This is a genomic window from Parabacteroides gordonii MS-1 = DSM 23371 (assembly GCF_000969825.1).
Lineage (GTDB): Bacteria > Bacteroidota > Bacteroidia > Bacteroidales > Tannerellaceae > Parabacteroides > Parabacteroides gordonii.
In genome coordinates, this window is record NZ_KQ033920.1 from 403700 (window position 1) to 461370 (window position 57671).

Annotated in this window: 53 protein-coding genes, 5 tRNA genes and 2 pseudogenes (2 of these 60 running past the window's edge); 45 read left to right on the forward strand and 15 right to left on the reverse strand. The window is 41.3% G+C overall.

Annotated elements, in window-relative coordinates; translation table 11 throughout:
• The 4 genes in view from HMPREF1536_RS18555 to HMPREF1536_RS18570 are tightly spaced (at most 51 nt apart) and all read left to right on the forward strand, a layout consistent with a single transcriptional unit that may run on beyond the window.
• A protein-coding gene (locus HMPREF1536_RS18555) for an HU family DNA-binding protein (RefSeq protein ID WP_007659352.1) crosses the window boundary here: on the forward strand, positions 1 to 370 show its 3' portion. Its footprint begins 74 nt before the window's first position; the window shows 370 of its 444 coding nt (coding positions 75-444); its start codon lies off the left edge, out of view; the stop codon is at positions 368 to 370.
• Between the two features lie 51 nt (positions 371 to 421).
• Positions 422 to 640: a hypothetical protein gene (locus tag HMPREF1536_RS18560; RefSeq protein WP_007659354.1), complete on the forward strand. Its 219-nt coding sequence runs from the start codon at positions 422 to 424 to the stop codon at positions 638 to 640.
• Positions 621 to 1031, forward strand: a complete 411-nt coding sequence (locus tag HMPREF1536_RS18565; protein ID WP_028728351.1) for a D-Ala-D-Ala carboxypeptidase family metallohydrolase — start codon at positions 621 to 623, stop codon at positions 1029 to 1031. The genes HMPREF1536_RS18560 and HMPREF1536_RS18565 overlap by 20 nt, the downstream gene beginning before the upstream one ends.
• A 12-nt stretch (positions 1032 to 1043) precedes the next feature.
• The gene (locus HMPREF1536_RS18570) at positions 1044 to 1487 is read left to right on the forward strand and encodes a hypothetical protein (RefSeq protein ID WP_028728350.1); all 444 of its coding nucleotides are present in this window, start codon (positions 1044 to 1046) and stop codon (positions 1485 to 1487) included.
• 26 nt (positions 1488 to 1513) lie between these two features.
• Here the strand turns inward: HMPREF1536_RS18570 and HMPREF1536_RS18575 are convergent, their stop codons facing one another.
• From HMPREF1536_RS18575 to trxA, 3 genes are all read right to left on the reverse strand, one after another.
• Complete coding sequence (locus tag HMPREF1536_RS18575; RefSeq protein WP_028728349.1) at positions 1514 to 2083, reverse strand: YdeI/OmpD-associated family protein; 570 nt, start codon at positions 2081 to 2083, stop codon at positions 1514 to 1516.
• 20 nt (positions 2084 to 2103) lie between these two features.
• Positions 2104 to 3375, reverse strand: a complete 1272-nt coding sequence (locus HMPREF1536_RS18580; protein ID WP_028728348.1) for an ATP-binding protein — start codon at positions 3373 to 3375, stop codon at positions 2104 to 2106.
• 124 nt (positions 3376 to 3499) lie between these two features.
• Complete coding sequence (trxA, locus tag HMPREF1536_RS18585) at positions 3500 to 3994, reverse strand: thioredoxin (protein ID WP_028728347.1); 495 nt, start codon at positions 3992 to 3994, stop codon at positions 3500 to 3502.
• A 266-nt stretch (positions 3995 to 4260) separates the two neighbouring features.
• On the opposite strand from trxA, the gene recR reads away from it, so the two are divergent.
• Genes recR through HMPREF1536_RS18600 form a run of 3 tightly spaced genes read left to right on the forward strand, consistent with a single transcriptional unit; the run spans position 4261 to position 6605 of the window.
• Entirely contained in the window at positions 4261 to 4884 is a 624-nt protein-coding gene (gene recR, locus HMPREF1536_RS18590) for a recombination mediator RecR (protein ID WP_007659371.1), read from the forward strand.
• Between the two features lie 10 nt (positions 4885 to 4894).
• Positions 4895 to 6070, forward strand: a complete 1176-nt coding sequence (locus HMPREF1536_RS18595) for a glycosyltransferase family 2 protein (RefSeq protein ID WP_028728346.1) — start codon at positions 4895 to 4897, stop codon at positions 6068 to 6070.
• A 1-nt stretch (position 6071) separates the two neighbouring features.
• The gene (locus HMPREF1536_RS18600; RefSeq protein ID WP_028728345.1) at positions 6072 to 6605 is read left to right on the forward strand and encodes a GNAT family N-acetyltransferase; all 534 of its coding nucleotides are present in this window, start codon (positions 6072 to 6074) and stop codon (positions 6603 to 6605) included.
• 4 nt (positions 6606 to 6609) lie between these two features.
• On the opposite strand, the gene HMPREF1536_RS18605 is transcribed toward HMPREF1536_RS18600, so the two are convergent.
• Both HMPREF1536_RS18605 and HMPREF1536_RS18610 read right to left on the reverse strand, forming a co-directional pair.
• Positions 6610 to 7206, reverse strand: coding sequence for a YqgE/AlgH family protein (locus HMPREF1536_RS18605; RefSeq protein WP_010803326.1), 597 nt, complete (start codon positions 7204 to 7206; stop codon positions 6610 to 6612).
• 119 nt (positions 7207 to 7325) lie between these two features.
• The gene (locus HMPREF1536_RS18610; RefSeq protein WP_028728344.1) at positions 7326 to 8639 is read right to left on the reverse strand and encodes an aminotransferase class I/II-fold pyridoxal phosphate-dependent enzyme; all 1314 of its coding nucleotides are present in this window, start codon (positions 8637 to 8639) and stop codon (positions 7326 to 7328) included.
• Positions 8640 to 8776: 137 nt separating this feature from the next.
• Between HMPREF1536_RS18610 and HMPREF1536_RS18615 the strand changes: the two genes are divergently transcribed.
• Both HMPREF1536_RS18615 and HMPREF1536_RS18620 read left to right on the forward strand, forming a co-directional pair.
• Positions 8777 to 8850 (forward strand) — tRNA-Asp (locus HMPREF1536_RS18615).
• A gap of 243 nt (positions 8851 to 9093) precedes the next feature.
• Positions 9094 to 10323, forward strand: coding sequence for a site-specific integrase (locus HMPREF1536_RS18620; protein WP_028728343.1), 1230 nt, complete (start codon positions 9094 to 9096; stop codon positions 10321 to 10323).
• A 179-nt stretch (positions 10324 to 10502) separates the two neighbouring features.
• Here the strand turns inward: HMPREF1536_RS18620 and HMPREF1536_RS18625 are convergent, their stop codons facing one another.
• The gene (locus tag HMPREF1536_RS18625) at positions 10503 to 11312 is read right to left on the reverse strand and encodes a LuxR C-terminal-related transcriptional regulator (protein WP_028728342.1); all 810 of its coding nucleotides are present in this window, start codon (positions 11310 to 11312) and stop codon (positions 10503 to 10505) included.
• A 167-nt stretch (positions 11313 to 11479) separates the two neighbouring features.
• Here HMPREF1536_RS18625 and HMPREF1536_RS18630 point away from each other — a divergent pair, with 167 nt between their 5' ends.
• The 9 genes from HMPREF1536_RS18630 to HMPREF1536_RS18675 all read left to right on the forward strand — a co-directional run bounded on the left by HMPREF1536_RS18630 (position 11480) and on the right by HMPREF1536_RS18675 (position 20330).
• Complete coding sequence (locus HMPREF1536_RS18630; RefSeq protein WP_028728341.1) at positions 11480 to 11971, forward strand: hypothetical protein; 492 nt, start codon at positions 11480 to 11482, stop codon at positions 11969 to 11971.
• A gap of 30 nt (positions 11972 to 12001) precedes the next feature.
• Complete coding sequence (locus tag HMPREF1536_RS18635; RefSeq protein ID WP_028728340.1) at positions 12002 to 12643, forward strand: RteC domain-containing protein; 642 nt, start codon at positions 12002 to 12004, stop codon at positions 12641 to 12643.
• 153 nt (positions 12644 to 12796) lie between these two features.
• Entirely contained in the window at positions 12797 to 13129 is a 333-nt protein-coding gene (locus tag HMPREF1536_RS18640; RefSeq protein WP_028728339.1) for a helix-turn-helix domain-containing protein, read from the forward strand.
• A gap of 284 nt (positions 13130 to 13413) precedes the next feature.
• Positions 13414 to 13998, forward strand: coding sequence for a BfmA/BtgA family mobilization protein (locus HMPREF1536_RS18645; protein ID WP_028728338.1), 585 nt, complete (start codon positions 13414 to 13416; stop codon positions 13996 to 13998).
• A gap of 4 nt (positions 13999 to 14002) precedes the next feature.
• Positions 14003 to 14917 (forward strand): DUF5712 family protein, encoded by a 915-nt coding sequence (locus HMPREF1536_RS18650; RefSeq protein ID WP_028728337.1) that lies wholly within the window; start codon positions 14003 to 14005, stop codon positions 14915 to 14917.
• Between the two features lie 588 nt (positions 14918 to 15505).
• Entirely contained in the window at positions 15506 to 16882 is a 1377-nt protein-coding gene (locus tag HMPREF1536_RS18660) for an AAA family ATPase (RefSeq protein ID WP_028728336.1), read from the forward strand.
• Positions 16883 to 16889: 7 nt separating this feature from the next.
• A complete protein-coding gene (locus HMPREF1536_RS18665) occupies positions 16890 to 17867 on the forward strand; it encodes a DUF4435 domain-containing protein (protein WP_028728335.1) in 978 nt (325 codons plus the stop codon).
• Positions 17868 to 18667: 800 nt separating this feature from the next.
• Positions 18668 to 19738, forward strand: a complete 1071-nt coding sequence (locus HMPREF1536_RS18670; protein ID WP_028728334.1) for an alpha/beta hydrolase — start codon at positions 18668 to 18670, stop codon at positions 19736 to 19738.
• 28 nt (positions 19739 to 19766) lie between these two features.
• Positions 19767 to 20330, forward strand: coding sequence for a DapH/DapD/GlmU-related protein (locus tag HMPREF1536_RS18675; protein WP_028728333.1), 564 nt, complete (start codon positions 19767 to 19769; stop codon positions 20328 to 20330).
• 42 nt (positions 20331 to 20372) lie between these two features.
• Here the strand turns inward: HMPREF1536_RS18675 and HMPREF1536_RS18680 are convergent, their stop codons facing one another.
• Together HMPREF1536_RS18680 and HMPREF1536_RS18685 are read right to left on the reverse strand one after the other, a co-directional pair.
• Positions 20373 to 20891 (reverse strand): GNAT family N-acetyltransferase, encoded by a 519-nt coding sequence (locus tag HMPREF1536_RS18680; RefSeq protein WP_028728332.1) that lies wholly within the window; start codon positions 20889 to 20891, stop codon positions 20373 to 20375.
• Between the two features lie 217 nt (positions 20892 to 21108).
• Positions 21109 to 21843, reverse strand: a complete 735-nt coding sequence (locus HMPREF1536_RS18685; RefSeq protein ID WP_028728331.1) for an AlkZ-related protein — start codon at positions 21841 to 21843, stop codon at positions 21109 to 21111.
• Positions 21844 to 21919: 76 nt separating this feature from the next.
• Here HMPREF1536_RS18685 and HMPREF1536_RS27185 point away from each other — a divergent pair, with 76 nt between their 5' ends.
• The 3 genes and pseudogenes from HMPREF1536_RS27185 to HMPREF1536_RS18695 all read left to right on the forward strand — a co-directional run bounded on the left by HMPREF1536_RS27185 (position 21920) and on the right by HMPREF1536_RS18695 (position 23816).
• Entirely contained in the window at positions 21920 to 22105 is a 186-nt protein-coding gene (locus tag HMPREF1536_RS27185) for a helix-turn-helix domain-containing protein (RefSeq protein WP_081693350.1), read from the forward strand.
• 90 nt (positions 22106 to 22195) lie between these two features.
• Positions 22196 to 22839: pseudogene (locus HMPREF1536_RS18690) on the forward strand (GNAT family N-acetyltransferase).
• A 59-nt stretch (positions 22840 to 22898) separates the two neighbouring features.
• Complete coding sequence (locus HMPREF1536_RS18695; RefSeq protein WP_028728330.1) at positions 22899 to 23816, forward strand: cation diffusion facilitator family transporter; 918 nt, start codon at positions 22899 to 22901, stop codon at positions 23814 to 23816.
• Positions 23817 to 23846: 30 nt separating this feature from the next.
• On the opposite strand, the gene HMPREF1536_RS18700 is transcribed toward HMPREF1536_RS18695, so the two are convergent.
• The 3 genes from HMPREF1536_RS18700 to HMPREF1536_RS18710 all read right to left on the reverse strand — a co-directional run bounded on the left by HMPREF1536_RS18700 (position 23847) and on the right by HMPREF1536_RS18710 (position 28193).
• Positions 23847 to 26471 carry a carboxypeptidase-like regulatory domain-containing protein gene (locus HMPREF1536_RS18700; protein ID WP_028728329.1) on the reverse strand — a complete coding sequence of 875 codons (2625 nt, stop codon included), beginning with the start codon at positions 26469 to 26471 and terminating at the stop codon, positions 23847 to 23849.
• A gap of 127 nt (positions 26472 to 26598) precedes the next feature.
• Positions 26599 to 27564: a FecR family protein gene (locus tag HMPREF1536_RS18705; RefSeq protein ID WP_028728328.1), complete on the reverse strand. Its 966-nt coding sequence runs from the start codon at positions 27562 to 27564 to the stop codon at positions 26599 to 26601.
• A 74-nt stretch (positions 27565 to 27638) separates the two neighbouring features.
• Complete coding sequence (locus HMPREF1536_RS18710; RefSeq protein ID WP_028728327.1) at positions 27639 to 28193, reverse strand: RNA polymerase sigma-70 factor; 555 nt, start codon at positions 28191 to 28193, stop codon at positions 27639 to 27641.
• Positions 28194 to 28452: 259 nt separating this feature from the next.
• On the opposite strand from HMPREF1536_RS18710, the gene HMPREF1536_RS18715 reads away from it, so the two are divergent.
• The 3 genes from HMPREF1536_RS18715 (at position 28453) to HMPREF1536_RS18725 (ending at position 30684) form a co-directional block, all read left to right on the forward strand.
• Positions 28453 to 28959, forward strand: a complete 507-nt coding sequence (locus HMPREF1536_RS18715; RefSeq protein WP_028728326.1) for a cupin domain-containing protein — start codon at positions 28453 to 28455, stop codon at positions 28957 to 28959.
• Positions 28960 to 29024: 65 nt separating this feature from the next.
• Positions 29025 to 29921, forward strand: a complete 897-nt coding sequence (locus tag HMPREF1536_RS18720) for a helix-turn-helix domain-containing protein (RefSeq protein WP_028728325.1) — start codon at positions 29025 to 29027, stop codon at positions 29919 to 29921.
• A 4-nt stretch (positions 29922 to 29925) separates the two neighbouring features.
• On the forward strand, positions 29926 to 30684 hold the full coding sequence (locus tag HMPREF1536_RS18725; RefSeq protein ID WP_028728324.1) for a helix-turn-helix transcriptional regulator: 759 nt from the start codon (positions 29926 to 29928) through the stop codon (positions 30682 to 30684).
• On the opposite strand, the gene HMPREF1536_RS18730 is transcribed toward HMPREF1536_RS18725, so the two are convergent.
• Positions 30657 to 31568, reverse strand: coding sequence for a helix-turn-helix domain-containing protein (locus HMPREF1536_RS18730; protein WP_028728323.1), 912 nt, complete (start codon positions 31566 to 31568; stop codon positions 30657 to 30659). The two genes, HMPREF1536_RS18725 and HMPREF1536_RS18730, sit on opposite strands and share 28 nt — an antisense overlap.
• 210 nt (positions 31569 to 31778) lie before the next feature.
• On the opposite strand from HMPREF1536_RS18730, the gene HMPREF1536_RS18735 reads away from it, so the two are divergent.
• The 5 genes from HMPREF1536_RS18735 (at position 31779) to HMPREF1536_RS18755 (ending at position 39697) form a co-directional block, all read left to right on the forward strand.
• Positions 31779 to 32882, forward strand: a complete 1104-nt coding sequence (locus tag HMPREF1536_RS18735; RefSeq protein ID WP_028728322.1) for an efflux RND transporter periplasmic adaptor subunit — start codon at positions 31779 to 31781, stop codon at positions 32880 to 32882.
• Positions 32883 to 32900: 18 nt separating this feature from the next.
• Positions 32901 to 36083, forward strand: coding sequence for an efflux RND transporter permease subunit (locus HMPREF1536_RS18740; protein WP_028728321.1), 3183 nt, complete (start codon positions 32901 to 32903; stop codon positions 36081 to 36083).
• 19 nt (positions 36084 to 36102) lie between these two features.
• Positions 36103 to 37464: a TolC family protein gene (locus HMPREF1536_RS18745; protein ID WP_028728320.1), complete on the forward strand. Its 1362-nt coding sequence runs from the start codon at positions 36103 to 36105 to the stop codon at positions 37462 to 37464.
• Positions 37465 to 37728: 264 nt separating this feature from the next.
• Positions 37729 to 38814: an MBL fold metallo-hydrolase gene (locus tag HMPREF1536_RS18750; RefSeq protein ID WP_028728319.1), complete on the forward strand. Its 1086-nt coding sequence runs from the start codon at positions 37729 to 37731 to the stop codon at positions 38812 to 38814.
• 40 nt (positions 38815 to 38854) lie between these two features.
• Positions 38855 to 39697 (forward strand): aldo/keto reductase, encoded by an 843-nt coding sequence (locus HMPREF1536_RS18755; protein ID WP_028728318.1) that lies wholly within the window; start codon positions 38855 to 38857, stop codon positions 39695 to 39697.
• Positions 39698 to 39885: 188 nt separating this feature from the next.
• On the opposite strand, the gene HMPREF1536_RS18760 is transcribed toward HMPREF1536_RS18755, so the two are convergent.
• A complete protein-coding gene (locus HMPREF1536_RS18760) occupies positions 39886 to 40320 on the reverse strand; it encodes a DUF6078 family protein (RefSeq protein WP_028728317.1) in 435 nt (144 codons plus the stop codon).
• A gap of 233 nt (positions 40321 to 40553) precedes the next feature.
• On the opposite strand from HMPREF1536_RS18760, the gene HMPREF1536_RS18765 reads away from it, so the two are divergent.
• The 10 genes from HMPREF1536_RS18765 to HMPREF1536_RS18810 all read left to right on the forward strand — a co-directional run bounded on the left by HMPREF1536_RS18765 (position 40554) and on the right by HMPREF1536_RS18810 (position 48608).
• On the forward strand, positions 40554 to 41432 hold the full coding sequence (locus tag HMPREF1536_RS18765; RefSeq protein ID WP_028728316.1) for an arginase family protein: 879 nt from the start codon (positions 40554 to 40556) through the stop codon (positions 41430 to 41432).
• Between the two features lie 61 nt (positions 41433 to 41493).
• Positions 41494 to 42012 (forward strand): methylated-DNA--[protein]-cysteine S-methyltransferase, encoded by a 519-nt coding sequence (locus HMPREF1536_RS18770; RefSeq protein ID WP_028728315.1) that lies wholly within the window; start codon positions 41494 to 41496, stop codon positions 42010 to 42012.
• Positions 42013 to 42120: 108 nt separating this feature from the next.
• The gene (locus tag HMPREF1536_RS18775) at positions 42121 to 43284 is read left to right on the forward strand and encodes a carboxymuconolactone decarboxylase family protein (protein WP_028728314.1); all 1164 of its coding nucleotides are present in this window, start codon (positions 42121 to 42123) and stop codon (positions 43282 to 43284) included.
• A gap of 142 nt (positions 43285 to 43426) precedes the next feature.
• Positions 43427 to 44782 carry a dipeptidase gene (locus HMPREF1536_RS18780; protein ID WP_028728313.1) on the forward strand — a complete coding sequence of 452 codons (1356 nt, stop codon included), beginning with the start codon at positions 43427 to 43429 and terminating at the stop codon, positions 44780 to 44782.
• Positions 44779 to 46089 carry a DEAD/DEAH box helicase gene (locus HMPREF1536_RS18785; RefSeq protein WP_028728312.1) on the forward strand — a complete coding sequence of 437 codons (1311 nt, stop codon included), beginning with the start codon at positions 44779 to 44781 and terminating at the stop codon, positions 46087 to 46089. The genes HMPREF1536_RS18780 and HMPREF1536_RS18785 overlap by 4 nt, the downstream gene beginning before the upstream one ends.
• Positions 46086 to 47342 carry an amidohydrolase gene (locus tag HMPREF1536_RS18790; RefSeq protein WP_028728311.1) on the forward strand — a complete coding sequence of 419 codons (1257 nt, stop codon included), beginning with the start codon at positions 46086 to 46088 and terminating at the stop codon, positions 47340 to 47342. Before HMPREF1536_RS18785 ends, HMPREF1536_RS18790 begins: the two co-directional genes overlap by 4 nt.
• Before the next feature lie 15 nt (positions 47343 to 47357).
• Positions 47358 to 48179, forward strand: coding sequence for a purine nucleoside phosphorylase I, inosine and guanosine-specific (locus HMPREF1536_RS18795; protein WP_304247065.1), 822 nt, complete (start codon positions 47358 to 47360; stop codon positions 48177 to 48179).
• 135 nt (positions 48180 to 48314) lie between these two features.
• A tRNA-Gly gene (locus tag HMPREF1536_RS18800) sits at positions 48315 to 48387 on the forward strand.
• A 49-nt stretch (positions 48388 to 48436) separates the two neighbouring features.
• Positions 48437 to 48521: transfer RNA gene (locus HMPREF1536_RS18805), tRNA-Leu, on the forward strand.
• A 3-nt stretch (positions 48522 to 48524) separates the two neighbouring features.
• A tRNA-Leu gene (locus tag HMPREF1536_RS18810) sits at positions 48525 to 48608 on the forward strand.
• Positions 48609 to 48724: 116 nt separating this feature from the next.
• On the opposite strand, the gene HMPREF1536_RS18815 is transcribed toward HMPREF1536_RS18810, so the two are convergent.
• Both HMPREF1536_RS18815 and HMPREF1536_RS18820 read right to left on the reverse strand, forming a co-directional pair.
• Positions 48725 to 51172: a TonB-dependent receptor plug domain-containing protein gene (locus tag HMPREF1536_RS18815; protein ID WP_028728309.1), complete on the reverse strand. Its 2448-nt coding sequence runs from the start codon at positions 51170 to 51172 to the stop codon at positions 48725 to 48727.
• Between the two features lie 12 nt (positions 51173 to 51184).
• Positions 51185 to 51706: a TlpA family protein disulfide reductase gene (locus HMPREF1536_RS18820; RefSeq protein WP_028728308.1), complete on the reverse strand. Its 522-nt coding sequence runs from the start codon at positions 51704 to 51706 to the stop codon at positions 51185 to 51187.
• A gap of 744 nt (positions 51707 to 52450) precedes the next feature.
• Between HMPREF1536_RS18820 and HMPREF1536_RS18825 the strand changes: the two genes are divergently transcribed.
• The 6 genes and pseudogenes from HMPREF1536_RS18825 to HMPREF1536_RS18850 form a co-directional block, all read left to right on the forward strand.
• Entirely contained in the window at positions 52451 to 53416 is a 966-nt protein-coding gene (locus HMPREF1536_RS18825) for a hypothetical protein (protein WP_028728307.1), read from the forward strand.
• Positions 53417 to 53626: 210 nt separating this feature from the next.
• Positions 53627 to 54592 (forward strand): helix-turn-helix domain-containing protein, encoded by a 966-nt coding sequence (locus HMPREF1536_RS18830; RefSeq protein WP_028728306.1) that lies wholly within the window; start codon positions 53627 to 53629, stop codon positions 54590 to 54592.
• A 191-nt stretch (positions 54593 to 54783) separates the two neighbouring features.
• Positions 54784 to 54868 (forward strand) — tRNA-Ser (locus HMPREF1536_RS18835).
• A gap of 272 nt (positions 54869 to 55140) precedes the next feature.
• Positions 55141 to 56202, forward strand: a pseudogene (locus HMPREF1536_RS18840) (site-specific integrase); the annotation flags it as partial.
• Positions 56203 to 56529: 327 nt separating this feature from the next.
• Entirely contained in the window at positions 56530 to 57405 is an 876-nt protein-coding gene (locus HMPREF1536_RS18845) for a helix-turn-helix domain-containing protein (protein ID WP_028728305.1), read from the forward strand.
• Positions 57406 to 57549: 144 nt separating this feature from the next.
• Positions 57550 to 57671: the 5' end (the start) of a DUF4440 domain-containing protein gene (locus HMPREF1536_RS18850; RefSeq protein ID WP_044192541.1), read on the forward strand. It continues 343 nt past the right edge of the window; the window shows 122 of its 465 coding nt (coding positions 1-122); the start codon lies at positions 57550 to 57552; the stop codon falls past the right edge of the window.

Below are 57671 nucleotides of genomic sequence, written 5' to 3' on the forward strand. Positions count from 1 at the left end.
GATGGCACGGTCGTCGAACTATTGCGATATGGATAAGTTGTGTGAATTGATCTCCAGTCGCTCGGCGATGTCGAGTGCTGATGTGAAGGCAATACTCGATTCGTTAAACTGGGCGATGAGCCTGGAGCTTCGTTCGGGTAGTATTGTACAGGTGGGTGAGTTCGGTAGTTTTCGTCTTTCGATTCGTTCGAAAGGTGCGGAGACGGCGGATGCTTTCAATGCTTCCCTGATAAAAAAGGCACGGGTGATATTCTCGCCGGGTACCAGTCTGCGCTGGATGAGTGAGATCGTGAAGTTTGAAGAGGATGAAGATACGAAACCTAAAAAAGAAGAAGGTTCCGGTGGAGATGACAGACCGGAAATTGAATAATTGAAAATGGGAAATTGAGGATTACTTGATTGAAAGAGGAAAGGGGAACGTATGAAAAAAAGACTGACTATTCAATTGGTAATGGCAATCCTGCTCGTAATGAGCGGGATTGTTCTTCTTTTCTCCGGTTTCTGGATTGCCCCAAAAGGGGAGATTCATAATAGTGTGCTGGTGGCTTTCGGGGAAACCTGCACATTTGCCGGAGCTTTGTTTGGAGTGGATTATTCGTATAAAATTAAATCGGTACAAAATGAAAGAGAGGATAAGTAGGAATTTTACCTGGGAAGAAATGACGTATAGCCGGGTGGCGGTGGAGAACGGGTTGCTGAATGAGCCGCCGTTTGAGGTGAAGCAGGCTATGATGGAGTTGGTGAAACGGTTGTTACAGCCGTTGCGGCTGGTTTATGGGAAGCCGATTGCGATCACAAGCGGTTACCGGAGTCCGGAGGTGAACAGGTTGGTGGGTGGCGTGCCTTCGAGCCAGCATGTGAAGGGGGAAGCTGCGGATTGTTATGTGCCTGATCCGAAGGAGCTACTGGATGTGTTGCTTTATTGTAAGTTACCTTTCGATCAGGCGATTCTCTATAAACGAAAAAAGCTCCTGCATTTGTCGTTTCGGGTAAATGGAGGGAATCGTTATCAGGTGATCATTAATAAATGAAGGAGGATAGGTATGGATATGTGGGGTAGAAGTTTGCTTGTTTCGGTTGGTTTGTTGGTTGTTTTGCTGTCCGGTTGTAGTGCCGGGCGGCGTAGTGTGCAACATCGGGAGATAAGAGAGGAGGTGCATAGTATTCATAGTGATAGTATGTTGTTGAAAAATCTGTATCAGGCTTCTCGCAATAAGGTGATCGATATAGAGCATATTGTGTTCGATAGCTGTCGGTTGAATGGGGTGCAGTCCGTTACTCATGTCGCTATTAAGGAACAGGGGGAGGAGGTTATTGAATCGGTTGTTAGTTCTGGTTCTGTAGATGAGAACTGTTTTGCCGGTTCTGATTCTTTTCAGAAAGGTAATACTGTGGAGTTTTCTTATCCCAAGCGGATGTTGGTGATTGGGGCGGTGTTGTTGGTTTGTTCGTTATATATGGGTATAACATTTAGAAAACAGAAGTAAAATTCGTGCCGGTATTTTATGAGAGATTAATAGTATTTTCCGATTCCCCCAAATCCAGTTATAATTTTATTCTCTTTCGTTTTATTGATAAAGTTGTTTAGCCGTTTTTCAAATTCTTCAGGCCGTTTCCTGGCTGCTTCAATGTATGCAATTCGGATACGTTTATATGGGTCGGAGAAGTGTTGATAGTTTTTCCATGTTGTTTTATCTGCTTTCAATCTGTCAATTATATCATCTGGAAAAATAAAAGGGTCAGACAAAATAGTTCGTATTTTATCCTCAAATTTAGGGTGTATCATTTTATTTTCCAATAACCATTTAAGTCTTTCTTTATTGGCTTGCGAGTATGTGCTTTTAGGGTTTCTAGGTGTGAAGCGCTGAATTTTATGTTCTTTGTCAAGTGATTTTATCGTACTGTCAATCCATTCGAAACAAAGGGCTTCTTCAACGGCATCATTGTATATAATGCTTTTTTTATCAGATGATTTCTGAGGAAAGACAAACCAAATTTCATCTTTGATTTCAAAATTGTCTGTCAGCCACTTTCTCCAGTCTTCCCGATTTTCAAAGTATTTTATTTTATTCTCTGTTGTCATAATGGTCATCTAGAATATTACTATATAAAGTTGTATATATTCCATGCCTGAATATGCCTTACTCCATTTTTGGATGGCAATGTGATTTCATCTAATGTTACCACATATTTCTCATAGTGGTCTGTAAGGAGGTCAAAGGGGGCATATTCACGTTCTATAGTAGTTTCATCTGCCAATAGATAACTGGCTTGTAGGTAAATAATCCTATCAGCTTTTGTCGCGACAAAATCCACTTCCTTTTCTTTAATTACACCGACATATACTTCATAACCTGCTATTTTTAGGTCCAGATATATACGGTTTTCCAGTAAATAGCCTGTACCGTAACCATATCCATTATATAGATAATTATGGAAAGCCAGGTCGTTTACATAATATTTACATGTGCCTGAGATAATTTCTTTTCCTCTGATATTATATCGGTCTGCCCGATGTAATAAATTTGCTTCTTCTAGATAAAGGATATAATTGGAGACAGTTTCATAATTAGTCTTTCTACCCTTGGATTTGAAAAAATTCACAACATTGTTTATAGAAATCAGGTTTGAGGCGTTATTTACCAGATATCCGAATATATCTTCTAGTAATCTGGCATCTTTTATATTGTTACGCTGAATAATATCTCTCAATAAGACAGTATCTTTTATGGAAGAAACATAGTTTCGTTTTGTCTCGAAATTATCGAGATGGAACAATTCGGGGAATCCTCCTGATTTTAAGAAGTCCATATAGGTGTCTTTGTTTATTTCTTTTTCCTGGATAAGTGCATATTCACCGATATGAAAAGGATAGATAGAGAATTCGATATATCTTCCAGATAACAAGGTCGATAATTGGCTGGAAAGCATTTTAGAGTTAGAACCTGTAAGGATGATCTCGCAATCCTCGGTATAATCCTGTGATAAGGAGTTTACCGTTTTTTCCCATTCGGAAACGTTTTGTATTTCGTCCAGAAATAGGTATATCTTACCTGTAGGTTGTTTTTCTGCTTTATAGAGAGTATAGAGATCGTATAAATCTTCTGCATTTTTTATGAAACCAAAAGGTGCAAACTCAAAATTGACGTAAAAAAGTTGCTTAGGAGAAATTCTTTTTTCTGTGACCAAGTGATTCATAAGTTGTCTCATGATAAAACTTTTACCGCTTCTGCGTTGTCCAACCAATACTTTTATAAGTTTGTTGTCCATAGCATTTGCTATTTTATCTATGTATTCGTTACGAATTAATCCTAGATCAGGAAATTGTCCGTCCCAAAAGTTATATTTCTCTAGTAGCTCTAATCTCTTATCCATAATCACTAACGTTTTATGCAAATATAATGGAAAATTTTCAGGTAGACTTGAAAATGTTCTCAAAAACGAGGCGTTTTTCAAGTCTACCTGAAAATTTTTGTTGGTAGAGTAAGCGAAAAACAAATTATTTTTTCAGTAAAATTGATTCTATCTTTTCCTTTAACTGGTCTTTAGACATTGCTCCCTGAAGCATTTGGGGTTTTCCTTCCATAGGGATGTATAGAAGGGCTGGTATTCCTTGAATGCCGAATGCCTGGGCCAACTCTGTTTCTTTATCTACATCGACTTTGTAAATGTTGATCTGTCCGGCATATTCTTTGGCAAGCTGTTCCAGTGAAGGAGCGATCATCTTACAGGGACCGCACCAGTCGGCATAGAAGTCGATGATGGCAGGTTTGTCTCCGAGATATTTCCACTCATTCGGATTCGCTTCATAGTTGTATATCTTTTTCAGGAAGTCCGCCTTTGCAATATGTACAGGTGCAGCTGCTTGCTTTCCAGTTACTTCCGTGGTTGAAGTCGTTTCATCGCTGTTGTTTTTGGCTTGTCCTTTACAGGATACTAAAGTCATGAAACCCACAACTAAAACCAGTAATGTGAAGATTCTTTTTGTATTCATTTTATTCTATTTTGGTGTTGATAATTATTTCTACTATGAAATGTTCTTATATGAAATTATAATACAAACATATATTCTATCTTCTAATACAACAAGTTTCTAGTGGAAAGTATTATTGCGGATAACATAGTTTCACAGAAACGGCATGATTCTACAGATTAAAAAGATTTATTGCCTGTGTCTTTTTATTGTGTTAACACTTTTGTCGGCCGATCGGATTTGATATGATTGAAATTATCTATCTTTGTGGCAAAGAAAGGTAATCAATGACTCAAAAATATCCATCCGCTTTATTGGAAAATGCAGTAAATGAGTTGGCTTCGCTTCCCGGGGTGGGGAGGAAGACGGCTTTGCGACTGGCTTTATATATGTTACGCCGGGATGAAGGTTATACGGAAAATTTTGCATCCGCTTTGCTGGCCTTGCGGAAAGAAGTGAAGTATTGCAAAGTCTGTCATAATATCTGTGACGATGAGATGTGTTCTATCTGTGCAGATCCTAAACGGGATCAGTCGACCGTTTGTGTGGTTGAAAATATCAAGGAAGTAATGGCGATCGAAAATACCGGGCAGTTTCGTGGTGTTTACCATGTTCTTGGAGGGATTATTTCGCCGATGGACGGTATTGGCCCGGGCGATTTGCAGATAGACAGTCTGGTACAACGAGTAGCTAACGAAGAAGTAAAGGAAATTGTCCTTGCACTTAGTACTACGATGGAAGGGGATACGACCAATTTCTTTATCTATCGCAAGCTATCCCCTTATAATGTGAAGATAACCGTCATTGCCCGTGGTGTTTCTATTGGTGATGAGATTGAGTATGCAGACGAAATAACATTGGGACGTTCTATTGTGAACCGTACCAGTTTTAATGACTCGATAAAAATATAATCTGATTCTTATGTACGAAACCAAGATTTCCGTTATCATCGTAAACTATAATGTAAAGTATTTCCTGGAACAATGTCTTTATTCGGTTCAGGCTGCTGTTGCCGGACTCGATGCTGAGGTTTTTGTTGTGGACAATAATTCGACGGATGGTTCTGTCGATTATCTCCGTCCCCGGTTTCCGGAAGTGACGTTTATAGAGAATAAGGATAATCCGGGATTTGCCAAGGCCAATAATCAGGCGATCCGTCAATGTAACGGAGAGTATGTTTTGTTGCTTAATCCGGATACAGTGATAGGCGAGGAGAGTCTTCGAACTCTGTGTTTCTTTATGGATGAACATCCGAATGCGGGTGGGATAGGTGTAAAGATGCTGGATGGGCATGGGGTATTCCTGCCTGAAAGTAAACGGAGTTTTCCTTCTCCCTGGGTTTCGTTCTGTAAGATATTCGGTTTGTCGAAGTTGTTTCCGAAATCCCGTGTTTTTTCAAGATATAGCCTGGCGTATCTGGATAAGGAGAAACAACATAAAGTGGATGTGCTGGCCGGTGCATTTATGTTGCTGCGCCATGAAGCGCTGGATAAAACCGGACTTCTGGATGAAGATTTCTTTATGTATGGCGAGGACATCGACCTGTCGTACCGGATGGTGTTGGGGGGCTATAAAAACTATTATATCCCCGAGCGTATTCTTCATTATAAAGGAGAAAGTACCAAGCATGGCGATATGAAATATGTAAAGGCATTTTACGGTGCCATGTTGATCTTTTTCAAGAAATATTATCCTCATTCCGGTTGGCTGATGGGATTTTTTATCAAGCTGGCTATCGGGTTGCGTGCTTCAATGGCTGCTTTATCGCGTTTGTTGGGAGTAAAGCCAAAGTCGAAAAGCAAGCATAAACGCTTACTGGTTGTTTGCCGTGAGGAAAATTTTGAAGCGATTAAGGCTGCCTGCGTAAAACAGATGCCGGAACTGGAACATGTAAATCTTTGGGACCTGGACGGGGAACGTGTAATGGATGCTATCTGCCGCCGTAATCAGATGAAGGAGTTTACGGATTATGCTTTTTGTTATCCGGATGCCCGTTTTGAGCAGATGCTTCTGTTTATGGATACACTGGTCGACAAGAAAGTTACTTATCATATTTATTGTAAAAAAAGCGGACAACTAATATCACCGGGGAAATAATATGGCACAACTGGAAAATGAAACGATTCGTCTCCGTGCCCTGGAGCCGGAAGATCTGGAACTTTTGTATCGCTGGGAGAATAATCCGGAGCTTTGGAGTCTTGGAAATACAATGTCTCCCTATTCGCGTTATATACTGAAAGAGTATATTCGTGAGTCGCATCGTGATATTTTCGATCTGAAGCAGTTGCGTCTGATGATCGAGCTTCGTTCAACGGGGGCGGCTGTCGGTACTGTCGACCTGTACGATTTCGAACCGCATCATCGGCGTGCCGGTATCGGTATTTTACTGGAACCTGTTTATCAGGGAAACGGGTTGGCTATCGAAGCAATGAATGTACTGATAGATTATGCGTTCTCTTTTCTGAAACTGCATCAGTTATATGTGCATATACCCATTGATAACGAGGCCAGCAAAGCCCTTTTTACCCGCTGCGGATTTACCGTTACAGGTATCATGACAGATTGGATCATCACAGAAAACGGATATTCTGATGTACTGATGATGCAAAAAGTCAATAAACAGATTGTGTGATAATTTAATTCAGATAAGGATCTTTCGGATATTTAGTCCATGCCTCGTAGTTACTGCCTAACTGTTCGAGTGAGTTCTTCCAGAAACTTTCTCCATCGGCAAGTAATACATTTTCTTTAGCTGCGTGACTGACTACCCACGAGTTTTTATTGATCTCGTTTCCCAACTGTCCTTCCGTCCATCCCGAATAACCGAGGAAAAACTTTACTTTTCCTTCAATCGAATGGCCATTCTGTATATAACGTTTCAATGCTTCGAAATCACCGTCGAAATACAGGCGGTCTTTGATCTTTACAGAGTCGGGTACGATCAGATCTCCCAATGAATGGATAAAGAACAACCGGTTGGCACTTACCGGGCCACCCAGATAGATTGGTATTTCCGGATACTCTTCCAGTTCCGGAAAAAAAGTATTTACAATCAGATCCGTTTTCTTATTTAATACAAACCCCATCGATCCCTGCGTATTATGTTCTACCAGTAGAACAACAGAACGCTGGAAATAAGCATCTTGCAGGAAAGGTTCTGATATGAGTATGCTTCCTTGTGCAGGAAGGAGATTATTATGCGTAATTTTGAATATGTTATTATATGTAGCCATAGTGAAGATTGCTTACTGTTGTTAGACAGGGACAATATATGGCTTTTGATGTTAAGAAGCAAACGAAAAACCCGGCATTTGGGTTAATAAGTGTAAAATAAATGCCGGGTTTGTGTTAATTATAAGGTATGATTTTCTTTGAATAGCTTTAAACGCTCTTCAAGCAGATCATATTGATGCGGTTTGATAAATGAAGTACAGGCGCGAAGTCCTTCCTGATTACTTCCTGTCGTGCTTAATGAGATAGCACTTACACCGTAATAGATCAGTTCTTCCATCAACTGTCCGCCGGTCATTCCGGGATAGGCGATCGTGAAATAGAAGCCGTCGGCAATAGGCTCGTCGAGGTCATGGTCGTAAACGATCGTAAAGCCATAGTCTGTAAAGATCTTCTTTAGCTTTTCAGCACGGCGTCCATATTCTTTCACTTCAGTGATAAAATCGAATTGTCCGTCTGATGCCGCCTTGAACATGGCAGCCAATGCAATCTGAGCCGAGTGGCTGGTTCCTGATGACAGGGCGTATAAAACGCGGTGAATATATACTGTACCGAAAGTACCGCCGCCATAACGCTTAGTCAGTCCCGAATAAGCACGATGGTAAAGTTTATTGGAGATAGCCGTCACGCCGATACGCTGTCCGGCATAGCTGAATGCTTTGGAACCGGATATCTGTAAGATGTAATTATCTGTATAATGGGCAACGCTTGCCTGGTAAGGTGCTTCAAACGGTTTGCCAAGCTCTTTGCGGAAGTCCATTGCGAAATAGGCGAGGTCTTCGATCACGATCGTATCGTATTTGTTTGCCATTTCACCGATGATCTTCAATTCATCGTCTGTCAGGCAGAACCAAGCAGGGTTGTTGGGGTTGGAGTAGATCATAGCTGCGATATTACCTTTGGAAAGATGTTCTTCCAGGATGGCGCGCAGTTTTTCTCCACGGTATTCGTATACGTCGAATGATTCGTATTTATAGCCCATCACAACGATTTGTTGTTTTTGGACAGGAAATCCCGGGTCGATGAACAGGATGGTGTCTTTTCCTTCCGTGCATTGTCCGCTGGTAAGGAAAGAGGCGAATGTTCCCTGCATGGAGCCGGTTACCGGAACACAACATTCCGGAGCGATATCTATATTAATGAATGCCTTGATGAATCTGGAGGCTTCTGCTTTTACTTCCGGCGTACCGTTGATGTTCGGGTAAATGGAAGCGATGCCGTTCTGTAATGCTTTTACTTCTGCGTCTACGCCCACTTGCGCCGCTTTTAATCCGGGAACACCCATTTCCATGTGTATGAACTCGGTATTTGTTTCCTGTTCCAATTGTGTGGATATGGCAACAACTTCACGAATCGTTGCTTTCCCGAAATCCGGTAATCCGTAGCCATCTATTATTCGTCTGGCAGTCTGATAATCTACTGGAGTATTCTTCATGTCTGTTATATTTATATGGAGGACAAAAGTAAAAAAATAATCAATCCAATGTGAAATATTTGTGTGAAACTGTTGTATAATTAAAAATATTATCTACCTTTGCACCGCAATCGAGAGAGATGCGATACAAAAACATTGGTTCGGTAGTTCAGTTGGTTAGAATACATGCCTGTCACGCATGGGGTCGCGGGTTCGAGTCCCGTCCGGACCGCTTTCAAAGAAAGCAAAATAAAGTAAAGCTCTGTAATTCAATGATTACAGGGCTTTTTCTTTTTCCTCACTTTGGCAAAAAATAGCAGTTTAGAGTAGTCCGCACATGGCTTATTCGTGGGACTTTTTGAAAGCTATTTTTGCTCCCACGAATTGACGCATTTGGCTTTGATTGTCAGTGTTTTGCGCAGTTGGTTTTTGAGCCTAATAAACTAATTTTGCAACACTTAAAAATTAAAGAATTATGGGAGCAATGAAAAGAAACACATTGAGCGTACTATTCATTATCAAGAAAGCGAAACTTCTCAAAAACGGCGAAGCTCCTGTTTGTATGCGCATCACCGTAAACAAGCGAGTAGCCGAAGTGATGATTAAACGGAGCATTCCTGCGGATTTATGGAATCAGAAAAAAGAATGTTCCAAAGGGAAAGACCGTGTAGCCACAGAACTAAACCATTATATCCGTACAGTCCGAGCCAAAGTATTACAGATACATCGTGAATTGGAGATAGACAATAAACAGATAACAGCCGATATAATAAAAGATTGTTTCTACGGACGTGATAAAGTGCAATGTAGTTTATTAGAAGTCTATGCGGAACATAACGAAAAATGTCGGGCTTTGATAGGCAAAGACTATACAGCGTCTACCGTAGCCAAGTTTGATACCTCTATCAATCGCCTAAAAGAATATATCCGCTCTTACTACCACCGTGATGATATAATGTTATCGGAGGTAGACGGACAGTTCATTCGTGACTTCGACTTTTGGCTGAAAACTGATAAGCATTGCCAAAACAATTCTGCTTTAAAGCATTTGAAGACTTTAAAAAAGGTCATTCGTATTGCTTTGGCTAATGACTGGATAAAAAAAGATCCTTTTTACGGTATTCACTTCAAACAAGAGGAAGTAGAGGTGGAATTTCTATCACGTGAAGAACTGGATATTTTGATGAACAAAGAATTTACCATCAAGCGATTGGAGCAGATAAGAGATACTTTTATCTTCTGTTGCTTCACGGCACTCGCTTTCGCAGATGTTAAACAGTTAAGCCGTGAACACCTGATAAAAGACAATAACGGTGCATTGTGGATACGCAAGGCACGACAAAAGACGAATCAGATGTGCAATATACCTGTGCTATCTATACCTCAAAGAATACTTAGAAAGTATGAAGATAATATAGAGTGCATCAAGAAAGGTGTGCTTCTGCCTGTAATAAGTAACCAGCGCACAAATTCCTATTTGAAAGAAATTGCTGATCTATGCGGTATTACCAAGCGACTGACCACGCACACAGCCCGTCATACGGCGGCTACAACTGTATTTCTAGGCAATGAGGTATCAATGGAGAATGTAGCTAAGATTTTGGGGCACTCTAATATAAAAATGACACAGCACTATGCAAAGGTGTTGGATAGCTCTATTATGAGAGATATGATTAATGTAGAAAAGAACTTTCTTAAATTGTAGTATCGTAATTTTCCAAATCAGACTAAAACATTAACGAAGATAAGCTCCGCATCCAGTTCGTTCAAGTCCAAGCCCTAAAGGGTTAAGCCAAAAATCTCCACACCTGCGCTACGCTTCGGGTAGTATTTTTAGCTTAAGACTTGCACAAACTGGTTGCTACACTGATAGAGTTAATGTTATTAATCCGTTTCGGAAAAAATGTGTTTTTGAGTTGAGTTATTTAATAAACCCAACCTTTGAGCTATATTTACCGCTTCGATAGAATTGTTTGCTTTTAATTTAAGTAGAATGTTTTGTCTATGAGTGTTTATTGTATTGATACTGATATTCAAAGAGTTTGCAATCTCTTTACTTAATAAACCTTGTTTCATTAATTGCAAGACGCTCAATTCTCTATTTGTCAATGGTTCTTCTAAGGTATCTGACAAATCAATAAATATCTGTTCTCCTGTTTCAAAATTATAAAGGTGGCTTTTGGTTGTTTCTGATTCATGGCTTGCATCAACATCTATAACCGATAGCATAAGCCAAATATTCCCCGACTTATCTAATTCTATTGCTTGCTCCTGTTCAATAATACGGATATATTCCCCACGTACATTTCTTACTCGCATTTCATGTACCATCTTATGCTTCATTTTTTCTTCAGCGGAAAGACTACTTAATAAGGAATAGATTTTCTTTCTAACAAGCAAGCCGTAATGTATATCACCCGGATGCATAATCTCTAAGACTGGTTCATTCCCGTTAATAAATAATCTTTTAGAGTCAATCCCGTATGATTGAGGGATATTGTCTGATGCAAAAACGAATTTCTTAGTATAACAGTCAAAGACTAACACTATACTATGTGCGAGTTCTGATAGTTTTAGCCAATCTGCTTTTTTCTGTTCTATAACTGAGTAATCCAGCTCGTCAATAAAAGCACCTGATATTGGCAGAATATTTTCGACTGCTTTTTCTATTTTATCTATTGATTGATTTTTCATACCTCATATTTCCAGACTGTTAAGCCTCACCTCATTATAAATGACTATTGTAACAGTTAAGGCTTGCCTGTAACTTTGCACAAAGTTAATAAATTAATAATGAATAACATGTGTAGAGTTACATATAGTTAGTCATGCTAATAATAAACAATTAAAAACTATCAATTATGATTCAGAAAGTTAAGCTAACAACACGTGAAGGTAAAAAAGTTATGGGCTACCGAGTTACTGTTACTTCGGATTTTCATTCTAATATAGAGAATATATGGGATAAAATTCAAGATGTCGATACTTTGAGAGAGATTTGTAGACCTAAAGCCAGCTTTATTTCTTGTGATGACTCTCCTATGTTGTGGGAAGAGGGTAGATCCTTTGTTTTTAAGCTGTTCTTGCATGGCTTTTTGCCAGTAGGTAGACATACGATAAACGTTGTCAAGATGGATAAAGCGTCACGAGAAATTGATACAAAAGAATATAACGATACTATAATCATTTGGAATCACTATATTAAGATGGAGGAAATAAGCCAACAGGTAACCCGATATACTGACACTGTGGACTTATATGCAGGTTGCTTTACGTCTATTGCTGCATGGTGGACTTTAAAATTCTATAAGCATAGACAGCGTAAATGGCAAATAATTGCGAAGAGTTTATAAATTCATATCGAATGATAAAAACAGAGGGTCATGTCAGATTGGGATTTAACTGAAAAGCGTATATATAAATTGCTAAGACATCCATACCAATTAGATAAGTCTGTTGTTGAAGATATGGCTTCTGCTTATTTGGAATTTGTGGAGGAACTCTTTGATTACCTGAATAGGATAAGCGACAATAAAATACGTATAAGACAGCTTAATATGAGTTACATTGACTTTGGGACACTTAAAGCGTTGGAAGAATCATGTCCCACAGAAAACAGTAAGTTAAAACTGGTTTTCCTAGATAAGTTGTTATCATTGATAAATATGGAGCAGGAATTAATCTATCGGCAGATGGAATATCCTAAATTCTTTATCAACATCGAATCTGAATGGAAATCACCATTTTATTTGAATAATGAAGTAATAAAACTAGTAGATATGATGGAGCTAGTCTGTGGTATCTTCTATATATCAGATGGCGTTATCCGCATAGATCATAAGGAAATCTTTCTTAGTGATGTAGCACGTATCTTTGAAAAGATGTTTAATATAAATTTGGGTGATATTTATAAGAAAGAAAGTGCAGTAATCAAACGAAAACCAATGAAAATAACTGACTTTCTCGACAGATTGAAAATTGCCATCATCCAAAAGAGTAAAGAAGAAGGTTACTATCATTCATAAAGTATGAAATAATTCAGTCTGTAAATCAATCATATACATTTAATTCATGGGGGAGTACCACTGGTATTCCCCTAACTTATTTGCACTCATTTGCCGAACTTTGCTTCATCAATCGATTGAAAGCAATAATGTTAAACTAAAAATTGAAGCAAAATGTATATAGACAACGAAAACTTCGAGAAGTGGATGGAGAAGCTATCCAAGAAACTCACTGAAATCGGGCAAGACCTGAAATCTCTTATCAATACTGACACTGTATTCGATGAAGATGAAAAGCTGTTAGACAATCAAGATTTAGCTTTCTTGCTAAAAGCATCTTTCAGAACCCTACAACGCTATCGGGCTAAAGGTGTACTTCCCTACTTTACAATCGGACGGAAAGCATACTATAAAGCTAGCGACATTAGGGCTTTTGTTCGTGAACATGCCGATTCTCAAACCTACAAACAGTTTGAAAAAGCCAATCAATTAGATAATAAACCCTGATAGCAAAAGGTAGCAGAGAAAGGAAGCCTGCATTCAGACTATTTTTCTGCATCGATACCCCGATTTAGCACAAACTGCCTCACCTATCGGTTCGGCCTGTTTCGCTAAATCGAGCAAGAGGGAACTGGACAAGTCCTGTTCTTCCCTCTTGCCCTGCGGGGCAAAGCCTTCGGCTTTAATAGGTTACATTCGTAACCATTTATAACAGTGATTATAAGACGGAAATGCATTTCGCTTATAATCAATTGAATGAATCTCACTTTCTTTATAAAAAAGTTATAATCATGGATAAGACCGATAATATATCCACCCTTACCACCATCGGAATAGACCGACAGACGGGTAAGTTGATAGATAAGCTCTGCAAACGCTATTCGCTAAAAAAAGGGGAAATAGTCAGGCTGGCATTTGTCTATATTGATAAAGCGTGTATCAACCCATCGGAAGCACCAGAATCAGTAAAATCGGAACTGGCGAAAATAAATAAACGGCAGGACGATATAATCCGCTTCATTCGCCACTACGAAGAAGAACAACTGAATCCCATGATACGAACCGCCAATTCTATTGCGGTTCGGTTTGATACCATCGGCAAGACATTGGAAACCCTTATTCTTTCTCAACTGGAATCCAGTCAGGGGAAACAAACAGCCGTACTACAAAAAGTAAGTGAGCAGTTCGGCAAACATGCAGACATAATTAACCAGCAAGGAAAACAACTCACCGCATTGTATCAGATACACCAACGGGATTATAAAAAATTGCTTCAACTGATACAACTCTATTCAGAACTATCCGCTTGTGGTGTGATGGATAGCAAGCGGAAAGAGAACCTAAAGGCGGAAATTATCAATCTGATAAATACATAGAGCCATGTACATAGATTTTGCCCCGTCATCGGGTGGAACATATAACAATGCGGGTAGCAGTCGGCAGTTGATAGCATATTTAGAGCATGAAGATTTAGAACGGATGGAGAAAGGAATCTATACTGATGGTTTTTTCAATCTGACAGAGGATAACATCTATAAATCAACCGTTATGAAAGATATAGATACCAATATCGGGCAACTATTGAAAACAGATGCTAAGTTTTTCGCTATCCATGTCAGCCCATCGGAAAATGAACTTCGGGCAATGGGTAATACCGAACAAGAGAAAGCCGAAGCCATGAAACGGTATGTTCGGGAAGTGTTTATTCCTGAATATGCCAAGAACTTCAACAAAGGGCTATCCGAAGCGGATATAAAGTTTTACGGGAAGATACATTTTGACCGCAATCGCTCCGATAATGAATTGAATATGCACTGTCATTTGATTGTGAGCCGGAAAGACCAAGCTAGTAAGAGAAAGCTATCTCCGCTTACTAACCATAAGAATACCAAGAACGGAGCAATCCAAGGCGGCTTTGACCGTGTAAATCTGTTCCAACAAGTGGAACAAGGCTTTGATAAACTGTTTGGATATGACCGCCAACAATCGGAATCGTTTGGCTACCACAATACGATGAAGAACGGTTCTATCTCCGAACAAATAGAACTACAGAATAAAGACTTTACTGGCGAAAAGGAAAAAGAAGTATTTCAATCCAGTGAAAAAGAAAACAATATTTCTTGCAATCTTGATAGCAAGATGGAAAATAAGCATTGTAACAATCAGCAAAATAAAAGTGGTGGTGATTCTCTATTATCTATCTTTTCATTGGGAGATGGCAATAATTACGATGCAACACTGGCAGAAGAATTACAGGCGCAGAAACGCAAGAAGAAGAATAGAATAAGACGATGATTGAATATGAAGAACTAAAAGCCGATATAGATTGCTACCTGATGGAGCGTTTCAAATACCGTAAATTACTTGTCTGCCCAACAGAGGATAATGTCATTACCATCCAAAGAAACAGCCGAGTAGATTTGTATTTACTTATCAGAAGGTTAAAGCAGATTTCCAACTGCCTGACTGATTATCGCAGGATTTGGATTCAGTAAGGAGCAAACAAGGGATGAAACACACTTTCTTCAATTTCTGACTGAAGTAGTACGAAAGTATGATTTCAATCATATAGGCATTGAGTGTGCCAATGACAAAAGCTGTGCATTTGCCAAAAAGCTAGGCTTCTATTCCATAGATAGCAAGAATACGCAATAACAGTAAGCATCTAATGAAGTGTTTCTGGCCTTAATTAACAGAGTTTATTCAGCAAACCCCGTCAAGGGTATTAGAATTTATACAAAAATTTAGTACGCTTACCCTGTCTAAAGATCACTAAGTTTATTTTTCTCAATATTATGCATGTAAGATTGATGCAAAATACATATATTTGCATCTGAAGCTTTAATAAGCTTATAACCAGTTTTCTAATTTAAAAATAGTATAATGTTTGAATTAACGAGTTTTAGAATAAACAAACTTCATGGTTACAAAACTTACGACTTGAAGTTCAATGGAAATACATTGATTCTTGTAGGAGAGAATGGTGCGGGGAAGACTACCGTATTAAGGATATTGTATTACTTTTTATCAGGGCAATGGAATGTATTAGGGAAATTTCGTTTTGATTCAATTTCAGCAGTAATAAACGACAAAAGGTACTTGGTTAAAAATTCCGACTTAGCTAATTTGCTAGATTTATCAAATAGAGAGTTCTTAATGCAATTACCACCTCCTATTAGAAGAAGACTTTCTGATATTTCGGATAATTACAATGTTAATATTGGTAATATACCTTTGGGTGAGCTAGAAATGTTATGTAGTCGTTATGATATTCCATTTCATATAATACTGAGAGAATTAGACTTCTTTAACGAGAAAAACAACAATAAAATAAGTAAAAAACTAAATCTTGAATATCAAGAAATAAAGAACCTTTTAGGAGATACTCAAATTCTATATCTCCCTACCTATAGAAGAATAGAACAAGAGCTTAGCACGATTTTTAAAGGTCTTGACGATGATGACTTAAGGCATAGAAAACGTTATATGCAAAGTAGAGAAAGATATAATAGTATTGAGCTTGTAGAATTTGGAATGAAAGATGTAGAGCGTTCAATTGAATCTATGCTCAATGGATTAAAAGAATTCGCAAGGGAGAATTTAAACTCATTAACTCTGGGCTATTTAGGAGATGTTGTTGATGAAAAATACTCAGAGGTAGATGTAAATCAAATTAAATCAGCGTCCAATGAAACTATTAAAAATATTTTAGGACGAATCGATAAAAAAATATTATCTGATGGAAGTAAAAAGCACTTATTTGATTTAATTGAAAAAGTAAAAACAGGTGGTGAAATCAACGAACATGCAAAAGTAATTTGTCACTATTTTATCAAACTTCTAAATTTTCAGCAAGAACTAGGAAAGAAAGAACTTAGTATAACTCAATTTTGTGAGGTATGTAATAGTTATATGGAAGATAAAATTTTTGAATATGCTAGTTCTTCCTTTAGTTTTTCAATACTTCCTCAAAATGCAATTAAACAAAATGACTCGATTACGACAGATCAGTTATCTTCAGGTGAAAAGCAAATTGTTTCTTTGTTTAGTCATCTATATCTGACAGAAAAAAGCAATTATTTTGTTTTAATTGATGAACCTGAATTATCATTATCTGTACCTTGGCAAAGAAAAATATTAGCAAATATTAAAAATGGAGAGTTTTGCTCAGGGTTAATAGCTGTAACCCATTCTCCATTCATTTATGAAAATGAATTATCTCAGTATGCTCATGGATTAGGTGAATTTTTAGTAGATTGATAGCCTCATGGAAATGATTGATATACATAAAAGTGCTCTTCAAGATATAGATGCAATAGTTTTACATGAATTTAAATTAAGATATAAAAAAAAATCACATACAATTTATGGATTTGTTGAAGGAAAAGATGACCCCTGTTTTTATCGAGGATTTATAGAGAATGCTGTTCCTGAAAAATGGAAAGTGGAATTATGGCCTGCTGGAAATAAAGAAAGCGTTTACAAAATTTACTCAAATTTTGATTGGAGGCAATTTGATAAAAATCAAATTCTTTTTTTTGTAGACAAGGATTTGTCAATGCTTTTAGAAAGAAAGTATGAAACATCAAGAAATATATATGTAACAGATGAATATTCAATTGAGAATAGTATCGTAACTCCAAATACATGTGATAGGGTTTTGAGAGAAATTTGCGGATTTACTTTTCTGAAATATGCAGAAATGGAGATGATACTTGATAAATTCCAATCTCAACTGCATCTATTTAAAAAGGAATTAATACCCGTAATGTCATGTATTCTTTATTGGCATAAAAATAAATTGCTAAACAAACAGTCTCGATTAAATAATATATTAATGAAACATCTTTTTCAGGTAAGCAAAGGTGTGTTTAGTGCTATTGTTAATCCTGATAACAAGAGTGATATTATTGCTTATGTTCATGAACAATGCAGCATAGATTTAATAAATAGAGATATTATTTTAGAAGAGATTAAATATTTTACAGATAATCGCTACTATGAGAAATATACAAGAGGAAAGTATTTACTATGGTTTCTTGTTGAATTCTGTCTCTCTATTCATCAGAATTGCACTTCTTTTGACTTCATCTCGATTCCGCAAAATCCAAAAATGACTGTGAACTTATCTCAATCTAGTGGTGTGGTTTTGATCGCTCCTAGATGTAGAATACCTGATTCATTGAGGCTTTTCTTTGAAACTACGATATCAAAATATGTCGCAACAATTAAAATCACAGGTTAATATATAGTACAAAATTAGAGCAGGAAATTTCTTACTCTAATTTTGTAAGAAAATTCCGTATATTAAACTCTGGTATACCTCCATTCCTAATTGTTGATATATTGCTTTAATATTAATGCTCTAAATCAAATAGGTACTCTGGATCTCTTTATTTTAATTTAAATTCGTTTTGCATTTTTGATATCATCCGATAAATTGTACTTATTTTAAATCCATTTCGCAAGGCTTGTCATGCCTTTATTTATTTAAACACTGGTAACTTTCGTGTAAATTTGAGTGATCTTAATAGAAAGGTGTCCCATCATTTGGCTAGACTTTCAATCGGAACACTTTGTGTCAGATACACCGATGTTGCAAATAATATTCTTTTGCAATTATCTTCATCGTTTTATATCTACCATTTAGCAATCTTCATTTTTTAATTGTTATCTTTGTCCCAACTCAAACAACCACCGCAACACCGAGCAATCCAAAGTATTGTACACGTGGGGTTATTAGTGGGAGAAAGAATTTCGAGCTTACTAAAATATTGGTTCAGTGAAGATTGAAACTAAGGTTCATCTCCCGTCCGGACCGCTTAATAATATAAGCATAGATAAATCCTGCAAAACATTTGTTTTGTGGGATTTTTTTATGTGGTTATACTTCCCATCTTTAGATGTTTCATATCAAGTTATATTATCGTTTATTAATTTATACACCCACATTCAGTAATTAAGGTTATAATATCTGTAATTTGTCTACAAGACAATGCGATATAAGCCTTTACCTTTGCCTTATGAACATAAATAATAAACCAGATGAAGGAAATATTGAAAAACAAGTGTATGGCAATGGCTGTATGTCTTTGCATCACGGCAAATCTATTTGCGGCAGACAATCATTTAAATAACGATAGTATGGAAAAGAATTTGAATTTAACAGAAGAGTGGGACAAGGTGTTCCCGCAGAGTGATAAAGTGAATCACACGAAAGTGATTTTCCACAACCGGTACGGCATTACTCTTGCTGCCGATCTGTATATTCCGAAAAATGCCGGAGGTAAGTTACCGGCTATCGCTGTGAGCGGCCCGTTCGGGGCGGTGAAAGAACAGTCATCGGGTTTATATGCGCAGACTTTGGCGGAACGTGGTTTCCTTACCATCGCTTTCGATCCGTCTTATACCGGCGAGAGTAGTGGTGAACCCCGTTACGTCGCTTCCCCGGATATCAATACGGAGGATTTTAGTGCGGCGGTTGACTATCTTTCCACCCGCGACGATGTGGATGCGGAACGTATCGGTATTCTTGGTATTTGCGGATGGGGCGGTATGGCGCTCAATGCTGCGGCTATCGATACACGTATCAAAGCGACCGTCACTTCAACGATGTACGACATGAGCCGTGTAAATGCCAATGGCTATTTCGATGCGATGGATGCCGACGCACGTTATGAACTTCGCAAACAGCTTAATGCACAACGCACGGAAGATTACAGAAACGGTACGTATACTCTTGCCGGAGGAGTCGTGGACCCGTTACCTTCCGACGCTCCCCAATTTCTGAAGGATTATCACGGTTATTATAAAACTCAGCGTGGTTACCATAAGCGTTCGCTTAACTCGAATGGTGGCTGGAACAAGACTTCATCACTCTCATTTATCAATATGCCGATACTATCATACAGCGATGAGATCCGTAGTGCGGTATTGATGATTCACGGAGAGAAGGCACATTCACGTTATTTCAGCGAGGATGCGTTCAAGAAGTTGAAAGGTGACAACAAGGAACTATTGATTATCCCCGATGCAAATCATACGGATTTGTACGACCGAATGAATATCATTCCGTTCGACAAACTCGAACAGTTCTTTCGTGAATATCTCAAATAATAAAATAACTCTTACAAAATAGAAGCAAATGACACTCGATAATTTTTTGGAACATGTAAAAGAGGGCAGGCCACTCGATACACCTGAAATCAGTCGTTTCATGGATGAAATGAGCGATGAAGCGCGGCGTATCACTTTTGAACTGAACGGTTCTTATCATACTCAGGACGAGCTTCGGGTATTGTTTGCCAAACTGTTCGGTAAGCCGGTAGAGCCCTCTTTCCGTGTTTTTCCTCCGTTTTACACGGACTTCGGCAAGAACATGACCATAGGTAAGAATGTTTTTATCAACGCCTGTTGCCATTTTCAGGATCATGGAGGCATAACATTAGGAGATGGATGCCTGATCGGACATAATGTAGTATTCGCCACGCTCAATCACGATTTCAATCCGGAAAAACGAGCTTCGATGCATCCTGCCCCTATTGTATTGGGACGAAATGTATGGGTAGGCGCTAATTCGACTATTCTTCAAGGAGTGACGGTCGGTGATAACGCCATCATAGCTGCCGGTGCGGTGGTTACGAAAGATGTGGCGGCAAATACGGTTGTGGGCGGCGTTCCTGCCAAATATATCCGTAATATAGAGTAAGGACAGAACGATTTCCACGGTAGTTTACTGTGGAAATCATCTTTATCGCATTTTGCAGATTTTCCTGTAGTCTCCGTCGCTTTTTTTCTTAAAACCATTACTAAGGAGTGCCTTTATTGAAATAATATTTTCTTCCGCCGGGTCTGCGGCTATTTCTTTTCCGCCGATTTCAATAATTCTATCTTCCAGTATCTGAATGATTCTTTTTCCGATACCCCGATTTAAGAACTCTTCTTCACCAATCAGATATCCGATTTCATAAGTGTGATTTTGTTCTGCTACATCTCCATACATTTCCTGGAAATCGTGTCCTTCTTCTTCCTGGCTCTTTAGAAAAAAGCAATCAGCATAAAGACAATATCCTATTTTCCGGTCGTTATAGTAAACAATAAAGTGTTTTAAAAAACTGTATTGCCCATTCCTCTCATTTATTTCGTTTAGCCAATCCTCTTTTTCTCCAAACCATTTTTTTATATATTCTTTATCTAGCCATTTATCAAATAATGGAATGTCTTCTTCCTGGATAGGTTTTATTACAATTTCGTTGTTATTTATTATCATAAACGCATTGCTTTTGAAGCGATTTACTCTGTAAGCTCCTGTTTTTGTATTTGTTATCTCTTCAAAGTTAGCAAATATCAGGAAGGTACAAAACTCATACCCATACAAAAGAGAATCCATAGACAGATTTACGCCTAGTAGGTAGTTCGCCTCTTTTTATATCAAGATAGGCAACTGTGCCAAGCCTATGGCACAGTCGTGTGCTATGTACTGCACTTTATCCTAGTATTTTCAGAATTTGCTCCGGTGTTGCTTGCGGCAATAATTGTGTGAGGTAATCTATCAAGCGTTGTTTTGACTCTTCCGGTGACCGGTTGCCGGCAGCCTGTACTTTTTCTTTGCCGAACAGTACTTCCGGCGTTGTATATCTGGCGATACCCCATCCGTAAGGTTCTCCCTTCTTGTCATATCGGTATTCGAAATCAGCCACAACGAGCCATGTTCCCATTTGCAGCCGGGTCATGACTGTTTCAAATCCATCTCCTTTCGGTTTTGTCTTTTTAAGTAAAGCCTGTGTTTCGTTTGTCTCCCATGAGTCGAACGGATTGACACTTCTTTTGACCGGCTGCTTCTTGTAACCGCACAACGCTTTTATCTCTTTGGATAGGAGGGACTCATGCTCTGTGACTGTCTTATAAATAACGTTACCCATACTTTGTAAAGGTTCCGCTTTCAGATTGTACGTAGCACGCCTGTAGTTTACAAGTTCCGGAAACCATTCCATGCTGACAAACCCTGCTTTCTTCTGAAAGAGTTTCCCATAAGCACAATTGAAATTTCGGATAACAGGGCCTTTCCATTCCCACGGTCCCTCTTCTTCATCGGAAAACCATAATTCCTGCGGGGTAAATTCTTCAATGGAAAAATCCTCAATGCCATTCGCAAAGAAGGGTAAAAATCCCATCTTTGCAACAAGCTTCTCCAAATCTTCACAGCGATTAATCTTTGTCATGCAGCAAATATATGAAATAATGCTTAAACCATATGTTATTATATGGCAAAGATAGTTTGATGTGTAGAGTAGACCTATTACGGAAAATACTTCGTATCAGAATATACTGGATAAAGTCAGGTCTGAATTAGCCTGTAAGTATCTTGCTGAAGATATTTCCTTCTCGGAAGTCGCTTTTCTATTGGGTTTTGAATCGCAGAGTGCATTTAATAAATTCTTTCAGAAACATTTTAAAGGGCAACCATCAGACTATAGATCATAAATATTTCTTCTAAATATAGTTGTGGGATAACGAATTTCCATAACTTTGTTTTAGCATACCTGATAGTTTATAAAATAATATAGCATTTATATGAATATTCATCTTAGATTAGAGCAGCTTTCGGATTATAGAGAAACAGAAAATGTAGTACGTGAAGCATTCTGGAACCATTTCTCTCCCGGATGTGATGAACACTATCTGCTCCATATCATGCGCGATAGTCCTGCATTTGTGCCGGAACTGAATGTTGTAGCTGTAGTTGATGACAAAATAGTTGGAAATATAGTCTATGCAAAATCAATCATTCGGGCAGACAATGGAAACGAATATGAAGTGTTGAGTCTGGGGCCGATAGCCGTTCTTCCGGAATACCAAAGCAAAGGAATCGGCGGACGAATGATCGAATATACCAGACAGCTGGCCCGTGAAATGGGTTTCCGTGCTATTCTGTTATGTGGTGATCCGGATTACTATTTGCGACAAGGTTTTGTGCCGGCTGAAACGTTAGGGATTCGGACTGGTGATAATATGTATGCCACCGCGCTTCATGTTTGTGAGTTATACGAAGGAGCTTTAGCCGATGCAAAAGGCCGTTACTTTGAGGACTCGATATATGAAATAGATGAAGCTGCGCCATAGAATTTGACAAAAAATTTCCTTTGAAAGAAAAGATTACCGGCACTCCATCGCAAAAACGTTTCGATGAGATTGTGGTTATGCGAAGAGAGGCTTGACTGTTTAAAATAATAATAAAAACTTATTCCTGTAACTTATGAAAGCTAATAATTCCGACCTGTCACGAGAGAAAATATTAATAAGAACCTCGTGGATCAGTACAATTGGTAATGCCATACTTTCCGTATCGAAAATAATTATCGGTTTGTTGGCCGGAAGTTTAGCCGTATTGGGTGACGGTATCGATTCGGCTACCGATGTGATCATATCCATTGTTATGATCTTCACGGCACGTATCATGAGCCGCCCGCCTTCCAAGAAATACGTGTTCGGATATGAGAAAGCGGAAAGCATTGCGACCAAGATACTCTCGCTCGTTATATTTTATGCCGGCGTGCAGATGCTGTTATCCTCCATTGAAAGTATCTTTTCGGACGAGGTAAAAGAAATTCCCGCTCCCGTAGCTATCTATGTGACGGTATTTTCTATTATCGGCAAGCTTTTGCTGGCATTGTATCAGTATCGGCAAGGAAAGAAAATCAATAGCTCGATGCTGACGGCAAACGCGGTCAATATGCGTAACGACGTGGTTATCTCATCCGGTGTTCTGCTGGGATTGATATTCACGTTTATCTTTAAACTGCCGATACTCGACTCGGTTACTGGATTGATAATAAGCCTGTTCATTATAAAATCATCTATCGGTATCTTCATGGACTCCAATGTCGAACTGATGGATGGTGTGAAAGACGTCAACATCTATAATAAGATATTCGAAGCCGTGGAAAAAGTGCCCGGTGCAGGCAATCCCCACCGGGTCAGATCGAGGATGATAGGGAACCTGTATAATATCACCCTCGACATAGAAGTCGACCCCCAGATGACACTCATGCAAGCCCACGAGATTGCCGATGCCGTAGAGAAAAGTATCGAGAATTCGATAGACAATGTATATGATATACTAGTCCATGTGGAACCTGCCGGAAAATGTCAGACAGACGAGAAATTCGGAATAGATAAAGATATGGTGGAATAACGAATTTTTTGAATTCATATCTATAAGGACTCAGAAATATAATTTATAACTTATATTAGGGATCAAACCCGTACCGTCTTCCTTCTTTATCTTATTTGTTTTCTCATTATATTGATAGAAATGCATTCCTGTTCGTATGCCGACATTGAGCAACTTCAATGAGAACTCATGGGAAAGTTTACGTTTATTTATTCTGTAATTAATTGAAATGTCTCCATTCAGAACAGGACTGAATTTCTTACTGAAGGCTTTGGACTCATCGAATATGATATCATGTTCTTCATTTGTTTTCTCTTCATCGACCGGAGTATAACGATCGCCGCCATGAAAGAACAAACGGGCGTTCACACTGAACATATTTTGTTTCCGTTTGCCAACCATCCATTCTTTTCCGGCCAAGGCATTTAGTAGGAAGCTTCTATCCATTCTTGTATTCCGCCAGGTATTGTCTCCTCCTTTGTATTTTGATTTGAAGAGGGAACCTGTCAGCATATAGTAAAATCCGTTTGTCATATATTGTTCCAATGTAATATCGATACCATAGTTTTTACCTGCCCCTTTATTCGTCAATATTCTATCCAGATAGAAGTCCTCATGGTTGATCAGCGAGAAAGAGGAATTTGCTTCGACGGGGATGTTATATAAATATTGATAGTAAGGTTCGATTTTTACATGTAGATTGGATTTAATGTTCCAGTCATAACTGAAGCCAAAATGATGTGCTTTTGAAAAATCCAGGTATTTATTAGTTATCTTTTTACCGTTGAGATCCTGTTCAATAAAATAGTAATCTAATTTTTCTCTACGGCTATGTAAACCGTAAGCAACAGAAAAAGAGTGATTGTCTATAGGTTCCCATTTCAAAGCAAGTCTCGGTTCAACCGACCAGTTTTCATTGAGTGCAAAATATTGGGTAGTGATGCCTATGCTAGCTGTCACATGATGGCTGATATCGATTACCGAGGAACTGAAAGCGGACAGAACCATACTTTTTCCATTTCCTTTGGATATCTGTTCCATCGGCCTATCCAGTCCGAAGTTAGGGCTGACTTTATAATCGAGATCATAGTTCAATCCAGTAATTGCAATGCCTGACCTGTTGGTGTGTTTCGAACTGAACTTCTTATTTATATATGAATTGAACAGGATATCCCATTTCCTGTTTTGTATATCTCCGACATGTATTGATTGATCATCCAAAGTTTCCTGATCGGCCGATATTCTGTCTTTTGAATAAGTGGCAGACAAAGAAGAACGTAGATAAGTATTCTCATCGATAAAATATTTGTGGGTTATTCCACCGACTAATTTTTCTATCTTATTTTCGGCAGATTGCCGGTCTGCCTGTGTTTCCCACTTCGCGCGCTCCTCCGCATCTGCTTTGTTCCTGTCAATCAATCCTAATCCCCAGATAGAGAAAGTTCCGGCCTTTTTAGTCGGAAAGTTAAGTTTGAATGATAGATCCTGATATTTCAGATTACTTTGGCCACCACTGGCCAGACTGGTTGTAGATAGTCGGTAATTGAAGAGATAAGAACTCCCTTGCTTCTTACTGATCGGGCCTTCTGATGCTAAATCGATCCCCATCAATCCAACCTGGAAAGCATGTTCATATTTCTGATTGTTTCCGTTGCGCATGTGCATATCAAAGACTCCTGATAAGGCATTGCTGTATTCGGCCGGGAATGCGCCGTTATAAAAATCGGAGTTACCGATGACTTGTGTGCTTAATGCCGACAGGATACCACCACCCAATCCTGCGATATCTGCAAAATGGGTAGGATTAGGTATCTCAACACCTTCGAGCCGCCACTGTGTGTATTGTGGTGCATTACCCCGGATAGCAATTGCATTTGTCCCGACATCTCCTGCCACACCGGCAAAGGCGGAACTCAGGCGTGCCGGATCATCGAACCCATTGGCAAACCGACTGGCTTCTTCCATGCTGATCATACGCCCTCCGGTGATCGCCATCGGATTGACGGGTTCCGCCTTTTTGACTTCGGGATGGACTACGATCTCATTCAATTGGTGAACGTTTTCTTTTAACGAGATATCCAACTGTATTTCTTTAGATGAGGTAACGAGCACTTCATTGACGATATTGGTATTATATCCCATATAAGAGGTCTGTATATTATACCGTCCGACAGGTACATTTTTTATCTGGAATTCTCCCAGACTATCCGTGATAGCTCCTAAAGAAGGATGTGCTAAAATACTTACTGTCGCAAATTCGACTGGTGTATTACTTTTGGAGTCGGTAACAGTTCCCCGTATCGTTTGCACGGGTTTTTCGTTTTGGGGGATGTTCGGGGCTTCTTTGTGAGTGGAAGGGTAGATGATGATATGATAGCCGTTTTTCTTATAAGTGTATTGTTCATTTTTCAATATATGTGTCAATACTTTATCGATATCAACTTCTTTCAGGGAAAGAGATATCTTTTTACTCAGATCCAATGCCGGTTGTTCGTAAGCTATGCTGTAATCCGTTTGTTGTTCAATTTCAGAGAAAGCATCTTTTATGGATATGCTTTTGTTTTGTATTGAAATTTTCTTCTCTTTGTTCTGGGCGGTAATCCCGAAAGAGAGAAAAACGAAAAATAATAAAATGACAAACCTGTAGAGTAGTTTTATTGATTTAATTCGATCCATTATGTTATATTTGTATTGTTGATACTTCATTTTACTTCACATTGTAATGAGGTTCGATATTTCAGAATCGGGGAGAGGGTCTCAAGCTGCTTCCCGGTTCTTTTTATTCATAGGCATTTGTTGTTTCTTATTTACTTAATACTATCTTTTCTCCTTGTTGCCGATAGGTGAAGCCGACCACATCTTTCAATACATCGAGTATCTCGGTAAGAGTTTCCCCTTTCAAAAATTTGACAGTGTAGGATCTGGATGCCGAAATAGCTGTCTTATCATCGATTGTGACATTGAAATGTCTTTCCAATGTTTGTTTTATTTCATTGAATGATGAATTGATGAATAGGATTTGTCCCACTAACCAGGCGTCGGTTTCTACTGGCAATACCTGTTCGATATTCATGGCTGAGGTATTGATGTTATATGTCAGTTGCTCATTCGGCCTGAGTATTTGACTTTCCTGCAATGGTGTAGAGACTTCTACCTTTCCGCTGGTAAGGGTTGTCGTTACGTTTTCATCGCCGGGATAGGCTTTAACGTTGAATTTGGTTCCGAGAACTTTGACGGAAAGTGGTTCGGTTTTTACGATAAAAGGTTTTGCCGGATTCTTTTTAACAGAGAAATAGGCTTCTCCTTTGAGATATATCTGTCTTTGGTCATCGGTAAATACCTTTGGATATTTTATACTCGATCCGGAGTTTATCCATATTTCGGAGCTGTCTGGTAAGAATAAGTGCCTGGTTTCTCCGTAGGCTACGGAAATTTCTATCAGTTTATCCCGGGTATAATATAGATATCCACCGGCCATTATGAACAAGGGGATAAGTACGGCTGCGATCCGTAAAAGTTTTTGGTGGTACGGAATATATGCTGTTTGACTCTTTGTATATCCGATCCTCTGATTTACCCGCTTTAAAGCTGAATAGGTATCCGAATTGATTTCAGTATTCAGTTCGTTCCAATATTCTAACGAGGCTGCTTCTTTTTCTTTTGTGTTTTCATCTGCAATAATCCACCTCTGTACTCTTTCTTCTGTTTTCTCAGGGAAGTGGCCTGATAGAAATCGTTTGATAATTATTGCGATGTTATTTTTCTCCATTGTACTATACTTTTATATATATACAGTCGACAGAGGAAAAGCTCAGTGAGAAAAAGAAAGATTTTTGAGAAAAATCAAAATAAGGAGAATATGAAAGTAGAAATAGCCTTTCGTATCTCTTTCAGGGCAAGGCTTAGCTGGCTTTCGACATTTCTTTTTGTGGTGTTCAGTCGTTCTGCTATTTCCGTATTGCTTAGTCCTTCATTCCGGCTAAGGATATAAATCTGTTTGCGCTGTTCGGGCATTTTTCCGACAATATCGTCGATCAGTAGGCCGAGTTCCTTTGCAATCAGGTCTTCTTCTGAAGAATAATTACTTTCTTCGCTTTGAAAGTCGTTTGTGTAAGCCAAGTGGATATATTTGTGGTTGAGAAAGTTGATAGCTGCATTGCGGGCGATCGTATGCAGCCACGCATCGAAGGATTTTAAAGTATTAATTGATTTATGGTTGATCCAAAGGTTAACGAATATATCTTCAGCCAATTCTTCAGCATCGGATTCGGATTTGATATATCCGTATATAAGTGCTTTCGTTTTATTGTAATAGTTTATAAAAACGGTCTCAAAGGCTTTATGGTTTCCCTCCCGTAAAGCCTCAAGTGTTTTTATGTCAATTCTGTTACCGCTCATTAATCAACCTCTCTATACAGGAAACAAAAGAAGTAATTATTCGCCGGATAGAAAACAACTTTTTGAAATCTTAATGTAAATAGCTATTTATATACAATTCTAAAACCTGTCGACAGCTATCGAGCGCGTACCATATACTTCCCGCTGATTGAGCTAATAAAGGCTCAATCCGTAATATAGGTATAAATATCTGTAATTCATCTACAATCTCATTGCTGTTATTCCTCTATTTTTGTACTATCTAATAAATAAAGAATATATGAGAAAGAATTCGGTAATTATCCTGATCTGTATGGCATTCTTTGCCGTGAATATCTGTAATAGTGAAAACAAAAGTAATAATAATCAAACAGTAGATACAATGGAAGATAAAACAAAAGAACCCGTATTGGGACTGGGTAATCCTATTACAGCAAACTTTATCGGTGATGCCTGGCTGAAAATGCTTTCCACGCAACCGGAATATGATTGTAACATTTATAATGTGACATTTGCCCCCGGAACCCGTAATAACTGGCACTCCCACGCAATAGGACAGATCCTGCTTTGCACCGAAGGTATCGGTTATTACCAGGAAAAAGGCAAGCCTGCCCAACGTCTGCAACCCGGTGATGTGGTAAATATTCCTGCCAATACCGTCCACTGGCATGGTGCTGCACCCGACAGCCGTTTTACGCATATCGGTATCACTCCGAAAGTAAGCGAAAACAGTGCGGAATGGCTGGGAGAAGTGACTGATACTGAATATGCGGAAGCTGTAAAATAATCGAAGTCTGATAGATATAACAAAAAACGATTAACTTTGTACTGAAACATCTAAAAAGGAAGACGATGGCTAAAATAGAAAAAATGGATCATATCTACCAGTATAATGACCGGATGGGGCAGGAAACGCTGCATCCGCTGGTCAGCGTGATTGACTTTTCGAAAGTACCCGGTATAAGACGTGCCCGGATGATTTACGGCTTTTATGCAGTCTTTCTGAAAGAGGTGAAGTGCGGCGATTTGCAATACGGCCGCAATTATTATGACTACCAGGAGGGAACAATGGTTTTTACCGGCCCCGGCCAGGTAGTGGGTGTGGAAGATAACGGAGAGGTTCTGGTACCGAAAGGATGGGCGTTGTTGTTTCATCCCGACCTGATACGGGGAACTACGCTCGGACGCAATATAAAGAATTACAATTTCTTCTCTTATGAAGTCTATGAAGCACTTCATTTATCGGAACAGGAACGGCAGATCGTGATCGATTGCCTGAAGAATATTGAATTGGAACTTCATCGGGGAATTGATAAACACAGTAAGATGCTGATCGTTTCCAATATTGAGCTGTTGCTTAATTATTGCCTGCGTTTCTATGACCGCCAGTTTATAACCCGTGAGAATGTGAACAAAGATACCTTATCGAAGTTCGAAAAGATATTAAATGATTATTTCCTGTCGGACAAGCCGCAGGAGATCGGGTTACCGTCCGTCCAGTATTGTGCGGAGCAGTTGCATCTTTCGGCAAACTATCTGGGTGACCTGATCAAGAAAGAAACAGGCAAATCAGCACAGGAGCACATACAGCTGATGCTGATCGATATGGCCAAAGAGAAAGTTATGGATACCAGCAAATCGATCAGTGAGATCGCTTACGAGCTGGGCTTCAAGTACCCGCAACATTTTACCCGCTTATTTAAAAAGTGTGTGGGCACTTCTCCGAATGAATATAGATTTCAAAATTGAAAGTATGTCCTCTTCCAGAGATACTCTTGGTGAATTATGGGCCCGGCAGCAACTGTCGGGTCAGGATGTTGATTATGATCTATGGGCGAAGCGGAGGGAAGCCCTGCGGGAAATGGCTGAAATAAGTCATAGTTGCCTGTTTACGGTAGATGTCTATAAGGAAAGGTATGATTTTGCTTCGGATGGCTTTGCCGATATTTTTGGTTATAACCGGTCGCATATAAGAACGATAGAGAAGCAGGGCGATCTTTTGGAAGACAGGATACATCCGGACGACCGCGACAGGATGCTTGATTTGCAGATCAGGCATAGCCGGTTTATTTACTCTCTGCCTGAAGAGAGAAGGAATGATTTCCGGAATATCTACCAGTTTCGTATGCTCAATGCGAGAGGGCAATATATAAATGTCGTCAGCCGTAATCAGGTTGCCCAGCAAGACCGAAACGGTAAAGCCTGGATCGTTATGGGGGTAATGGATATTGCTCCCGACCAGACGCCGCAGGATACGGTTAAATATTCCGTCCTTGATATGAAAAGCGGAGAACTGGTTTCTATCTTCAATAATGACAACCAATCACTTACAAAAAGAGAAATAGAGATACTGCAACTGATCCGCCAGGGTTTATTAAGCAAGGAAATAGCAGATCGATTAAATATAAGTATCTATACGGTAAACAACCACCGGAAGAATATCCTGACGAAGCTCAATGCAAACAATGCTATTGAAGCTATCAATCATGTATCCGTCGGTGTATCCCGATAACGTGCAGGCGACATGCCTGTATGGGTCTTTACAAACTTGCCGAAGAAAGATTGGTTGGGGAAGTTGAATTCTTCGGCGATCTCTTTGATGGACTTATCCGAACGTTTCAGACGGTGTTTGATATGTTCGATAGCATTTTCGTTGATAAGCTCCAGCGGTGTCCTGCCACATGTTTTTTTGACGACTTTCGACAGATATTTGGGACTGTAGAAAAGAGCATCGGCAAAATAAGCAACCGAGCGATGCATACCATTGTCTGCCGACACCTTTTCGATGAACTTCCTGAAAATATAATCCGCCTGCTTAATTCCTTCTTTCGACTGTTCGACCTCTCCAAGGCTGATAGCTTCCTTGTTAAGAGCCCCCAGCATTTCACAGAAGAGTGCGGAAAACAGATGCTGCATCACCTCTCTATGGTAATGATGCGGATCATCGTTTATCTTTGCAACGATCAGATCTCTATAATAATTGAAGATCTCGCTGTTATTGTCACCAACATGTTTTATCGGGTGATTATAGATATAGACAGCTGTATTCCACGTTACTTTTTCCATTTTAAGAACGTTATACAGGAAGCGGGTAGAGAAGCCGGCAAGCCTGATCTTATTCCTGGGGCTTAACATGATATGGCTGATAATAGTATTGGGAAGACCCAGCAGTAGATCGCCGTCTTCCAACTGATAAGTCTTACGGTTTATATCCAGTTGAATGCATCCCTCTACGCAGATAGCAAGAAGGAAACACTCCAATCGCACCGTGTCATTACCGGTTGGAGCCTCTTCCAGACTATTTATTACTGCAAAGTCATCATCCATATAATCGATGATGTGCTTATTGGCTTTAAAATCTTCTATCCTGACGGTTTTGATGTGTTCTTCTTCCATATATTCTTTTTTGTTTCTGCAAATTTGGCGAATAACAGGACAAGTAAGATGTTCTATTTCACTACTTTGCTGTTCTGTATTTCACCTGTGGTAATAAAAGTGATGATAAAAAGTGATAAAGGGGGAAAATGAAACATCCTTGGAGAGAAATAGGGCACTATGCCTATGTTCCTTTCGTCTACATTTGTCCCAGTTTTTAATAGCAATAGTATGAATAAAGCAAGTAAAAAATGGATACGGCTGATAGGGATTGTCGGTTGTACGATGTGGATGGCATCCTGTAAACAAGCTCCGGATGCACAGTTAAAACCCTCTTATGCAATTATGAAGGTGGCTCCTGCGGACAAAGAGCTATCTTCCTCTTATTCGGCGACGATACGCGGACGGCAGGATATCGACATTTATCCTCAGGTATCAGGTACTATCGAGAAACTTTACGTAACTGAAGGGCAAAAAGTACGTCAGGGACAACCTCTCTTTATTATAGACCAGGTGCCTTACAAGGCAGCCCTCAAAACGGCTACCGCCAACGTGGAAGCTGCACGCGCTGCACTGGCAACTGCTGAACTGACCTACAAAAGTAACAAAGAACTGAATGCTCAGAAAGTAGTTTCGGATTTCAGCCTGCAAACGGCGGAAAACACTTTCCTCTCTGCCAAAGCACAACTGGCACAAGCCGAAGCGCAGGAACTGAATGCACGTAATAACCTCTCCTATACGGAAGTGAAAAGCCCCTGCAACGGTGTTGTCGGTGCATTACCTTACCGTGCAGGTGCATTGGTCGGCCCCAGCTTGCCCCAACCGTTGACGACTGTCAGCGACAATTCAGACATGTATGTTTATTTCTCCATGACCGAGAACCAGTTACTGGCTCTTACCCGTGAGCACGGCAGCATGGACGATGCATTAAAGAACATGCCGGAAGTGGAGTTGAAGCTGAACGATAATTCGGTGTATGACAAAAAAGGTATTATAGAATCTATCAGCGGAGTGATCGACCGTCAGACAGGTACGGTGGTGGCACGTGTGGTATTCCCCAACGAATCGCGACTGCTTCACAGCGGAGCATCAGGCACGGTAGTGATACCGAGCACATATAAAAATTGTATTGTCGTTCCCCAGGGAGCCACTGTCCGGATGCAGGACAAGACCGTTGTATATAAGGTAGTAGACGGTAAGGCAGTCTCCACCCTGATAACGGTAGCCGGTATCAACGACGGACGCGAATACGTGGTGCTGGACGGACTGAAAGCCGGTGATGAAATCGTATCGGAAGGTGCCGGGCTGGTGCGCGAAGGTACTGTCGTAAAATAAAACAAAGAGAAAAAGGATATGAAAGGAAACATATTTATAAAACGGCCGGTGATGGCTATTTGCATCTCCGTGCTGATTTTGGTCATAGGGCTTATTTCGCTCTTTACGCTGCCGGTGGAGCAGTATCCTGACATTGCCCCCCCAACAGTATATGTAACAGCTAATTATACAGGTGCTGATGCCGACGCGGTGATGAACAGTGTTGTCATGCCACTCGAAGAAAGTATTAACGGGGTGGAGAATATGATGTATATCAGTTCCACTGCCACGAATGCAGGTTCGGCAGTCATACAAGTATATTTTAAGCAGGGGACAGATCCGGATATGGCTGCCGTCAACGTGCAGAACCGTGTATCCAAGGCACAGGGACTTTTGCCGGCCGAAGTAACAAGGATCGGTGTGACTACGCAGAAACGCCAGACCAGCTTCCTGCAGATCGGGGCAATGGTTTGTACCGACGGACGCTACGATCAGACGTTCCTTGCCAATTACCTGGATATAAATGTTATTCCCCAGATTAAACGTATCGAGGGAGTAGGAGATGTAATGGAATTAGGTGATACGTATAGTATGCGTATCTGGCTGCGCCCGGAACGGATGGCACAATATGGCCTTGTCCCTTCGGACGTGACGGCTGTGCTGGGTGAGCAGAATATCGAAGCGCCTACCGGTTCATTGGGTGAGAACTCGGAGAATGTATTCCAGTTCACCATGAAATACCGTGGACGATTAAAGAGTGTGGAAGAATTCCAGAACACGGTAGTCCGTTCGCAGAGCGACGGTTCCGTACTTCGCCTGAAAGATGTGGCCGATGTGGAGCTGGGAACGTTGACGTACAGCTTCCGTAGTGAGATGGACGGCAAACCGGCCGTACTTTTTATGATGTTCCAGACGGCAGGTTCCAACGCAACCGCTGTTAATAAAGAAATAACTGCCCGTATGGAGCAGATGAAACAGAATTTGCCGGAAGGAACAGAGTTTGTAACGATGATGAGCTCGAACGACTTCCTGTTCGCTTCTATCCATAATGTGGTGGAGACGCTTGTGATCGCTATCGTCCTGGTTATCCTGGTGGTGTACTTCTTCCTGCAGGACTTGAAGAGTACGCTTATTCCGTCTATTTCCATTATCGTGTCGCTGGTCGGAACCTTTGCCTGCCTGGTGGCTGCCGGGTTCAGTCTTAATATCCTGACGCTGTTTGCCTTGGTACTTGCCATCGGAACGGTGGTGGATGACGCCATTGTGGTGGTCGAAGCGGTGCAATCGAAGTTCGATGCCGGATATAAGTCACCTTATCTCGCTACGAAAGATGCGATGGGTGACGTAACGATGGCTATCGTTTCCTGTACCTGCGTATTTATGGCGGTGTTTATCCCTGTAACGTTTATGGGCGGAACATCAGGTGTGTTCTACACGCAGTTCGGTATTACGATGGCTACGGCCGTAGGTATCTCGATGATCTCGGCGTTGACCCTTTGTCCGGCCTTGTGCGCCATTATGATGCGCCCGTCGGATGGAACAAAGAGTGAGAAAAGTATCAATGGACGGGTACGTGCAGCTTATAATGCATCGTTCAATGCCGTGTTGGGTAAATATAAGAAAGGTGTGATGTTCTTTATCCACCATCGCTGGATGGTATGGACATCCTTGGCTGCAACGATCGTTTTGTTGGTTTATCTGATGAGCACCACCAAGACGGGACTCGTGCCGCAGGAAGACCAGGGCGTTATCATGGTGAACGTAAGTACTTCGCCGGGAAGCACGTTGGAAGAAACGAACAAGGTAATGGACAAGCTGGAAGATATCTTGAATAATACTGAAGAGATAGAACATTATTCCCGCGTTGCCGGCTACGGGCTGATGTCCGGACAGGGTACTTCCTACGGTACGATCATCATCCGCCTGAAGGACTGGAGCGAACGAAAAGGGAAGGAGCATAACTCCGACGCCGTGGCTGCCCGCCTCAATGCACAGTTCTACGGTATAAAGGAAGCACAGATATTCAGTTTCCAACCGGCTATGATTCCGGGTTACGGTATGGGTAACTCCCTCGAACTGAACTTGCAGGATATGACAGGCGGCGATATGGCGACATTCTATAACTCGTCGATGCAGTTCCTCGGAGCACTTAACCAGCGTCCGGAAATAGCAATGGCCTATACGTCTTATGCGATGAACTTCCCGCAGATATCGGTGGATGTCGATGCCGCAAAATGTAAACGGGCAGGTATTTCGCCGAGCACCGTGCTCGATGCATTGGGTAGTTATTGCGGGGGGGCTTATATCTCCAACTTCAACCAGTTCGGTAAAGTATATCGCGTAATGATGCAGGCTTCGCCCGAATACCGTTTGGATCAACAGTCTTTGGATAATATGTTCGTGCGCAACGGTACGGAAATGGCTCCGATCAGCCAGTTCGTGACACTGACAGAGGTGCTCGGCCCGGAAACAACCAACCGCTTCAACCTGTACAGCACCATCACGGCTAATGTGAACCCGGCTGAAGGATATTCTTCCGGTGAAGTGCAGAAGGTGATCGAAGAAGTGGCTTCACAGACATTGCCGTCCGGATACGGATATGAATACGGCGGTATGGCACGTGAAGAAGCCAGCAGCAGCGGTGCACAGACTGTCTTTATTTATGCTATTTGTATATTCCTTATCTATCTGATCCTGGCTTGTCTCTACGAGAGCTTCCTGGTTCCGTTTGCCGTGATCTTCTCCGTACCGTTCGGGCTGATGGGTAGCTTCCTGTTCGCCAAGATATTCGGATTGGAGAACAACATCTACTTGCAGACAGGGGTGATCATGTTGATTGGTTTGCTGGCAAAGACAGCTATCCTGATTACGGAGTACGCCATCGAACGCCGCCGCAAGGGAATGGGTATCGTCGAGTCGGCTTACTCGGCCGCACAGGTTCGTCTGCGTCCTATCCTGATGACGGTATTGACGATGATCTTCGGTATGCTCCCGTTGATGTTCTCCAGCGGTGCAGGTGCCAACGGTAACAGTTCGTTGGGTACAGGCGTTGTCGGCGGTATGGCCGTCGGAACACTGGCATTGCTCTTCGTGGTTCCTGTGTTCTATATCATCTTTGAATATCTGCAGGAAAAGATACGCAAACCGATGGAAGAAGAAGCCGACGTGCAGGTTATGCTGGAACAGGAGAGAAGTGCAGCCGAACGCGGTGACGTTGAATAATCAATAAATACGAAGGAATATGAAAAAGATAATTCTGTTAACGACTGTATCTGTCTTACTAAGCAGTTGCGGCATATACAGCAAATATAAACCCGCAACCACCGTCCCCGACCATCTCTATGGCGAGGAGGTGGTACCGGAAGATACCACCAGCTTCGGTAATATGGACTGGCGCGTACTCTTTACCGACCCCTATCTGCAACAGCTTATCGAACAAGGGTTGCAGAGCAACACAGACTACCAGTCGGCCCAGCTCCGGGTGGAGCAGGCCGAAGCGACTTTGATGTCGGCCCGACTGGCATTTCTCCCTTCTTTCGCCTTTACTCCGCAGGGATCAGTGAGCAGCTTCGACGGTCATAAGGCAACGCAGACGTACTCGTTGCCTATCACCGCCAGCTGGGAACTCGATATCTTCGGACGCATGCGAAATGCGAAAGAACAAGCTAAAGCACTATTTGCCCAAAGCCGCGACTATCAGCAGGCCGTCCGCACCCAGCTGATAGCCGGTATAGCCAACACCTACTATACTTTGCTGATGTTGGACGAGCAGCTTTACATCACGCAGCAAACGGAAGAAGCATGGCGGGAAACCGTCGCTTCTACCCGTGCCCTGATGAAAGCCGGCTTGTCCAACGAATCAGCCGTATCGCAGATGGAGGCAACCTATTACCAGGTGCAAACTTCTGTGCTCGACCTGAAAGAGCAGATCAATCAGGTAGAGAACAGCCTTGCCCTCTTACTGGCAGAAACTCCGCATAGTTACGAACGGGGTGAGCTGCAAGGGCAACAGTTCCCCGAAAGCATCTCTACAGGCGTACCCATGCAGATGCTGGCAAACCGTCCTGATGTCCGTTCGGCTGAACGGTCGCTGGAAGCTGCTTTCTACGGAACCAACCAGGCACGTGCTGCTTTCTACCCTTCAATCACATTGAGTGGTAGCGCAGGATGGACAAATAATGCAGGATCGATGATCGTCAACCCCGGCAAGTTCCTGGCTTCGGCCGTAGGTTCGCTCACGCAGCCTTTGTTTGCCCGTGGAGAGATCATGGCTCAATACCGTATTACCAAGCTGCAACAGGAAGAAGCGGCCCTTGCTTTCCAGCAGTCATTGTTGAACGCCGGAAGTGAGGTAAACGATGCCCTGACAGCTTGCCAGACCAGCCGCGAAAAGAGTCTCCTGCTGGATAAGCAGATCGTTTCGCTGGAAACAGCCTTGAAAAGTACTTCTCTGTTGATGGAGCACGGCACTACTACTTACCTGGAAGTGCTGACCGCCCGGCAGGGTTTACTAAGCGCACAACTAACCCACACCGCCAACCGTTTCACGGAGATACAAAGCCTTATCAATCTCTACAGAGCCTTAGGCGGTGGACGAGAATAACCAACTGTTTTTATTTTTCTTGCAATAAAGGAAGGGCTGTCCGGAAAGTGATTTTAGGACAGCCCGTTTTGCGTTTATGTAGTGTACTATAATCGTAAGGAGCTTGTTAATACCATCTCAATATTTTCTATATAGACTTACTGTTTCCTAATATCGCATTATCCGCCCCATCCGTAATAATGGTAATTCTATCTGTAATCTATCTACTTTTTATTCTTTGACATTAGACTATATTTGTATCATCAAAAAACAAAGAACTCGGTTATGAGGTTAATTAAAAAGACTAAGTGGCGTATGATAACAGGTATAGTCATAGGTATAATAGTTGTGTTGGGCGTGGTTGGGATTGCATTTATCAACCAGCCGAGCTTCGGGCGTTTGCCCCAGGGCGAACGGTTGGAAAGGATCAAACGTTCACCTCAGTACAGAGACGGTTCATTTCAAAACCAGCGTCCTACGGAGACGGTAACAGGAGAGGGCGGACTATTGAAAGCCATGTGGAAGTTCCTGTTCTCAAAGCCGGAAAGACTTTATCCCGACAAACCTGTGCGGGCAATCAAAACGGATTTGAAAGCTTTGCCAAAAGATTCGGACTGGATGGTCTGGTTCGGGCATTCTTCTTATCTGCTTCAGTTGTCGGGAAAGCGTGTGCTGGTCGATCCGGTGTTTTGTATGGCTTCTCCCGTATCTTTTGTCAATAAGCCGTTTAAGGGAACGGATATTTATAAGCCGGAAGATATGCCGGAGATCGATTATCTGGTGATCAGCCATGACCACTGGGATCATCTGGATTATCAAACGGTAGTACAATTGAAAGACCGGGTGCGGAAAGTAGTCTGCCCGTTAGGTGTAGGCGAGCATTTCGAGCGTTGGGGATATGACAAGGACAATATAGTGGAACTGGATTGGCAGGAAGATGCCTTGTTGGATAAAGGTTTTACCGTCCATTGCCTGCCTGCCCGTCATTTCTCAGGACGTGGACTGACACCCAACCAAACGCTTTGGGCTTCTTTCCTGATCGATACCCCTTCGCGTAAAGTCTATATGGGAGGAGATAGCGGTTACGACACACATTACGAAGAAATAGGCCGCCAACATCCGGACATCGATCTGGCTATCCTGGAAAACGGACAGTATAATGAAGACTGGCAACATATCCATCTGATGCCGGCCTCTCTGGGAGAAGCAGCCCGCGATCTGAAAACAAAAAGGCTGGTCACCGTACACCATTCCAAATACGCACTTGCCCGTCATCCCTGGGATGAACCGCTGAAGAACGAAGCCGAAGCCGCAGTGCGGAACTCCTTAGACCTGATCGTCCCTGAGATCGGGCAGGTCGTGGAGCTATAAGTCTCATAATTAGATAATCTCGTAAAACAATAGATAAATTATGGAAACAGTAAAATTGAACAACGGCGTAGAAATGCCGATTTTAGGTTATGGCGTATATCAGGTAACACCCGAAGAGTGTGAGCGTTGCGTACTCGATGCCTTAAGCGTCGGCTACCGTTCTATCGACACCGCCCAAGCCTATTATAATGAAGAAGGAGTCGGAAATGCCATCCATAAAAGCGGTATCTCCCGTGATGAATTATTTATCACCACCAAGGTATGGATCTCTAACGGAGGTTATGAGAAGGCGAAAGCATCCATTGACGAATCTCTGCGCAAACTGCAAAGCGATTATGTCGACCTGCTCCTGATACACCAGCCTTTCAACGATTATTACGGTACTTACCGCGCTATGGAAGAAGCCTGTAAAGCAGGCAAGGCACGTGCTATCGGAGTAAGCAATTTCTATCCCGACCGTTTTATCGACCTGGCAGAGTTCTGCGAGATAAAGCCGGCTGTCAATCAAGTGGAAACACACGTATTTAACCAGCAGGTGGAGCCGCAGAAGATCATGGAACGTTACGGTACCCGTGTTATGTCGTGGGGCCCGTTTGTCGAAGGTAAGAACGATTTTTTCACCAACGAAATGCTGAAAGCGATAGGGGAGAAGTACGGAAAGTCAGTGGCACAAACCGCTTTGCGTTTCCTTATCCAGCGAGGTATTATCGTCATCCCCAAATCAACCCACAAAGAACGGATGATCCAGAACATGGAAGTGTTCGATTTTGCCCTGACGGAAGAAGATATGCAGGCTATATATGGACTCGACCAGGCAAAGAGCCTGTTCTTCTCTCACTATGATCCGGAGATGGTAAAATGGTTGATTGATCTGGGGAAATAACGGGAAGGCAAAAATCTTCTTATTGAATGGTTGCCAGCTGATTACAGTTTCCTCGTAGTTTCGTGCTTAGGAAACTCCAGTTCCCCATGCAGGAAACTCCGGTTTCCTCGGGAGGGAACTCGCGTTTCCTAAGGAAGAAACTCCAGTTTCCTTAGTAAGAAACTGGAGCCCTTTCGCAAGTCTCAGATTTACCAGTTGTAGGATTCGATGTATTCGTCAAAGTATTCGTCCAGAACCACTCCCGAGTGTTTGGCGATAGCTACTATGCGTTGTTGCTCGGTGGGAGATAAGGGCGCTCCGCCTTTTCGCTTCAGGTAGTAATTTTTCCGGCCTAACAAGGCGATCATCCGGCTACGGAAAGAGTCGGCTTCGCAAAGGGTCAATGCATTTACTGTACGCATAAATCCTTTGGCAAGACGTATTTTTGTATCGGGACGGTAATATTTACACTTCCCTTTTGTTTTCGCTATAATCCTGGGGTTCAGTATCGAAGGGAAAATAACTTCTTCCGGGACGTATTTAAAAGCTATCTGGCGCAGGCAAGTAGCGGCATTCGGACAGCTTTCGGCTGCACACAAACCAAAATTGAAAGGAACTTCCGAGTAATCGAACGGTTTATCCATGATTGTATAATTCAAGGTTATTAATTCTGCGAAAGATACATTATAAATCAACCAATGGCAAGAAGTTTGCCGATAAATAATCGCTTAATACGGATTGTAGAATGGCTCGATAGCCGACCGGAGAGACTCTTCGGGGATATGCCTGTACTGAAACTCTTTGGGGATCAGGTATTTTTGAATACTTGTACGGTATTAATGGAATCTATAACTTTGTAACAGAAAAAGATAAGAATATGGAAAAAGAAAAAACAGTTCGATTGATTTATCCGCAATGGCAGGGCGCAAGCGTAGTCGACCTGCTACCGGAACTTAAAAATGATCCGGCGGAGGCTTCAAGAGGATACTATTTAGGGGCACAATTATTAAACTTTCTCGCTCCGGATAGAGGACAGGAGACATTGACCGTGCCCATATCTACCGATATGACTGATCGGGAAGTAACAGACGGAGTGATCGATCGTGACGCTATTTTAAGCCAGTCGAAAGCTGCATTGGAAATGTTACGTGCTGCCAACCCCGACAGGATCATAACACTTGGCGGTGAATGCTCTGTGAGTGTCGTTCCGTTTACTTATCTTGCAGACAAATATAAAGGTGACGTAGCGATGATATGGATCGATGCTCATCCTGACCTGACATTACCCGGCGATGTTTATCCGGGCTATCATGCTATGGCGGCTACTGCTTGTATGGGCTATGGAGAAAAACAGCTTATTTCGGTGTTGCCTGCTAAAATAGATCCCTCTAAAGTTTTGTTAGTCGGGATACGGAATTGGGAACGTGACGAGATCAAAGTTCGCCAGCAACAATACGGTATCCCGAATATTACGGGAGAAGAAGTGGCAGACAACAGCGATGCAATCCGGGAATGGCTGAGATCCTGCGGAGCATCGAAAGTCGTTATTCATTTTGATATGGATGTACTGGATCCTGCTGAGATCATTGCTGCTGTCGGCACAGATCCCGACGGTATGAAAATGGAACAGGTTATTCGTGTCATAAATGATATTGCAGCCGAAAAAGAAGTGGTTGGTTTGACGGTTGCAGAAGCGATGCCCCGTACTGCTATCCGTATCAAGAATATGCTAAACAGGTTGCCCTTATTAAAATAAGCAAGAATCAGGTTATTTCATACTTATAACTTTATATCTTTGTGATATTAAAGTTATAAGTATGGAAAATATTATTTATATACAAAACTACCAGTCTCCCTGCGGAGAATTAATACTGGGTTCATTAGACGGTAAACTATGTTTGTGCGACTGGATAAATGAGGAGCGCAGAACATTGATCGACCGAAGGTTGCAAAAGTTATTGCATGCCCGTTATGAAGCAGGCGAATCAGAAGTGCTTGCCCAAACAGTTTCCCAGCTGGATGAATATTTTGCCGGGAAAAGAACTGAGTTCGATATCCCATTGCTTTTTGCCGGTACTGATTTCCAGAAAGCAGTCTGGAATGCATTATTGAACATCCCTTACGGAAAGACTGTCTCTTATGCTGCTCTGTCGCAGGACTTAGGTAACCGGAAAGCAATTCGTGCCGTAGCTGCGGCTAATGGTGCAAATTCTATTTCGATACTTGTTCCCTGCCATCGTGTTATCGGAAGTAACCAAAAGCTGGTTGGATATGCCGGCGGTCTTTCTGCCAAACAGCAATTGCTTGATTTGGAATCCTCCGACAAGCTGTTCTGATCTTTTTCAATCTTTCTTTCTGTAATTTAGGTATATTTATCCGTAATCCATCTACAAGCCAAACAGTTCATTTTCTTTACTTTTGCAATATCAGCAAAACATAAGGATATGAAACGTAAATTGTTAACATTGGCATTCATCGTATCAGGCTTAATACCTGCTACTGCTCAGAATGCCCCGTCTCTTAAAACAGAAAAAGATATGGATAGGATCGAATTATGTAAAAAGAATTACACTACCTTATTCGGTGGCGAAGCTTTGACCGGGCAGGGAACTGACCCGGAGATGATGGATATTCTTCAGAAGTTTATTTTCGGAGAAGTATTTCGCACGGGAGAACTGGATATAAAGACCCGTGAAATGATTACCTGTGTAACATTAGCAACTATGCAGACCTTGCCGCAATTAAAGGCGCATGCAGGTGCGGCATTGAATGTGGGAGTTACTCCTGTTGAACTTCGTGAAGCTATTTATTCATGCGCTCCGTTTATCGGTTTTCCCAAAACCTTGAACGCGTTGACTGTCATTAACGAAGTCTTTAAGGAACGAGGCATTTCCTTGCCTTTGGAAAAACAAGGCACAGTTACGGAAGAAAGCCGTCATGAAAAAGGCGCGGCTGTGCAAGATCGGCTTTATCCCGGCGGTATCAGCCAGGTAATGGAAGATATCCCGGGTGAAATGGGTGACGATGTAGAACGTTTCCTGACGGAATATTGCTTTGGTGACATTTATACTCGTGACGGGCTTGACCTTAAGACACGTGAGTTATTGGGATATTGTGTACTGACCACATTGGAAGCCGACAGTCAGCTTCGATCTCATTTTCAGGGAAATCTGAATGCCGGCAACAGTAAAGAAACGGTTGTGGCAGCAGTTATACAATGTCTTCCGTATATCGGTTTTCCCCCGGCAATAAAGGCTCTGAAGATAATAAAGGAGGCTTCTGCAACTACCGATCCGGCTAATAACCTGGTTCGCCTATCTAAAATAACAGTGGATCCGGCACAATTGGATGCCTATAATGCTTATCTGAAAGAGGAGATCGAAGCTTCTATGCGTCTGGAACCGGGAGTACTTACTTTATATGCTACTGCTGATAAAGAAAATCCCAATAAAATAACGATCCTGGAGATTTATGCAGACCGGGAGGCTTATAAAAAGCATATCCAAACACCCCATTTCCAGAAATACAAGCAGGGAACTTTGTCTATGGTAAAGGATTTAGAACTGGTGGATACCACTCCCTTAATTCCCGGATTAAAGATAAAATAAGCTTTTAGCGATAGATAAAACTGACGTTACATTAACATCTTACTATATTTTATATGACAATAAAATGGGGATTTAAGTAATTTATTCGTAAACTTGTAACCTTAAATAAAAACGTTAAATTTAAAATTAAATCTTCTGTTTTATGTCAGTAAAATCGTATATCGAATCCAATAAAGAACGATTCCTGGAAGAGTTGTTCAGTTTAATCCGTATTCCTTCCATCAGTGCCAAACAAGAGCATAAACCTGATATGCAGGCTTGTGCTCAGCGCTGGACGGAGCTATTGCTATCGTCTGGCGCGGATAAAGCCGTAGTGATGCCGACAGAAGGCAATCCGGTTGTATATGGCGAAAAAATGATTTCGCCCGATGCTAAGACCGTGCTTGTTTACGCCCATTATGATGTAATGCCGGCCGAACCGCTGGACTTGTGGAAAAGCCAGCCGTTTGAACCCGAAATACGCGATGGCCGTATCTGGGCGCGTGGAGCGGACGACGACAAAGGCCAATCCATGATGCAGGTAAAAGGCTTCGAAGCAGCGTTAAAGCTCGATCTGCTGAAGTGTAATGTGAAGTTTATCTTCGAAGGAGAAGAGGAAATCGGTTCTCCCAGCCTTGAAACCTTCTGCCGTGAACATAAAGATTTATTGAAGGCCGATGTAATTCTGGTTTCCGATACCAGTATGGTAAGTGCCGAAACTCCCTCGTTGACAACCGGCCTGCGTGGTCTGGCTTACTGGGAAATCGAAGTGACCGGGCCGAACCGCGATCTGCATTCCGGCCATTTCGGTGGGGCAGTAGCTAATCCTATTAATGTATTATGTAAACTGATGGCCGATATTATCGATGCCGACGGACGTATCACGATCCCCGGTTTCTATGATGATGTAGAAGAAGTTTCTCCGGCTGAACGGGAAATGATTGCACAAATCCCGTTTGATGAAGCAAAATATAAGGCGGCTATCGGTGTGGATGCCTTGTTTGGGGAAAAGGGTTATTCGACGCTGGAAAGGAACAGTTGCCGTCCGTCGTTCGATATCTGTGGTATCTGGGGCGGTTATACGGAAGAGGGCAGTAAGACGGTACTTCCGTCCAAAGCCTATGCGAAAGTGTCCTGCCGTCTGGTTCCGCATCAGGATCATTCCAAAATCTCAAAGATGTTTGAAGATTACATGAACCAGGTGGCTCCTGCATCTGTTAAGGTAAAAGTCACGCCGAAACACGGTGGACAGGGTTATGTTTGTCCGATCGACCTTCCGGCTTATCAGGCGGCTGAAAAGGCCTGCGCGGTTGCTTTTGGTAAGAAACCACTGGCAGTACGTCGCGGAGGAAGTATTCCTATTATCTCCACCTTCGAGCAGGTGTTAGGTATAAAAACCGTCTTGATGGGCTTCGGACTGGAACAGAACGCTATTCATTCTCCTAATGAGAGTTGCACGCTCGACTTCTTCTATAAAGGGATTGAATCGGTTGCCGAATTTTATAAAGAATATAAATGACACGAAATGAAATCATAGCCCGTGCCCTGTCGAATACAGGCATCGAGGTACTGAATGAAATGCAGCAGGCCGTGCTTGATGCCGGCACAACGAAAGATATGGTTTTACTCAGTCCTACAGGATCGGGTAAAACCCTGGCTTTCCTGCTGCCCTTACTTACTACGTTGACGGATGAGGACAAGAAGATACAAGCACTTATCATCGCCCCGTCGCGTGAATTAGCTTTGCAGATAGAGACGGTATTCCGTTCGCTCGGAGCCGGATATAAGGTGAACTGTTGCTACGGCGGTCATCCTATCCGGACGGAAAAGAAAAGCCTGGAGCATCCGCCAACGGTATTGATCGGTACGCCCGGACGAATCCTCGACCATCTGGAACGGGGGAATATAAATCTGGATACCGTTCGTACGCTGATCCTTGACGAATTCGACAAGTCGTTGGAACTGGGCTTCCAGGATGAGATGAAAGAGATCCTTTCGCATCTTCCCGGAGTGCGCCGCAGAGTATTGACTTCTGCCACCGAAGCGGTGGAAATACCGCCTTTTACCGGCATTACATCGCCTGTCCGCTTGTCATTCCTGACCGGAGTGAAAGAGGCGAAAGGATTGACCCTGCGTATCGTGAAATCACCGATCAAGGATAAACTGGAGACATTATACAAACTGCTCGGAGAGTTAAAAGGCGAGTCTGCCCTGGTGTTCTGTAACCAGCGCGAATCAGTGGAGCGCGTCAGCAATTACCTGACTGAAATGGATGTGGATAATGAATATTTCCACGGAGGCATGGAACAGCCGGAACGTGAACGGGCTTTGTCGCTTTTCCGTAATGGCAGTGCATCCGTTTTTATCTCTACCGACCTGGCTTCCCGTGGGCTGGATATTCCGGAAGTAAAGAATGTGATTCACTACCATCTTCCCATCAACGAAGAAGCCTTTATCCACAGGAACGGACGTACGGCCCGTATGAACGCGGAAGGGAACGCCTTTATGATCCTGAATGAGATAGAAACAGTTCCCGAATACATCACCCGCGAGCCGGATGAATTCTTCTTGCCCGAAAAAGCTAAAAAGCCGCTCCGTTCGGAATGGGTTACATTGACCATTAACCGCGGTAAACGGGATAAGTTGAGTAAGAAGGACGTAGTCGGTTTCCTGTTCCAGAAAGGCGAACTGGGTAAAGACGATCTGGGCGTTATTGAGGTCAAGGAAAGTTGTGCGTATGCCGCAGTAAAACGTGATAAGAAAGATGGTTTGCTGGCACGTATCTGCGATGAGAAAATAAAGAATATGAAAGCTAAGTTTGTATGAAGCTATTGATTAAAGAGGTAGAGCTGAATGGCGTTGCTACCGACATTTATATAGAAAACAAATACATCAAACAGATAGGCTCCGGCTTGTCTGTTGCCGCCGATCAAGTAATCGACGGCCGTCGTAAGGCGGTCATTCCGGGATTTGTGAATACGCATACTCATGCGGCAATGACTTTGTTCCGGGGATTCGGCGACGATATGCCTTTAATGCCTTGGCTGGAGGAAAAGATATGGCCTAACGAGGCGAAGCTGACGAAAGAGGATGTCTATTGGGGAGCTAAGCTGGCTTGCCTGGAAATGATAAAAAGCGGAACGACTACATTCTTCGATATGTACCATAAGTTTCATGCCACGGCAGAAGCTGTTGCTGAAATGGGAATCCGTGCAGTCATATCCAGCGCCTGTTTCGACCATTTCCAACCGGAGTTGGCGGAGAAAAGCAAACAAACCATTCAGAAATTATATAATGAAATGGACAGATACGACAAGCGGATCCATTTTTCCGTAGGTCCGCACGCTATCTATACGGTTTCCGGTGAGTTGCTGCAATGGGCGGATGCTTTTGCAAGAGAGCATAACGTACCAATCCAACTACATCTGGCTGAAACAGAAGGGGAAGTGGAGAATTCCGTAAAGCAGTTCGGGGCAACTCCTGTCCGGTATTTATATAAGTTGGGTGTACTGTCTCCCCGATTAGTGATTTCCCACGGTATCTATGTGGATGCGGATGAAATCCGTATGTTGGCGGATCACGAGGTGAAGGTTGCACATAATCCGGCTTCCAATATGAAACTGGCTTCCGGTATGCACTTCAAATTCAAGGAAATGCGGGAAGCCGGCATTACGGTCGGTCTGGGTACTGACGGTTGCTCGTCATCCAATAATCTGGATATGGTGGAAGCAATGAAGCTGGCATCTTTATTAGGGAAAGTCTGGCGGAAAGATCCTGAAGCCGTTACTGCCGATGAAATATTTCATTCAGCCACGGAAGCCGGAGCCTCTTTCATCGGTTTAAAGGCCGGACGGATAGCAGAAGGTTATCTGGCAGACCTTTCCCTGGTCGATCTGAATATACCGGCGTTTACACCGAACTTCAATTTCACCTCTAACCTTGTTTACGCAGCAAACGGCAATTGCATCGACACGGTTATTTGTGATGGAAAAATCCTGATGCAAAACAAGAAAGTACCGGGTGAAGATGAAATTATGGAACGTGCGGCGCAAGTAGCTTATAATTTAATGAAAAGATAAATACAGAATGATATGATGAGTTATACGAATGAGCAATATCAGGAGGCGGCCGCATTTATAGCAGCACGTATCACCGGAAATCCGGAAACAGCCATTATTCTTGGCAGCGGATTAGGTTCGTTGGCGGATCAGATAGAAGATGCTATTGTTATTCCTTATGCTGAGATCCCTCATTTTATGCATTCCACGGCAGCCGGACATAAAGGAAACTTTATTTGCGGTAAGCTGGGAGGTAAGCAAGTTCTGGCCATGCAGGGGCGTTTTCATTATTATGAAGGTTATTCCATGCAGCAGGTTACTTTCCCTGTCCGCGTTATGAAGTTACTGGGGATAAAGAATCTATTGGTATCGAATGCTGCCGGTGGAATAAACAACACTTTCAAAGTTGGCGACCTGATGATTATCCGCGATCATATAAATATGATGCCGAATCCGCTGATCGGGCCGAATAATGAGCTGTTCGGTACCCGTTTCCCGGATATGACGCGTGCTTATGATCGGGAATTTGTCCGTTTGGTAGAAGAGATTGCTGCTTCACATGCTATTCCTTTAAAGAAAGGTGTGTATGTTGGATTAACAGGCCCTTCTTTTGAAACTCCTTCCGAATATGCTTTTTATGGCCGGGTAGGAGGCGATGCGATCGGAATGAGTACGGTTCCCGAAGTTATTGTGGCACGCCATGCGGGATTGAGGGTCTTCGGTATGTCTGTTATCACGAACGAAGGTTATCATTTTGCCGACGATTTTGTAAATGACGGAGCCGATGTAATTGTTGCAGCCAATAAAGCAGCTGTAGTTATGACAACCTTGTTTAGTGAACTTGTTTCACGCATATAAATTCTTTTGGAACGAAAGTTGCTGTGTTAAAACAAGATAGGAATTTGAACGGGTGAGTGGGGAGAAATTTGTATAAAAAAAGTATCTTCTAGTTTTGGAAAATAAAAAAATACCTATATCTTTGCACCCGTTATCGCGAAAGTAGCTCAGTTGGTAGAGCATAACCTTGCCAAGGTTAGGGTCGCGGGTTCGAGTCCCGTCTTTCGCTCTCAGATAATAAGAGCGGTAAGAGGCCGCCTTTTTTATATAATGGAAATGCCCAGGTGGCGGAATTGGTAGACGCGCACGTTTCAGGTGCGTGTGTCGCAAGGCGTGCAGGTTCGAGTCCTGTTCTGGGCACCATTCGCGCAGGTGGTGGAATTGGTAGACACGCTACTTTGAGGGGGTAGTGCCGGTTACGGTGTGTGAGTTCAAATCTCATCCTGCGTACATAGTTTATCAGACAGTTATTGTCCATATAATTAGTGAAAAGTACTTAGTGTGGTACTTGATAAGAAACTAATTATATGGACAATTTTGTTTTTAGCTTTACTTCTCGATTGTTCCTACTTTACCTGGATTTTATGTTTAGAATAAATAATATCACCATTATTCGTTATGCCTTCAACAATAATGCTATATGAGGTTGTGTTATCGGAAGTGTAGAAGGATATATCACTTTCTTTGTCCGTACTGAGTTTTACAGAAGGGTTCCAGTATATAGTAGTCCGAAGATCTTTACGGATAATTGAATCTATAGCTTCATATCGGGGGGAATAGAACTCGGCGGCTTTCTGGAAACCGAAAAATGTCTTGTTTACAAAACAGCTGTTTTTCTTTATAGTAGAGGAGGGGGTATATGTTTCTTTTGTCGTTATGACTAAAGCTTTCTTGGGAGTGATTTTGGCCTCTTCCCTGTTTATGACCGGAGCCCCATTCCTTCCAAACAGAACCATTTTAGGGCCGGAAATGACTCCGATCGATTTGATGGAAGAAACAGGTATCATGTTAATATCAAAATCCGAAGGCATTACGTGGTCATTCAATACAACCAGGCAGGGTGCATTTTCTCCTGAATCGACAAGTGTTCCTCTTTTGTTGAGCGACTGAAAATATTTTCTAAAGCCAAACATTCCGGGCAGATATAATAGCAATTCATCCGTCAGGACTGGCGTTTTATCTAATATTTCATCTTCGTTCAGTTGGTGTGTATTAAATTGTTCATAGAGTGATCTTGTATTTGCAGGCTTGCTTATTGGGGCGGCCTGTATATCGATATTAGGTAAATCGATCGTCCTGATATCATTCTGATCCATGTATTTTTGCATTGCTTTCATCTGGTAACCGATCGACTCTTCGTTTTTAATGAATTCATCAGTACCTGATTTGTAAAATGTGTTTACCGGGGGAAAAGACCTTTCTCGTACATCCAGTATTACGTTTTCAGATGATCCTCTGCTGGTACTCCCTTGTAGAAGATAAAGGGTACTGTCGGGAAATTCAAAATTACTTATGGAGTATGCACCATTATCATCAGAAATGGCAGCATCCGAATAATCATAATCCGGTACGTAAAGAGTGACCTGGCCATTCGCGGTTGCTCCTTTTTTGTAATAACCATCCTTTATACTCCCTTGTATTTGCATGGATGTTTCGTAAGCTATAACCGGTGCCAGATGTTTGTTTTTCATTATTCCGGCGACATCATACCGTCTCCATCCCTGTGTGAGCATCAACAGGTCGGCGGCATTGGCGGCCTGGCGGTTATTGGTTTGCATATAATAACCGGGATTTTCTATGTATCCTTTCAATTCGGATGTCAATAATAAGTTTGATGTAATTGTAAATGTTGTATCGGTGTTAAGATCGTTATCATCGGTAACAGATACGGAACAGTCGCCATCAGTCGCCTGAATGTCTTTCAATATGAATTTTAAGTTTACAGTTTTTCTTTTTCCATAAACTTCTTTATCCGGATTTACGGATACATCCGCCTGGTTTTCATTCAAGACAAAAATTAATCGTTCACTCAGTAAGTTCTTATTACTATCAAATAAAGCTATTTGAGAAATACCCGAAGGAAAACTTTCCGTATTAAGATATAAAAATTCCTGATCTGCTTTCCATTTGTCCCAATACTGCAATATGCCTCTGGTATGAATCAGGACAAATAATGAATCTTCTGAAAAAACAGGCGAAGCAGGTCGGGATATGGATATAGCAATTCTGTTTCTTGAATGCTGAACCTTCAGAGAGACTCCGTTTTCTGGCTCGGGCAGTTTGATGCGTTTCTTTTTGCCTTGTTCGTTTATACAGTCGGCATAATATTGTTTTCCGGGTGAATATTGTAACATAAAATATCCCATGCCTAGATGAGTAGAAGCAAAAGGGGTGATTGTATCCTGTTTTTCATCTATGATAACTCCTTTTATATTACGATGCAGTCCGTCGGTACCGATCGCTTTGAATGCGATTTTATGGTTTGTTCCTACAGGCGACTGTCCTCCCTCCGGAAAGAACTGTATATCGATATCGGAAACTATATCAGGGTTTTCATTGACTTTTACCCCTTTTTGTGGAGAAAGGATATGTATCTTCTTTTGAAAAAAGTAATCTTTATAATTCTCCATGTAGGCAGTATAGGCACGGATATTATAATCACCGGAGATCATATTCGTGGCAACGGGTAAATAACCATGAAGGATATTTAATGAATCGGGCCGTATCATTATCCGGCTAATGATGGAGTCTTCCTGATTGATTAATTCGGTGTAGACGTATCGGCTGTTTGATGTTGGCAGATGATAGGCCGCATCGACCAGATATGCCTTAAACCAAATTGTATCACCGGGTATGTATATTGATTTATCGAGATGAAGATGCAATTTTTCCTGTGGGAAGATATTACGTTGGGTATCCAGTTTGACCTCGATGTCCTTAAATGTATTCTGGGCTATAGCATTAGAACAGGAAAGCAGAATAATAATCCGGTATAATAATTTTGTGCCATACATAGGCGTAGTGTGTTATTTTAATCCCTTGATTTTCTGAATCAACTCTTTGGCAGAAAGATCCAGCGACTCTACAGACATCCAGACTACTTTTGTATCCGGGCCAATGATGTATATTCTTGGAATCGTATTGTTTGCAAAGAGTTCGAATGCGGAGCGTTTAGGGTCCAGATAGAATGGCATTGTAAACCGATTATCCTTCCAGTATTGGGTGACTGTTTCAGCTGATTCCTCGCGTGAAATCGTTACCAGCAGAAATTTGGGGTCGTCCTTTAGTTCTTTCCACACTTCCTCAACCACTGGTAGCACCTTTTGGCAGTCAGAGCAATAAGTGCCGAAGAAGACCAGCAATGATTGCTTGTCGAGAAAATGTTTGGAATTGAATGTATTTCCGGCCGTATCTTCTACGGCGAATGAGGGAACTTGGTCATTAACATTGACATAATTAATGACTGCCTCACTTTCGTCGTCTTTGATACAGGAAAAGAGGAGGAGAGATAATGAGAATATGTATAGAAATATTTTATTGATATGCATATATTGTATTATTTAGTTTACGAAGATAAGCAATGTATTTTAATCTGTGAAAGAAAAAGGACCGCCGTTTTGTAGATTTCACAACCTGTAGTCGAAACGGACAGTCCTTTAAAGCAGCATCCCCTTTTTACCGCTTTATAATTACTAGTTCGCGATAATCTTTGCAATTTTACCACCGAGAATGGTTTTGATTAAATAAAATTGATTCGGATTCACATGTACTTGAGGTGAGGATGCCCTCCTTGCTACTGGTATATAACAGCTGTCTCCAGGGATTATATATCTGCAAGTGTTCGATAATCCTGTCTGAGTTTATATGTAGGGTTCCATGAATTGTATTGCTCAAAAGTAAAAGTATGAGCTTTCGGCCGATAAAGGACATCTAATAGTAAGTATTTGAATATGCCTGAATTACAAACTTGAAAAGCAAAAATTCCTTTTACCGTTTATTTTGATGGAAATGCGGAATTTTATGAAAACGTTACGATTTCTGTCATTGCCGTTGACGAATTTTGTCATTTTGGTGGTTTTGGTAAGGAGGAAATGATGCCGGATGTAAATAAGAACCTCTTTGAGCTCTTATTTATTAATAAGCAGGATCATTTACCATATAATTCCTTAAAACGTAAAAGTACGTTGTTGCTTTATTTTTTTATAGTCTGGCTTTCTGCGGCTCTGATGGTTATATTTGTGATAATAAGAATGACAACCATTCCGGGAAGATCCGGAACAACGGAGTAATCTATGAAAAAGGATTTATTATATGATACTATCCTGAGTGCAATAAAGGAGAAGATTCCCAATAGGATCATACTCGCAAATACACTTGCAGAGCTGTTGAATATTGAGAAAGAGGCTGTTTACCGCCGTTTGCGCGGTGAGGTCGCTTTTTCATTTGTCGAGATTGCAGCCATAGCAAGTACGCTCGGTATTTCACTCGATAATATAGTCGGTGCCCGTTACATCAATAGCCGTCCTTTCCAGTTAAAGCTCGTTGAATATATTGATCCGGTCGATATCGATTACCGGATGCTTGAGCATTATATCTATATCCTGAATCTGGGAAAGGACGATCCGGATTCGAAAGTGATGGATTGTACCAGTATCCTGCCACAATCGCTTTACCTGAATTATAAGACGATCGCACGTTTTTTCCTTTTCAAATGGATGTACCAATGTAAAGATTTTGATGTAATCCTGCGTTTTAAAGATGTACGTCCGACAGAGCGGTTATTGAAAATACAGGAAAGGAACATTGCAGCTTCCCGGCTTATCAGGCAGACGTTTTATGTCTGGGATCCCCTGATCTTCCACTATCTGGTGAATGATATTAATTATTTTATTAGTATCAATTTAGTAGAACAGGAAGATCTGCGGTTGCTGAAAGAAGAGTTGCTTTTATTTCTGGATGACATGGAAATCCTTGCAGCCAGGGGGAAGTATGATGAAACCGGCAATAGTCTTTTCTTTTATATATCGAATATTAATTTTGATACCAGCTATCGTTGTATAGAGGTGAAACAATTTCGTATCAGTCTGATCCGGGCATTCACGCTGAATGCTGCCGCATCTCTCGATAAGAAAACATATGGACGTATAAATAACTGGATCCAGGCAGTATTGCGGTCTTCTACAATGATCTCCGTAAGTGGAGCAAAGCAACGGATACAGTTTTTCGAAAAACAACGTGTAATTATAAAAACTTTGTAAGCTTTTATGAAAAGGAAGTTATATATTATTAACGAAGAAGCTGCATTTTATTGGCTAGCCCAAATTCAAAGGCTGCTTATTTTATTAGTCTTTTTTTAGAGCCTAAACCCTATATCCTCAGATTGTAAGAGGCTTTTTAATAAGTTCCTTATTTATCTTTGTATGAGAAAACAGTGGGTCCACTACTATCAAAACTTATAATTCTGTGGCATGAAAAAAGACCTTTTATATGATAATCTTCTCAATGCGGTCAGAGAGAAAATCCCCCAAAGGACAGTCCTTGTGAATACTCTTGTCGATTTGTTATGTATCGAAAAAGAGGCAGTTTACAGGCGCTTAAGAGGAGAGGTCGCTTTTACTTTTGCTGAGATTGTTACGATAGCGAATGAATTCGGAATTTCTTTAGATAATCTGATCGGTACGGTAACGGCTAAAAGCAGGCCGTTCCAGTTGAAGCTGGTCGATTTCGTAAATCCTGTCGATATCGATTATGATATGCTCGATCAATATGTAGATATACTTGGTTTAGCCCGTGAGGATGAACAATCGGAGTTGATAGACTGTACGAATATTTTGCCACAGCAACTCTACATGAAATATAAGTATATCTCCCGTTTTTACCTATTCAAGTGGATGTATCAGTGTGGGGGCCCTGGCAAATCCAAACGTTTTCAGGATATCAGTGTGACGGATCGTTTTGAAGGAATACAACTGGCCGGTGTTGAAGAGTCGAGATATATCCGAAACACCTACTATATACTCGACCCGTTGATCTTCCATTATCTGGTAAATGACATTAATTATTTTCAGAGTATTCATCTGATAACGTTTGATGAAGTGAAATTGCTGAAAGAAGAACTGTTAAGGCTTCTCAATGAAATGGAGATACTCGCTACCCGTGGTTATTTTGAAGAAACCGGGAATAAAGTCTTTCTTTATATATCGAGTGTGAACTTCGATACCAGTTATTGGTGCGTACAAGTGAAAAATTATCATATCAGTATGATAAAAACCTTTATACTCAGCTCGGTAGCTTCGCTCGATGAGGGAACCTACGATAAGCTTCGTAAATGGCTACGCGCCTTGATCCGCTCGTCTATCATGATTTCGGTAAGTGGAGAAAGGCAAAGGATCCTGTTTTTTGAAAAGCAACGTGAATTGATTCAGAGTTTATAATATAAAGAATATAAGAAACTTAAATAGAATAAGGGGAACTTGCTGCAATAAGAAGAGAAAAAATATTAGAAAATAATTCCGAAATATTTGGAGCGTATTATTCTTTTCTCTACTTTTGCACCCGTAAACAAGAGAGGCCAAATGCTTTGAAAAGCAAGACTGGGAAAAGGTTTGACCGTTATTGATTTATTGGAGAGATGGCAGAGTGGTCGATTGCGGCGGTCTTGAAAACCGTTGAACCGAGAGGTTCCTGGGGTTCGAATCCCTATCTCTCCGCTGAACTTACTGGACAGAAATGGTCAGTAAACGGACAAAAAGCTACAAATCAATGATTTGTAGCTTTTTTTATTGCCCGAAAGTCCAGCTTCCAAGACTTCAAAAGTACGGTAAAAGACAAAGTTTCGTTACTAAATCGTTACCTATTCCCTGCCGGACAAAAACGGTAACGATTTGTCCTCAAATGACCTGATAATGACTTGATTAGTCCATAGTCTGCATAACTCGAAAACGAGAGGTAAAAATTAATTTTGCAACTAAAAAAGTGAGTTATGAAATCGACATTCAAGGTTCTTTTTTATTTGAAGAAAGGTTCTGAAAAGAAAAACGGCGAGGTTATGATTATGGCACGCATCACCATAGACGGCAAACTTTGCCAGTTCAGTACGAAACAAAGCATCCAGCCCGACAATTGGAACACGGTTGCGGGCAAAGCCAAAGGCAGGGATGCCGGAAGAATAAACGCCCTTTTGGACGACATACGTTCTTCCCTGAACACCATTTACCACGAAATGCAGCGGCGTGACAACTACGTGACCGCCGAGAAAGTGAAAAACGAGTTTTTAGGTCATAGCGAGAGCCACGAAACAATCCTTTCGTTGTTCCAAAAGCATAATGACGATGTGAAGCAGCTTGTGGGCATATCCAAGACGATAGCGACCTACCGCAAGTATGAAGTGACCCGCCGTCACCTTGCCGAGTTCATCCGCAGCAAGTACAACGTATCGGACATATCCATAAAGGAGATTACCCCGATGTTCATTACCGATTTTGAGTTGTATTTGCGTACAGCCTGCAAGTGTGGCTACAACACCACCGCCAAGTTCATGCAGTTCTTCAAGCGTATCATCATCATTGCCCGCAACAACGGCATACTGGTGAACGACCCTTTCGCCAGTTACAAAATCCGGCTGGAGAAAGTGGACAGGGGGTATCTGACAGAGGACGAGATTAAAATCATCCTTAAAAAGAAAATGGTTTCCGAGCGGCTGGAACACGTCAGGGACTTGTTCGTCTTTGCCTGCTTCACCGGGCTTGCCTATATAGATGTAGCCGGGCTTACGCAAGATAATATATGCAAATCCTTTGACGGCAACCTTTGGATAATGACAAAACGGCAAAAGACGAATACGGACGTTAATGTTCCCCTGCTGGATATTCCCAAGATGATTTTGAAGAAGTACAAGGGCAAGTTACCGAATGGCAAGATACTTCCCATAATCAGCAATCAGAAACTAAATGCGTACCTGAAAGAGATTGCCGATGTATGCGGTATTAAAAAGAACCTGACATTTCACCTTGCCCGGCACACGTTCGCCACAACTATTGCATTAAAACATATCTATTTGTAATACAGATTATTATAAAGCATCTTTTAAAAAAGGGTAACGGATTAGCAACGTGCCTTTTTCCTATCTTTACCTAAAAGTACACCGTTTCAAATAACATTCATCAATTGGTGCAAATATACACAAATATTTAGAAAATGGCTATAATGACTATCATTTCTTAATTACTATTTTACGTATAAGAGTCTTTTCAAGCTAAATTTAGAAACTACAAAGAGAAGTTTTGAAGATTATTTCAGATTACTTGTCGGATAATTGCATAACTTTGTAAATGCTTAGAATATTAGAATAGAATTTTCCTAAAAGAATAATATGAAACTAATACCTCTATATAAATTCTATAAACACAAATATGGAAGTGAATTACTTATAGACGTGATTGACATTGATACAATGAAAACGGATATTAGTCAGACTTCCACGTACTGTACATCGTTTTATAGTATTATCTTGTTTACGGATGGTGAGGAAGATATTGCTATAAACGACCATAAGCAGTGCATTAGAAAAGGGATGGTAGCATGTTCCCGTCCCGGTGATATTTGGACATGGTCGGCAGATTATAAACTAAAAGGCATACATTTACTGTTCGAAGAAGAATTTCTACTGTCATTTTTCAATGACCCATTGTTCCTGAACAAATTTATTTTTTTACATCCCGACCGTCCATCTTCTTTCTTATATCTTGGAAAAGACTTATTTGAAAGACTTGTTTATCTATACAAGAATATGAAATCAGAAATTGATACCAATAGTTCAAATAAAGACCAACATTTATTAAGAGCAATGCTCTATGAAACACTTACATTAATGAACAGAGCAGAAAACATCACCACTACGATTAATACCGATACGGAAATTGCCACACTCCGCTATATTTCAGCTTTTAAGAAATATGTGGATGAGAATTTTGATACACACACCGACGTAAAATATTATGCAAACACTCTATGCATTACACCCAATTATCTGAACAAGATAGTTAGTCAACATCTTGGTATATCTACCAAGCAATATATTTTAAATCGTGCAATCAATGAAGCTAAGCGTTTTCTTGTTTATACTTCTATGTCAATAACAGAGATTTCCGAAAAGCTTCATTTTAATACTACATCCTATTTTGTACGTTTTTTCCGTAAAAATGTGGGATGTACTCCCAGTCAATTTCGTGAACGTAATCGGCAATAGTCCCGAATAGTGAAATATACTTCCTGTTTTGTGAAACAGTTTTTTAAGTAACTCCCTTTACCTTTGCATCCATTATTCAACATGCAGATTATGTGTTATTTATCATTTATCTGTATTATTACAAACCTTTTAAAAAAGAAAAATATGGAACAACAAAAGGCAACTGCTGTATGGCAGTACAACAATGAGGAAGAGTGTCAGCTTGCTGAGTATATTATCGGATTGGAGAAAGAAGCACTCGACAAATGGTTCAAAGGAGATACATC

Coding starts and splice junctions, on each gene's coding strand:
- HMPREF1536_RS18560 (WP_007659354.1), top strand. CDS start 422: ATGAAAAAAAGACTGACTATTCAATTGGTAATGGCAATCCTGCTCGTA.
- HMPREF1536_RS18565 (WP_028728351.1), top strand. CDS start 621: ATGAAAGAGAGGATAAGTAGGAATTTTACCTGGGAAGAAATGACGTAT.
- HMPREF1536_RS18570 (WP_028728350.1), top strand. CDS start 1,044: ATGGATATGTGGGGTAGAAGTTTGCTTGTTTCGGTTGGTTTGTTGGTT.
- HMPREF1536_RS18575 (WP_028728349.1), bottom strand. CDS start 2,083: ATGACAACAGAGAATAAAATAAAATACTTTGAAAATCGGGAAGACTGG.
- HMPREF1536_RS18580 (WP_028728348.1), bottom strand. CDS start 3,375: ATGGATAAGAGATTAGAGCTACTAGAGAAATATAACTTTTGGGACGGA.
- trxA (WP_028728347.1), bottom strand. CDS start 3,994: ATGAATACAAAAAGAATCTTCACATTACTGGTTTTAGTTGTGGGTTTC.
- recR (WP_007659371.1), top strand. CDS start 4,261: ATGACTCAAAAATATCCATCCGCTTTATTGGAAAATGCAGTAAATGAG.
- HMPREF1536_RS18595 (WP_028728346.1), top strand. CDS start 4,895: ATGTACGAAACCAAGATTTCCGTTATCATCGTAAACTATAATGTAAAG.
- HMPREF1536_RS18600 (WP_028728345.1), top strand. CDS start 6,072: ATGGCACAACTGGAAAATGAAACGATTCGTCTCCGTGCCCTGGAGCCG.
- HMPREF1536_RS18605 (WP_010803326.1), bottom strand. CDS start 7,206: ATGGCTACATATAATAACATATTCAAAATTACGCATAATAATCTCCTT.
- HMPREF1536_RS18610 (WP_028728344.1), bottom strand. CDS start 8,639: ATGAAGAATACTCCAGTAGATTATCAGACTGCCAGACGAATAATAGAT.
- HMPREF1536_RS18620 (WP_028728343.1), top strand. CDS start 9,094: ATGGGAGCAATGAAAAGAAACACATTGAGCGTACTATTCATTATCAAG.
- HMPREF1536_RS18625 (WP_028728342.1), bottom strand. CDS start 11,312: ATGAAAAATCAATCAATAGATAAAATAGAAAAAGCAGTCGAAAATATT.
- HMPREF1536_RS18630 (WP_028728341.1), top strand. CDS start 11,480: ATGATTCAGAAAGTTAAGCTAACAACACGTGAAGGTAAAAAAGTTATG.
- HMPREF1536_RS18635 (WP_028728340.1), top strand. CDS start 12,002: ATGTCAGATTGGGATTTAACTGAAAAGCGTATATATAAATTGCTAAGA.
- HMPREF1536_RS18640 (WP_028728339.1), top strand. CDS start 12,797: ATGTATATAGACAACGAAAACTTCGAGAAGTGGATGGAGAAGCTATCC.
- HMPREF1536_RS18645 (WP_028728338.1), top strand. CDS start 13,414: ATGGATAAGACCGATAATATATCCACCCTTACCACCATCGGAATAGAC.
- HMPREF1536_RS18650 (WP_028728337.1), top strand. CDS start 14,003: ATGTACATAGATTTTGCCCCGTCATCGGGTGGAACATATAACAATGCG.
- HMPREF1536_RS18660 (WP_028728336.1), top strand. CDS start 15,506: ATGTTTGAATTAACGAGTTTTAGAATAAACAAACTTCATGGTTACAAA.
- HMPREF1536_RS18665 (WP_028728335.1), top strand. CDS start 16,890: ATGGAAATGATTGATATACATAAAAGTGCTCTTCAAGATATAGATGCA.
- HMPREF1536_RS18670 (WP_028728334.1), top strand. CDS start 18,668: ATGAAGGAAATATTGAAAAACAAGTGTATGGCAATGGCTGTATGTCTT.
- HMPREF1536_RS18675 (WP_028728333.1), top strand. CDS start 19,767: ATGACACTCGATAATTTTTTGGAACATGTAAAAGAGGGCAGGCCACTC.
- HMPREF1536_RS18680 (WP_028728332.1), bottom strand. CDS start 20,891: ATGATAATAAATAACAACGAAATTGTAATAAAACCTATCCAGGAAGAA.
- HMPREF1536_RS18685 (WP_028728331.1), bottom strand. CDS start 21,843: ATGACAAAGATTAATCGCTGTGAAGATTTGGAGAAGCTTGTTGCAAAG.
- HMPREF1536_RS18700 (WP_028728329.1), bottom strand. CDS start 26,471: ATGGATCGAATTAAATCAATAAAACTACTCTACAGGTTTGTCATTTTA.
- HMPREF1536_RS18705 (WP_028728328.1), bottom strand. CDS start 27,564: ATGGAGAAAAATAACATCGCAATAATTATCAAACGATTTCTATCAGGC.
- HMPREF1536_RS18710 (WP_028728327.1), bottom strand. CDS start 28,193: ATGAGCGGTAACAGAATTGACATAAAAACACTTGAGGCTTTACGGGAG.
- HMPREF1536_RS18715 (WP_028728326.1), top strand. CDS start 28,453: ATGAGAAAGAATTCGGTAATTATCCTGATCTGTATGGCATTCTTTGCC.
- HMPREF1536_RS18720 (WP_028728325.1), top strand. CDS start 29,025: ATGGCTAAAATAGAAAAAATGGATCATATCTACCAGTATAATGACCGG.
- HMPREF1536_RS18725 (WP_028728324.1), top strand. CDS start 29,926: ATGTCCTCTTCCAGAGATACTCTTGGTGAATTATGGGCCCGGCAGCAA.
- HMPREF1536_RS18730 (WP_028728323.1), bottom strand. CDS start 31,568: ATGGAAGAAGAACACATCAAAACCGTCAGGATAGAAGATTTTAAAGCC.
- HMPREF1536_RS18735 (WP_028728322.1), top strand. CDS start 31,779: ATGAATAAAGCAAGTAAAAAATGGATACGGCTGATAGGGATTGTCGGT.
- HMPREF1536_RS18740 (WP_028728321.1), top strand. CDS start 32,901: ATGAAAGGAAACATATTTATAAAACGGCCGGTGATGGCTATTTGCATC.
- HMPREF1536_RS18745 (WP_028728320.1), top strand. CDS start 36,103: ATGAAAAAGATAATTCTGTTAACGACTGTATCTGTCTTACTAAGCAGT.
- HMPREF1536_RS18750 (WP_028728319.1), top strand. CDS start 37,729: ATGAGGTTAATTAAAAAGACTAAGTGGCGTATGATAACAGGTATAGTC.
- HMPREF1536_RS18755 (WP_028728318.1), top strand. CDS start 38,855: ATGGAAACAGTAAAATTGAACAACGGCGTAGAAATGCCGATTTTAGGT.
- HMPREF1536_RS18760 (WP_028728317.1), bottom strand. CDS start 40,320: ATGGATAAACCGTTCGATTACTCGGAAGTTCCTTTCAATTTTGGTTTG.
- HMPREF1536_RS18765 (WP_028728316.1), top strand. CDS start 40,554: ATGGAAAAAGAAAAAACAGTTCGATTGATTTATCCGCAATGGCAGGGC.
- HMPREF1536_RS18770 (WP_028728315.1), top strand. CDS start 41,494: ATGGAAAATATTATTTATATACAAAACTACCAGTCTCCCTGCGGAGAA.
- HMPREF1536_RS18775 (WP_028728314.1), top strand. CDS start 42,121: ATGAAACGTAAATTGTTAACATTGGCATTCATCGTATCAGGCTTAATA.
- HMPREF1536_RS18780 (WP_028728313.1), top strand. CDS start 43,427: ATGTCAGTAAAATCGTATATCGAATCCAATAAAGAACGATTCCTGGAA.
- HMPREF1536_RS18785 (WP_028728312.1), top strand. CDS start 44,779: ATGACACGAAATGAAATCATAGCCCGTGCCCTGTCGAATACAGGCATC.
- HMPREF1536_RS18790 (WP_028728311.1), top strand. CDS start 46,086: ATGAAGCTATTGATTAAAGAGGTAGAGCTGAATGGCGTTGCTACCGAC.
- HMPREF1536_RS18795 (WP_304247065.1), top strand. CDS start 47,358: ATGAGTTATACGAATGAGCAATATCAGGAGGCGGCCGCATTTATAGCA.
- HMPREF1536_RS18815 (WP_028728309.1), bottom strand. CDS start 51,172: ATGTATGGCACAAAATTATTATACCGGATTATTATTCTGCTTTCCTGT.
- HMPREF1536_RS18820 (WP_028728308.1), bottom strand. CDS start 51,706: ATGCATATCAATAAAATATTTCTATACATATTCTCATTATCTCTCCTC.
- HMPREF1536_RS18825 (WP_028728307.1), top strand. CDS start 52,451: ATGAAAAAGGATTTATTATATGATACTATCCTGAGTGCAATAAAGGAG.
- HMPREF1536_RS18830 (WP_028728306.1), top strand. CDS start 53,627: ATGAAAAAAGACCTTTTATATGATAATCTTCTCAATGCGGTCAGAGAG.
- HMPREF1536_RS18845 (WP_028728305.1), top strand. CDS start 56,530: ATGAAACTAATACCTCTATATAAATTCTATAAACACAAATATGGAAGT.